Origin of the sequence: Hyphomicrobium sp. (assembly GCF_041674905.1) — a bacterium.
Lineage (GTDB): Bacteria > Pseudomonadota > Alphaproteobacteria > Rhizobiales > Hyphomicrobiaceae > Hyphomicrobium_B.
Genome location: NZ_JBAYUV010000028.1, coordinates 1 through 47,706, shown reverse-complemented (window position 1 = coordinate 47,706; position 47,706 = coordinate 1). Strand labels below are relative to the sequence as shown.

The 47,706-nt window shown below is 60.9% G+C and carries 43 protein-coding genes and 1 pseudogene; 26 read left to right on the top strand and 18 right to left on the bottom strand.

The window, feature by feature from the left end; genetic code table 11:
- The 3 genes and pseudogenes from WC026_RS11960 to WC026_RS11950 all read right to left on the bottom strand — a co-directional run.
- Positions 1–427: pseudogene (locus tag WC026_RS11960) on the bottom strand (BREX system P-loop protein BrxC); the annotation flags it as partial.
- Positions 424–987, bottom strand: a complete 564-nt coding sequence (locus WC026_RS11955) for a BREX protein BrxB domain-containing protein (RefSeq protein WP_372711203.1) — start codon at positions 985–987, stop codon at positions 424–426. The gene WC026_RS11955 and the pseudogene WC026_RS11960, both read right to left, overlap by 4 nt.
- 2 nt (positions 988–989) lie before the next feature.
- Positions 990–1,763, bottom strand: a complete 774-nt coding sequence (locus WC026_RS11950; RefSeq protein ID WP_372711202.1) for a hypothetical protein — start codon at positions 1,761–1,763, stop codon at positions 990–992.
- A gap of 337 nt (positions 1,764–2,100) precedes the next feature.
- On the opposite strand from WC026_RS11950, the gene WC026_RS11945 reads away from it, so the two are divergent.
- The 8 genes from WC026_RS11945 to WC026_RS11910 all read left to right on the top strand — a co-directional run bounded on the left by WC026_RS11945 (position 2,101) and on the right by WC026_RS11910 (position 13,656).
- Complete coding sequence (locus WC026_RS11945) at positions 2,101–3,408, top strand: SIR2 family protein (protein ID WP_372711201.1); 1,308 nt, start codon at positions 2,101–2,103, stop codon at positions 3,406–3,408.
- 7 nt (positions 3,409–3,415) lie between these two features.
- On the top strand, positions 3,416–5,545 hold the full coding sequence (locus WC026_RS11940) for an ATP-binding protein (protein ID WP_372711200.1): 2,130 nt from the start codon (positions 3,416–3,418) through the stop codon (positions 5,543–5,545).
- Positions 5,542–6,774, top strand: a complete 1,233-nt coding sequence (locus tag WC026_RS11935; protein ID WP_372711199.1) for an exonuclease SbcCD subunit D — start codon at positions 5,542–5,544, stop codon at positions 6,772–6,774. The genes WC026_RS11940 and WC026_RS11935 overlap by 4 nt, the downstream gene beginning before the upstream one ends.
- A 2-nt stretch (positions 6,775–6,776) precedes the next feature.
- Positions 6,777–10,562, top strand: coding sequence for an AAA family ATPase (locus WC026_RS11930; RefSeq protein ID WP_372711198.1), 3,786 nt, complete (start codon positions 6,777–6,779; stop codon positions 10,560–10,562).
- A gap of 58 nt (positions 10,563–10,620) precedes the next feature.
- Entirely contained in the window at positions 10,621–11,079 is a 459-nt protein-coding gene (locus WC026_RS11925; protein ID WP_372711197.1) for a hypothetical protein, read from the top strand.
- A 49-nt stretch (positions 11,080–11,128) separates the two neighbouring features.
- Positions 11,129–11,470, top strand: a complete 342-nt coding sequence (locus tag WC026_RS11920; protein ID WP_372711196.1) for a hypothetical protein — start codon at positions 11,129–11,131, stop codon at positions 11,468–11,470.
- 187 nt (positions 11,471–11,657) lie between these two features.
- Positions 11,658–12,713 carry a YeiH family protein gene (locus WC026_RS11915; protein WP_372711195.1) on the top strand — a complete coding sequence of 352 codons (1,056 nt, stop codon included), beginning with the start codon at positions 11,658–11,660 and terminating at the stop codon, positions 12,711–12,713.
- A gap of 19 nt (positions 12,714–12,732) precedes the next feature.
- Positions 12,733–13,656, top strand: coding sequence for a LysR family transcriptional regulator (locus WC026_RS11910; protein ID WP_372711194.1), 924 nt, complete (start codon positions 12,733–12,735; stop codon positions 13,654–13,656).
- On the opposite strand, the gene aat is transcribed toward WC026_RS11910, so the two are convergent.
- The 7 genes from aat to WC026_RS11875 all read right to left on the bottom strand — a co-directional run bounded on the left by aat (position 13,653) and on the right by WC026_RS11875 (position 22,555).
- Positions 13,653–14,324 (bottom strand): leucyl/phenylalanyl-tRNA--protein transferase, encoded by a 672-nt coding sequence (gene aat, locus WC026_RS11905; RefSeq protein WP_372711193.1) that lies wholly within the window; start codon positions 14,322–14,324, stop codon positions 13,653–13,655. The two genes, WC026_RS11910 and aat, sit on opposite strands and share 4 nt — an antisense overlap.
- A gap of 60 nt (positions 14,325–14,384) precedes the next feature.
- Complete coding sequence (accC, locus tag WC026_RS11900) at positions 14,385–15,725, bottom strand: acetyl-CoA carboxylase biotin carboxylase subunit (protein WP_372711192.1); 1,341 nt, start codon at positions 15,723–15,725, stop codon at positions 14,385–14,387.
- 43 nt (positions 15,726–15,768) lie between these two features.
- Positions 15,769–16,257, bottom strand: coding sequence for an acetyl-CoA carboxylase biotin carboxyl carrier protein (accB, locus tag WC026_RS11895; RefSeq protein ID WP_372711191.1), 489 nt, complete (start codon positions 16,255–16,257; stop codon positions 15,769–15,771).
- A 64-nt stretch (positions 16,258–16,321) separates the two neighbouring features.
- The gene (aroQ, locus tag WC026_RS11890; protein WP_372711189.1) at positions 16,322–16,771 is read right to left on the bottom strand and encodes a type II 3-dehydroquinate dehydratase; all 450 of its coding nucleotides are present in this window, start codon (positions 16,769–16,771) and stop codon (positions 16,322–16,324) included.
- A gap of 169 nt (positions 16,772–16,940) precedes the next feature.
- Entirely contained in the window at positions 16,941–17,807 is an 867-nt protein-coding gene (locus WC026_RS11885; RefSeq protein ID WP_372711188.1) for a DsbA family protein, read from the bottom strand.
- Between the two features lie 32 nt (positions 17,808–17,839).
- A complete protein-coding gene (locus WC026_RS11880; RefSeq protein ID WP_372711187.1) occupies positions 17,840–19,246 on the bottom strand; it encodes a M48 family metalloprotease in 1,407 nt (468 codons plus the stop codon).
- 225 nt (positions 19,247–19,471) lie between these two features.
- Positions 19,472–22,555 (bottom strand): Rne/Rng family ribonuclease, encoded by a 3,084-nt coding sequence (locus WC026_RS11875; protein WP_372711185.1) that lies wholly within the window; start codon positions 22,553–22,555, stop codon positions 19,472–19,474.
- Positions 22,556–23,318: 763 nt separating this feature from the next.
- On the opposite strand from WC026_RS11875, the gene WC026_RS11870 reads away from it, so the two are divergent.
- The 3 genes from WC026_RS11870 to prfB all read left to right on the top strand — a co-directional run bounded on the left by WC026_RS11870 (position 23,319) and on the right by prfB (position 28,568).
- On the top strand, positions 23,319–24,581 hold the full coding sequence (locus WC026_RS11870; protein WP_372711184.1) for an N-acetylmuramoyl-L-alanine amidase: 1,263 nt from the start codon (positions 23,319–23,321) through the stop codon (positions 24,579–24,581).
- 147 nt (positions 24,582–24,728) lie between these two features.
- Positions 24,729–27,314 (top strand): penicillin-binding protein 1A, encoded by a 2,586-nt coding sequence (locus WC026_RS11865; RefSeq protein WP_372711183.1) that lies wholly within the window; start codon positions 24,729–24,731, stop codon positions 27,312–27,314.
- 119 nt (positions 27,315–27,433) lie between these two features.
- A protein-coding gene (gene prfB, locus WC026_RS11860) for a peptide chain release factor 2 (protein ID WP_372711182.1) occupies positions 27,434–28,568 on the top strand; the annotation gives its coding sequence in 2 pieces (ribosomal slippage) (positions 27,434–27,502 and positions 27,504–28,568; 1,134 coding nt in all).
- A 33-nt stretch (positions 28,569–28,601) separates the two neighbouring features.
- Here prfB and WC026_RS11855 read toward each other — a convergent pair.
- Positions 28,602–28,991, bottom strand: a complete 390-nt coding sequence (locus tag WC026_RS11855; RefSeq protein WP_372711181.1) for a tautomerase family protein — start codon at positions 28,989–28,991, stop codon at positions 28,602–28,604.
- A 133-nt stretch (positions 28,992–29,124) separates the two neighbouring features.
- Positions 29,125–29,430 (bottom strand): hypothetical protein, encoded by a 306-nt coding sequence (locus WC026_RS11850; RefSeq protein ID WP_372711180.1) that lies wholly within the window; start codon positions 29,428–29,430, stop codon positions 29,125–29,127.
- Between the two features lie 209 nt (positions 29,431–29,639).
- Between WC026_RS11850 and WC026_RS11845 the strand changes: the two genes are divergently transcribed.
- The 4 genes from WC026_RS11845 (at position 29,640) to WC026_RS11830 (ending at position 33,036) form a co-directional block, all read left to right on the top strand.
- The gene (locus WC026_RS11845) at positions 29,640–30,623 is read left to right on the top strand and encodes a class I SAM-dependent methyltransferase (protein WP_372711204.1); all 984 of its coding nucleotides are present in this window, start codon (positions 29,640–29,642) and stop codon (positions 30,621–30,623) included.
- Entirely contained in the window at positions 30,620–31,432 is an 813-nt protein-coding gene (locus tag WC026_RS11840) for a TrmH family RNA methyltransferase (protein ID WP_372711179.1), read from the top strand. Before WC026_RS11845 ends, WC026_RS11840 begins: the two co-directional genes overlap by 4 nt.
- 4 nt (positions 31,433–31,436) lie before the next feature.
- Positions 31,437–32,375: a 50S ribosomal protein L11 methyltransferase gene (locus WC026_RS11835; RefSeq protein ID WP_372711178.1), complete on the top strand. Its 939-nt coding sequence runs from the start codon at positions 31,437–31,439 to the stop codon at positions 32,373–32,375.
- Positions 32,376–32,442: 67 nt separating this feature from the next.
- The gene (locus tag WC026_RS11830; protein ID WP_372711177.1) at positions 32,443–33,036 is read left to right on the top strand and encodes an NnrU family protein; all 594 of its coding nucleotides are present in this window, start codon (positions 32,443–32,445) and stop codon (positions 33,034–33,036) included.
- A gap of 9 nt (positions 33,037–33,045) precedes the next feature.
- Here the strand turns inward: WC026_RS11830 and WC026_RS11825 are convergent, their stop codons facing one another.
- From WC026_RS11825 to WC026_RS11815, 3 genes are all read right to left on the bottom strand, one after another.
- Positions 33,046–33,672, bottom strand: coding sequence for a hypothetical protein (locus WC026_RS11825; protein ID WP_372711176.1), 627 nt, complete (start codon positions 33,670–33,672; stop codon positions 33,046–33,048).
- The gene (locus WC026_RS11820; protein ID WP_372711175.1) at positions 33,669–34,862 is read right to left on the bottom strand and encodes an exo-alpha-sialidase; all 1,194 of its coding nucleotides are present in this window, start codon (positions 34,860–34,862) and stop codon (positions 33,669–33,671) included. Before WC026_RS11820 ends, WC026_RS11825 begins: the two co-directional genes overlap by 4 nt.
- Before the next feature lie 112 nt (positions 34,863–34,974).
- The gene (locus WC026_RS11815) at positions 34,975–36,660 is read right to left on the bottom strand and encodes a L,D-transpeptidase family protein (protein ID WP_372711174.1); all 1,686 of its coding nucleotides are present in this window, start codon (positions 36,658–36,660) and stop codon (positions 34,975–34,977) included.
- 347 nt (positions 36,661–37,007) lie between these two features.
- On the opposite strand from WC026_RS11815, the gene panB reads away from it, so the two are divergent.
- The 9 genes from panB (at position 37,008) to WC026_RS11770 (ending at position 44,752) form a co-directional block, all read left to right on the top strand.
- The gene (gene panB, locus WC026_RS11810; RefSeq protein WP_372711173.1) at positions 37,008–37,886 is read left to right on the top strand and encodes a 3-methyl-2-oxobutanoate hydroxymethyltransferase; all 879 of its coding nucleotides are present in this window, start codon (positions 37,008–37,010) and stop codon (positions 37,884–37,886) included.
- Positions 37,887–38,046: 160 nt separating this feature from the next.
- A complete protein-coding gene (locus tag WC026_RS11805; protein ID WP_372711172.1) occupies positions 38,047–38,868 on the top strand; it encodes a tetratricopeptide repeat protein in 822 nt (273 codons plus the stop codon).
- 141 nt (positions 38,869–39,009) lie between these two features.
- Positions 39,010–40,248, top strand: coding sequence for a PQQ-binding-like beta-propeller repeat protein (locus WC026_RS11800; RefSeq protein WP_372711171.1), 1,239 nt, complete (start codon positions 39,010–39,012; stop codon positions 40,246–40,248).
- A gap of 86 nt (positions 40,249–40,334) precedes the next feature.
- Positions 40,335–41,744, top strand: coding sequence for a ribosome biogenesis GTPase Der (gene der, locus WC026_RS11795; RefSeq protein ID WP_372711170.1), 1,410 nt, complete (start codon positions 40,335–40,337; stop codon positions 41,742–41,744).
- A gap of 128 nt (positions 41,745–41,872) precedes the next feature.
- On the top strand, positions 41,873–42,133 hold the full coding sequence (locus WC026_RS11790; RefSeq protein ID WP_372711169.1) for a hypothetical protein: 261 nt from the start codon (positions 41,873–41,875) through the stop codon (positions 42,131–42,133).
- 173 nt (positions 42,134–42,306) lie between these two features.
- Positions 42,307–42,753, top strand: coding sequence for a DNA polymerase III subunit chi (locus WC026_RS11785; protein WP_372711168.1), 447 nt, complete (start codon positions 42,307–42,309; stop codon positions 42,751–42,753).
- 64 nt (positions 42,754–42,817) lie between these two features.
- Complete coding sequence (locus tag WC026_RS11780; RefSeq protein WP_372711167.1) at positions 42,818–43,663, top strand: 23S rRNA (adenine(2030)-N(6))-methyltransferase RlmJ; 846 nt, start codon at positions 42,818–42,820, stop codon at positions 43,661–43,663.
- 247 nt (positions 43,664–43,910) lie between these two features.
- Positions 43,911–44,126: a cold-shock protein gene (locus WC026_RS11775; RefSeq protein ID WP_372711166.1), complete on the top strand. Its 216-nt coding sequence runs from the start codon at positions 43,911–43,913 to the stop codon at positions 44,124–44,126.
- 365 nt (positions 44,127–44,491) lie between these two features.
- Positions 44,492–44,752, top strand: a complete 261-nt coding sequence (locus WC026_RS11770) for a hypothetical protein (RefSeq protein WP_372711165.1) — start codon at positions 44,492–44,494, stop codon at positions 44,750–44,752.
- 97 nt (positions 44,753–44,849) lie between these two features.
- Here WC026_RS11770 and WC026_RS11765 read toward each other — a convergent pair whose 3' ends face one another.
- Complete coding sequence (locus WC026_RS11765; RefSeq protein WP_372711164.1) at positions 44,850–45,137, bottom strand: hypothetical protein; 288 nt, start codon at positions 45,135–45,137, stop codon at positions 44,850–44,852.
- Between the two features lie 283 nt (positions 45,138–45,420).
- Here WC026_RS11765 and WC026_RS11760 point away from each other — a divergent pair, with 283 nt between their 5' ends.
- Both WC026_RS11760 and WC026_RS11755 read left to right on the top strand, forming a co-directional pair.
- On the top strand, positions 45,421–45,735 hold the full coding sequence (locus WC026_RS11760) for a hypothetical protein (RefSeq protein ID WP_372711163.1): 315 nt from the start codon (positions 45,421–45,423) through the stop codon (positions 45,733–45,735).
- A gap of 180 nt (positions 45,736–45,915) precedes the next feature.
- Positions 45,916–46,707 carry a hypothetical protein gene (locus tag WC026_RS11755; protein ID WP_372711162.1) on the top strand — a complete coding sequence of 264 codons (792 nt, stop codon included), beginning with the start codon at positions 45,916–45,918 and terminating at the stop codon, positions 46,705–46,707.
- A gap of 132 nt (positions 46,708–46,839) precedes the next feature.
- On the opposite strand, the gene WC026_RS11750 is transcribed toward WC026_RS11755, so the two are convergent.
- A complete protein-coding gene (locus tag WC026_RS11750) occupies positions 46,840–47,214 on the bottom strand; it encodes a response regulator (RefSeq protein ID WP_372711161.1) in 375 nt (124 codons plus the stop codon).
- Positions 47,215–47,322: 108 nt separating this feature from the next.
- A partial coding sequence (locus WC026_RS11745) for a histidine phosphotransferase family protein (RefSeq protein ID WP_372711160.1) occupies positions 47,323–47,706 on the bottom strand: 384 nt, incomplete at its 5' end.

Here is a 47,706-nt window from a genome sequence, read left to right as displayed (position 1 = left end):
TGCCACTGGGCAGTGCGCCGGCAGCGGCGATCAGTCCACCCGCTCGTCTTCCTGCGGTGTCCAGCTCGCGGAGCAGGGCTCGAAGGTCTTCTGGAATCGACGGCACAAGACTTCTAGCGGTTGCGCCATCCGGAAAGGTCGTGTCTTGCCAAAGGTGGCAGAGCATCTTCAGCAGATGTGATTTGCCGCTCCCGAAGAACCCGCTGACCCATGCACCGCGTTGGCTGGTCTTTCCGATATTGTCGAGGAAGGAGCGGATTATCTTTTGTACGCCCTCCGCGTATTGCCCTTCGCAGACGAATGTCTCGAGTTCACCCCGTAGCTCGGATTGGGTGCGTTCGTTTCGGCTGTCCGAAATCCGTGCCTGACCCTGGTTTACCAGCGGGTGAGAGGCCGGATCGCGTTGTAAGGTGTCTCTGATTTTCATGTCGTTCCTCCTTCGCCGTGCAACGTGATCGGCACGGCGAGGTAATTCCAACCGTCGCGCGCATCGAGTAGCCGGTAGTTGCTACGTTCGAACTGACCTGGGAAAAATACGACGAGGCGTCCCCGAATATCGGCCTCTACGATCTTCAGTACTTGAGAAATTCGAGCGAATCCGAACAGGGAGCCGACGCCCAGAACGGCGACAACCGTATTGGAGGTGACATCGGAACTCTGGAGTTCAGCCTGGAGGCGTTCCGCCACGAACTCGGGAAACTCTGCGTCGAGTTTTAGCTGAAGATCCTCCGGCGATCGGAAGTATTCGTCGCGATAGTCGTCGGCAGCCATCCACTCTGCGAAGGCGCCGGAAAGGTCGATTTGACGCCAATCGTGCCCCGTCTCGTGGGTGGCCATTTCAAATGCGGGGAGGCGTGCGCGCAGGGTGCGTTCAAGCTCTTTGTCGTACACCACCATCACCACGCGCTGGGCGCCGGCGACTGTGCGCTGCCACGGGGTTGCAATATGACGTCCATAGCGCTCGGCGAGATCTTCGATGCGGGCCATGATCAAGCCCTCACTGCGTAAGGATCGAGGCGCGACAAATTGAGCTCGACAACATCACCGGCCATTCGCAAGTCGAGCAAACCAGACCGCTTCGCATCGAGTGCGAGCTCGCGTGCCTGAGACGGGTCGCAGTCGAGCACACTTAACCACCCGCACGAGAAGATTTCGGCGCCGCGGAAGCCGGCGGCCTGGGCGAGATAGATGGCGAAAGTCACTGCGGTCGGTGATGGCGTCACCATCCGCCGCTTCTTGAATGTTCGACCTTCCAGGTGGCCCGATTGCGCCCAAGTGCTCGCCGCGTTGCGGCACACCTTTTCTAGCGTGCTGTCGTTCAGTCGGTCTCCGACGGCGGTTTGAAGGGCGCCCTTCAGTGCGTCACGCTGAAGCTCGGAATTGACGGGCATAGCGACGATGGCTGGGCAAGTCGCTGCCAGTAGCGGGTCCCTGGCGATTGCCGCCAGAAGGGCGAGAAGCGGTCGGCCGTCAGGGCCTATGTCCCAAAGCCTGCGGAGGACCCGGAACAAGGGGATCATAGGATCCAGGCCATAGAGTTCGCCGAGCCTTTGGTTGCTGAGTCTGCGCGTAGCTGCGGTTGGCTTTGACAGGCAGTTGCCATCGACGATCGCAGCCGCGTAGTCGGCTCGCCGAGCGTCCTGATTTGTCGCTTCCAGCACGCGGCTGAGTTCCTGCATCATCATTGTCCGGCTGGTGTGCGTTCCCTTCGCTCCGAACCGAAAGCCGAGCGTCTCTGCTTCCCGGGTGGGTCCTGAAAACAAAGAAAAACCTCCAGTCCATTCCATCCAACACCTGTTCGCCGGCAAACTTGCCGGCGTAAACTGAACGATATTGACTCACTCGTCAACTCGTATTAGTGATTGTTGTGCCGGCAAGTTTGCCGGCGACGCGTGGAGCTAGCGCGTACGTGCCGAACGAAGGGACCTCTGGTTATGACGAAAGCCGGAACGATCCTTCAGCTCTCTGTCAACCTGCTGACCACGATGTGGGACCTTCGGGTTGATACCTGTCGATGACCTGTAGCGGGACGATAAAATTACTCCGTTCCGTATGGAACGACTGGCCAAGAAAAGGGCCGTGACCGAGGTTGGGGGGAGCATGGATAAGAAGCACTTTTATCGCGTGGGCAACCATTCAGGCGCCTGGGACGATCTGCCGACAGATCCCGACGAACTGGACTCGCTGACTAGCAGTGCCCGAAAGCACATCGAGCCATGGCTTTCCGCTGTTTTCCAGGCAGAGCACCTCAATCTGCTGCTCGGCAGCGGCTTCACCACGGCGGTCGGTTACCTTGCGGGTGTAGGGGCGACCGGAATGGCCAAAGTTACATTTGGCACGACGTATGACGCCGCCATCGATGCGCACGCCCAGGCCGGAGCGACGGCCATGAAAAGAGGCGCGGCAAACATTGAAGATCAGTTTCGAAGTGCGCTTGCTCTGCTTGAGGGCCTTGGTGTCATCGATAAGGCAGCAGAGAAAACCCTCAAGGACGGCATAGACACTCAGATGTCCGGCTTCCTCACCTCGTTGTTGAAGACGGAAAGCGGGATTGTTGCCGGAAAGGATCCGTCATCGAAAGATGCTGCCCAAGGCGCTTTGCAATCATTCCTGCTGAGTTTTGCGAGCCGCGCTGCATCCCGCGAACGTTTGCACGTCTTCACAACCAACTACGACCGCCTGATCGAACATGGTTGCGATTTTGCGGGTCTTCGGATCATCGACAGATTCGTCGGGGCGCTGAATCCGGTCTTCCGTGCGTCGCGCGTTGAAGTTGATGTCCACTACAATCCGCCCGGCATTCGGGGAGAGCCGCGGTTCATGGAGGGCGTCATTCGCCTGACTAAGCTCCACGGCTCACTGGATTGGTTTTTTGATAAGGACGAGCGGCGAATCTATCGCAAGGGAATCCCATTCGGAGCGCCTGCGGATCATACCGACATTCCCAAAAAACCCGTCGATACGGTCATGATCTATCCCAATCCCGCGAAGGATGTCGAAACAACGCAATATCCTTATGCCGAGCTCTTTCGCGATTTTGCGGCCGCAGCTTGCCGACCTAACGCCGTTGTCGTGACCTACGGTTATGGCTTCGGCGACGATCACGTGAATCGAGTGCTGCTCGATATGCTCACGATCCCGTCTACCCATTTGGTGATCATGGCCTACTCGGCTGACGATCGCCTCAAAGCATTTGTTGAAAAGACGCGCGATGCGCAGGTCTCGTTGCTAATTGGGCCGCATTTCTCGGATCTTGCAACGTTGGTTGGAAACTACCTGCCTAAACCGGCGCTCGACTACATATCGGGCCGAATGACAGAATTGTTGAAGCATCGTCCAGGCGATCCGAAAGCCAGCGATCCGCCTGCGGCACCGCCTCCTGCACCACCTACAGCTGGCGCGGTGTGAGGCGATTATGACAACTCCAGTCGAACGATTGTCAGGTCTCGTTGTCGGTGTCGTCGAGTCGGTTGCGCCCGACGACGTGCGGGTGCTCCTCGAGCTGGATGCGCCGCACTCCACCGCGTTGAATACCGGCGTGCCAGCCGGGTTTCCACGTCTGAACGGATACGTGCTTATCCCTAACGAAGCTGGTGCGACGGTTGCCTATATCACTTGGATTGGCATCGAGCGCTCTCCCTATCCGAAGCGTGCCGGTCTTAAAGACTTCGGGCTGATCGATCTGCCATTTCCGCTGCGAAAAATGTCGCTATCCCCAGTCGGAACGCTCACGTTCCGGCGCGACCGCAACTCGGGAACGACCAAATACGAACTCGCCCGCGGCGTCGTGGCATTTCCGTCGGTCGGGGACCAGGTCTTAATACCGACGTCGGCACAGGTCGAAGCCATTGTCGGAGCGCGAGCCGACGACAAGAGAGTTAGGATTGGCTCGTCGCCAATGGCAGCAAATGCGGCGATCATGGTGGACCCAGATAAGTTGTTTGGGCGCCACCTCGCCGTCTTGGGCAACACCGGCAGTGGAAAATCCTGCACGGTTGCTGGACTCATCCGATGGTCGATGGAAGCGGCCACCAAGGCAATTGGTGACTCGACCAAAGTGCCGAATATGCGTTTCATCGTACTAGATCCCAATGGTGAATACGCTCGGGCGTTTGCCGATGTGCCGGACCGAGTGCGTGTCTTCAAGCCTGGAGACGAGCACAACCCACTAACGCTGCCGGCGTGGATGTGGAACAGCCATGAATGGGGTGCGGTCACTCAAGCCCAGCCAGGAGCGCAACGACCTCTGCTTATGCAAGCTCTGCGAAATTTGCGTGCAGGCCGAGCACTCCGGGAGCCCATCCATGTTGGTATAGTCCGGCAAGTCCGTCTCTATAGATCTCGGGTTTTGGCATATATCGCCGATGGGACGGGCGCGTCTTACACGGATTATGTTGGGTTGCTCGGCTGCTGCCAAGCGTACAAGAACCTGTCGGAGGTGATGCGGGACTTTCACGGGCGCGTCCCGGCCGCAGATTTGGTAAGCGCGCATCTTGATACTCTGGCGATCGCCGCAAAGGCTTTCTTCGACGCACACGCGGTTTGGAATAATCAAAACCAACGCTTCTATTACAACGCTCCAAACGCTGCGGAATTCGGCGCCTTTCTTCCGTTATTTGATCTTATCGAGCAAGCTCTGCCGCCGGTAGCCGCTGAAGAAGAAATCAGCGAAGATGCCCCCTCGCCATTTGATGTTCGGCAAATTGCCGACCATGTCGATGCCCTTTCGGCGGACACGTCTGCAAACCCAAACGTGGCGAACTTTATCGCTACGCTAACATTGCGAATTCGCTCGATGCTTGCCGATCGACAGCTCGCGCAAGTGATAGCGCCCGAGAACCCGCCGACTCTGGAGAGTTGGCTCTCGGGAATGCTCGGAAATGCTAACGCTGAAAGCGGTCAAGTCGCGATTGTGGATCTGTCGCTGGTGCCCTCGGAAACCACTCACATCGTAATTGCTGTCCTCGCGAGACTGGTTTTTGAGGCATCTCAGAGATATCGAAAGCAACATGCTCAGGGTAAAGCACTACCGACAGTTTTAGTTCTCGAAGAGGCGCACACGTTCGTGCGCGGCGGAGGCGGTGGGGAGGACGCAAATATCGTTTCAGCGTCCCGGCTCTGCCGCGAAGCGTTCGAGCGGGTCGCTCGCGAAGGTCGAAAATTTGGACTGGGCTTAGTCCTGTCGTCGCAGCGACCGTCGGAACTTTCTCCAACGGTTCTCGCGCAGTGCAACACGTTTCTGTTGCATCGAATCGTCAATGACTCCGACCAGAACCTCGTAGCCCGTCTCGTCCCAGACAGCGTCGGGGGACTGCTACGCGAACTGCCCAGTCTTCCGTCCCGCCAAGCAGTTCTTTTGGGCTGGGCAGCGCCGATCCCGGTGCTGGTCGAAGTCGATGAATTGCCCGACGCGCAGCGACCGCAGTCGGCGGATCCGGATTTCTGGAAGGTGTGGACGCTGGCCGAAGAGCGTGGCGTCGATTGGGGGGCAATCTCGAAAGAATGGTCGGGCGCTCCTCCGGTGCGAGAGCCGGAGGAAGAATGATCCGTATTCTGCACACGGCTGATTGGCATATCGGTCAAACTTTGCGGGGGTTCTCTCGGGAGCACGAGCACCGCAAGGTGTTTGAGCGGCTCGAAGAGATCGTTGTGGAGCGGGATGTCGATGCCCTCGTTATTGCCGGCGACGTGTTTGATAGCCAAAATCCCTCCGGGGAAGCACAACAGCTCTTCTACAATACGCTCGTGCGGCTGAGCCGCGCGCATCCGCGCATGGCTATGGTGATCGCTGCCGGCAACCACGATACCGCTGGTCGGTTGGAAGCGCCGCGGCCTCTCTTGGAAGCATTCAACATCCGCGTCGTAGGCAATGTTCGGCGGCGTGAAGGGCGGGTCGAGGCTGCACGCCATCTCGTTCCTATCGCTGACGCTAGCGGTGCGGTAGCTGCTCATATGGTTGCGGTCTCCTACCCAACCGCAGCGTGCCTTCCGAATTTGACGAGGCTAGACGGTGAAGCCGGCTCGCCCGTCATCGCCGGCGTGCGAAGCCTCTATGCCGAATTGGTCGATACATTACGGGGACCGATGGATGGTCTACCGTTCGTCCTAACGGGACATCTTCATGTCGCAGGCGGAATCGAATCGGAAGGCGCAGAACGCCGAATACTGGTCGGTGGCCAGCATGCCGTGCCACATGACGTGTTCCCGGCTGAAGCGAGTTACGTGGCACTTGGCCACTTGCATAAGGCTCAGGCTATCGGTCGTGATACCGTCCGTTATTCTGGTTCACTGATCCCTTTGTCGGCGACGGAGATGCCTTATGCGCATGGGGTCACTCTTGTGAGCCTCGACGGTGCAAGGGTTGTATCCGAACATATCTCGATCGACCGACCAGTTCCCTTCGTCCGCCTTCCTGAGGCGGGTGATATGCGCTTGAGCGAATTTGGCGATCATCTCACAGCAATGGATCTCTCATCGGACCTACCATTTCATGAGCGGCCATTCGTCCAGGTGAGGCTTGCGCGCGAAGGATTGTCGCCTGGGTTCAGAGAGGAAATCGACCGCATCGCAGAGAGCTTTCCGGTGCGCATCGTCGATACCCGTGTCGCGGCAATAGCCGGGGTGTTAAATGACGCAGCCCTTGCCGATTCTATGATCAGGCTGGCGGAAAGAGATCCGGAGGATTTGTTCAAGCTCGCATTTGAACGCACCTTCGGCGTGGCTCCGGACGCCACGCATTTGGATGTCTTCCACCGGGCACGGGCGGAGGCATAGCCATGCGGATCTTGGCTATCCGCGGCGAGAATCTCGCAAGTCTTGGCGCTCCCTTCGAGATCGATCTTGCCGCAGAACCTCTTGCTAGTTCCGGCCTCTTTGCCATCACTGGCGAGACCGGCGCCGGGAAGTCGACCATCCTCGACGCGCTCTGCCTCGCACTCTATGGCGAATATCCGCGCGTCTCCGTCGGTCGGCGGGAGAATGCGCCAGATCCCGGCGGGGAAGCAATTTCAATTCATGATGGCCGGGCGATCCTCCGTCGCGGCGCCGGCGGCGGATATGCCGAGGTAGATTTCGTCGGGCAGGATGGCGAACGCTACCGCGTCCGCTGGGAGGCCAACCGGGCGCGGGGGCGAGCAAATGGGCGGCTGCAGAATGAGCAGCGCTCACTGTATCGACTTGACGACGGCAGCGCGGTGGCAACTGGCAAGACTCAGGTCCGTGAGGCGGTGGAGACGAGAACAGACCTTACATTCGATCAGTTCCGACGAACGGTGCTCCTCGCGCAGGGCGAGTTCGACGCCTTCCTGCTCGCCGCCGAGAGCGAGCGTGCGGAATTGCTTGAGAAGATTACAGGTACCGAAATCTACGCAGCGATTTCAATCCGCGTTCATGATGGCACGGAGGCACGGCGAAGAATTGTCGAGCAATTGGAGCAGCGCCGAAGCGACATCGGGCTTCTTGATGATGAAGCCAGGCAGGCGCTGCTGGATGAGCAAAGTCAGCTTGCTTCAACCGTCGCTCAAAAAGGCGCAGAGCGCGATCAACACAGCGAACGGCTGGATCATTTCAAGCGGGTCGCCGCCGCTCGCGGCGATCTCGCACGGGCTGAAGCTCAGGCGGTCACAGCGCGCACCACACGCGAGGCAGCCGCCGATGAGTATCGGACGCTTGCCGAATTCGATCTCGTCGAGCCGCTTCGTCCGCTGGCGGTTGATTTGCAAAATGCACGGCGGACGGCAGCGGAGGCCAAATCCCATCTCGACGGTTTGCTTGTATCACGCGAGGAGGCACGGACGCTAGACGCGGCGTCTGCAACACAACTGGCGGACGCGACAGCCGCCAATGTGGCGGCAGAAGACGTCCTCAAGAATTTCGGTCCTCTTTGGAGCGAAGCCGAAAGGCTCGATACGGAGCTGGCCGCAGCTCGGACCGAGTTTAATGATGCGATGGGAAAATCGCAGCAAGCGGAAGCGTCACTGCGCGATAAAGCCGATGTGCTGGCCACGATTGATCAAACTTTCGGTCAGACATCAGAGTTGCATCGTACGACTGCCGCGGAATTAAAGAGTCAATCGAATCGCATTCTTCTTGCCGATCGTCTCAGCGATGCGATGGATTTGTTGGCAAAGCGGGGTGCGCTCAAACAAGACCACGCTGCAGCCACGTCAGAGGTCGTTGAAGCGGAAGAAACAGCTACGCGGTTGCAAGGTGAAATAGCCGGGCTGTCAGAAAAGCTCACTGAGGATCGTGGACGAAGAGATGGCCTCAGTCGCGATATCGGTGATCATCGAGGCGGTCTCGCCGGCATCGACGAGGCGGCGCTCCACGAACGGGATATCAATCTGCAACGCGCGGTTGAGACTCTGCGTGAGGCAGGCACCGTCTGTGAACAGCACGTTCGGGCGTCGCAAGATCTAACACGCCGGGAATCGGAACATACGCTAGCGACGCAGGAGGTAAGCACGGCGAAAAGCCGGATCGTTGAAGCCGAAGCCGACCAACTCCGCGAGCGGACTGCGCGTGCGGAAATTGTTCCAATCGCAGAACTTGCCGATAAGGCGATCTCATCTGAGGCCATCCATCTGCGGAGCCTGCTGGCTCCAGATTTAGCCTGTCCAGTGTGCGGCAGCACTGACCATCCCCATCTTGCACACCCGAGCGCGCTGAACGAAATAGCGACTAGGCTTCGCCGCCGGCGCGAAGAACTTGACACGTTGCTGACTGCGACGGGACAGCGTTTGGATGCTGCCACACGCGCGCTCTCCGCCGGAGAGGCGCGCCAGGCTGAGACCATTCGCGGAATCGATGTGGCGCGGGGACAAGTTTTGGCCGCCAAGAGCGCTTATGGCGAACAGTGGCCGTTGTTGAACGATCTCTGCACGAAGGCTCAGATTACGGGGAGCGTACCTCCCATTCTCGACGACCAGACTGCGTCAAAACTGGCGGCCCTCATCTCAGTCGCGATCGCGGAGCGGCTAGCCATTGCGTCTCCGCTCGCAGACGCCCGGCGTCTTCGGACAGAGATCGACAGTTTGCAGCGGGAGCATGACGCGCTCGGTGCGGCGATCGAGACGATTACGCGGTCTATTGACCAAAGGCGTCCTGATTTCCACGCTGCGCAATTGAAGGCAGCTGAGTACACGATCCAGGTGGCAGGCCTTGCTGAGCGCCTCATTTCCATTTGCCGTGAAATCACGCCGTTTCTTGCTGCTGCTGGTCTGGCCGTCGATGACCTCGATGTCGATCCCACCGGTGTTTGCGTTACGCTGTCGACAGTCGCGACGGAGTATGCCGGCCTCCGCGAGCAGGTTGGCGAACTTGAAATGACGCTCCAGCGTCTGGCGCCCGAGCGTGCGGCGGCGGGCGCCTCGCTGGAGCACGCGCAGGCGCAGGTGACGGCGACGGCACTTCTTCTCGATCAACGTCGCATGGCCGAGGGAGAGAAGGCGCGCGCCAGAGCTGAACTTCTCGATGGCGAGGCGACAGCGAGCCACCGGACACGGATCAATGAGGCTTGCCGGACCACCCGTGAGGTGCTCGCTCGTGGGCGCGAGACGAAATCAGCCAGCGATGCAGCGTTCCAGGCGGCCGGCGCTCGTTGCGACGAGGCCGGCGCTGGATTGGAGGCCGCCAACGGCCGTAACGCGTTAGCCGAAGAGGCATTCAACGCGGCTTGCCTGGATATTGCTCGCTCGTCGGTTCAGGTTGCCGACCTGATCGCAACCGACCCAGCATTGAGCAGAGCGTTACGGGACCGAATTCAGGAGATCGACCGATGCGTGAACGATGCCGGCACCGCAGTGCTAACGCGCCAGAATGACTTACACCGGGCGTTGGAAGGGTTCGATGAGACCACTGATGCCGAGGCGTTGGCCGCAGTCATCGCGGCGTTGGCAACTGAAATTGGGGACTTGCAACAACGGACAGGTGTACTTACCGCTGCGCTCTCGCGAGACGACGAGGCCCGCCGCGCCGCCGCAAACCTATCTGCGGAAATCGACACTACGAAAGCAGAACTCGTAATTTGGCAGGCAGTCGACGATGCCGTCGGCTCGGGCAGCGGTGATCGTTTCCGTCGCTTTGTGCAGGGCATCACGCTCGACCACATGGTGCAATTGGCGAATGATCACCTCCATGCATTGACCCCCCGCTACAGGCTCGCGCGGGGGGCCGCGTCCGATCTCACGCTGCACATCATTGATCGCGACATGGGCGACGAGGTCCGCGGGACCCGAAGCCTGTCAGGCGGTGAGCGTTTCCTGGTCTCCCTTGCGCTGGCGTTGGCTCTGTCGGGTCTCGAAGGCCGATCGTCCTTTGTCGACACGCTGTTTATCGATGAAGGCTTTGGATCGCTTGATGCGGAGACGCTAGACTTGGCAGTAGACGCGCTGGAGACCTTGCAGGGCAGAGGTCAGAAGGTTGGCGTCATCACGCACGTCGCTGCCATGATCGAGCGGATCGCCGTGCAGGTTCGCGTAGAAAAGCGTGGCGCTGGGCGATCGGAGATTAGAGTTTCTGATGGCATGGGAGCGGCACGGCCTGTCACGAGTAGCGCGCAATAGCATCAGGAGAGGCGATCTCGGAGTGTTCAGATCGGAAGAGGGGATAGATGGAGAACGGGTGGCTCCTCTGAGCGCTGAAGTGGCATGTGACAGTAGACCGTGCTATGGGGTTGACGGTCTTTTTCCTCATGCCCTCAGCGGCGCTCGGCGAAGCAAGCCGGAAGAAATCGACCGATCGATAGCGATAGTTGTCGAAGCCGCGCAAAATTTGAATCGCGCGATTTTCTCTTTGAAATCAAAAGCGAAGAAATTTGACGGACTGGCGGTCGGCTTTAGACCGTCAGAAGAAATATTTTGCGCTTATAAAACAGCGCGTTACGATGCATTGAGAGGATCGAGTGGGAATAACACGGCGGCTGCCCGGGCCTTCGGCTCAATCCTGAGCGATGTTTTGGCTGGTGAGTGCAATGTGACGCGGAAACTCCCGCGACGCGTTGCAAGCGTCAGCCACGCGCCAGAATTACGTCGCATGAAAGTGCGCGTGCTGTCGGGGAGAAGCGATTTCGATGAAAGTTGACTTAGCAGGAACTAACAGCTTGTACGCTAGCCAGCGCCTCCAGGATCGGATGGGCGATCGCTTGGCGGTGCCGTTCTCAGCCGCAATGGCCTCGGCCCAGGCGGATGGCGGCAAGCAAACGGACTTTTCCAGCATGACCCGCCAAGAGATGCGCGATTGGGTCAATGATCAAATCCGTAGCGGGAATATGACGCTCGATGACAGCACCCCGTTCGTGACGATGACAATGAAAATGCCGGTGGGTGGGTTCGCCGAGGTGGACGCCGCGACCGATGGCGAGAGGATCGATTTCACGCAAAGAGCGCGGTCCGGTATCGAAGACGCACGATCGCGCAATGATGACGTGACGGCGAAGTTGCTGGAGTCGGTTTTGCAGATCATGCAGCGGTAATCAGGCTGGACCATCAGAGTCGATGTTCGCGCCGAGAAGCGCAAGGGTCGGTTTCCCGGCCGTGCAGCTTAATTTCGCAATATGTCATATCGTTCTGTTTCATCGAATGATACGACATATATTATGAATTGGATCGATTGATCTGATTTCCGTTATTTTAGAGGCGCTTCATAGGAAGGGCCTCAGCATGACGGATACCGACACGCGGATCGCCGCGCAGACCAAGACTATTCCGGCGGTGGCCGGCGGTTGGGATCTGGTTGAGATCTGGCCCGGGCTTCTGCTGACGGCGGTGATCGCGGCGCTGTCTTTCGGCCTCCGCGACCTGCCGGGCGTGGCGATCCTCAGTCCGATGATCCTCTCCATCCTCATCGGGATCGTTCTTCACAATTCCATCGGTACACCGAGGCTCGCCAAGCCCGGCGTTACCTTTTGCGTGCGCCGAGTGCTGCGCTTTGCGATCATTCTTCTCGGGTTGCAACTGACGGCCGCGCAGATCGCCGAGGTCGGGGCGGGCGGCATTGTGATCATCGCGGCGACGCTGGTCGCGACGTTTTTATTCACGATTTGGTTCGGGCGGATGATCGGCGTCGATCGCAAGCTTTCGCAGCTGATCGCCGCCGGGACGTCGATCTGTGGCGCCTCGGCGGTGATCGCCACCAACACCGTCACCGATGCGCATGACGAGGACGTCGCTTATGCGGTGGCGTGCGTCACGGTGTTCGGTTCGATCGCGATGTTCGTTTATCCGCTGTTTCCGGGTCTGCTGCATCTCGATGCTCACGCCTACGGACTGTGGGCGGGCGCGTCGATCCACGAGATCGCACAGGTGATGGCGGCGGCCTATCAGGACGGCCAGCAGGCAGGCGATGCAGGGGCGATTGCAAAGCTCTCGCGGGTCGCGATGCTGGCGCCTGTCGTCATCGTGCTCGGCGTTCTTGCTACGCGGCGCACGGAGGCCGGGGATCGCACGCGTCCGGCCGCCAAGCCGCCGATGCCTTGGTTCGTGCTTGGCTTCATCGCGCTCGTCGGCGTCAATAGCGTCATTACGGTTCCGCCGGATGCGAAGGCGGCGATTATCCTGGTAACGACGTTTCTGATGTCGATGGCGCTTGCGGCAATGGGGCTGGAAACCGATGTGGCCAAGCTCAGGGCAAAAGGCATTCGCCCCTTGATTTTAGGGTTTGTTGCCTTTCTTTTTGTGGCGATATTCAGCTTGAGCCTTATCGAGACGATGGGCTGAGCCGCCCGAGAGACAAAGCATGACGCTGGAGCAGCTTCGCATCTTCGTTGCCGTTGCCGAGCGTGAGCACGTGACCCAGGCCGCCAAGCAGCTGAACCTGACCCAATCGGCAACGAGCGCTGCCGTGTCGGCGCTCGAAGCGCGCTACGCGACCAGGCTTTTCGACCGCGTCGGCCGCCGCATCGCGCTGACCCAGGCCGGGAAGCTTTTTCTCGTCGAGGCCAAGGCGGTGCTCGCGCGTGTCGCGGCGGCGGAAAAAGTTCTCGCCGATCTCGCGGGGCTGGAGCGCGGCTCGCTGTCGATCGGCGCAAGCCAGACGGCTGGAAACTACTGGCTGCCGGAAATCATCCATCGATACCAATCGCGCTTTCCCGGTATTTCTGTTGCGCTCAAGATTGGTAACACGGAAACGGTTGCGGCCGACGTCGAGGATGGCAGCGCCGATCTCGGATTTATCGAAGGCGGGATCGATAATCCGGTTTTGTCCGTCACGCCGGTTGCCGACGACGAAATGGTTCTTGTCGTTGCGCCGGGCCACCCGTTGGCAAAACGGCCGGCGCACCCGCTGGCGCAGATAGCGCAGGCGCGCTGGATCGTGCGCGAAGCGGGCTCGGGAACGCGCGCCATCCTGGAATCGGCCGTGGCAAAACTCGGCATTGATCCCAAATCTCTCGACATCGCGATCGAGCTTCCGTCGAATGAAGCCGTTCGAGGCGCGGTTGTCGCCGGTAGCGGCATCACAATTCTTTCGCGGCTCGTGGTTGCCGCGCCGCTCAAGGCGAAAACGCTCGTCGCCCTCGATCTCCAGCTTCCCGAGCGCAAGTTCTTCGCGCTTCGCCACAAGGAGCGGTATTTCACGCGCGCCGAGCGAGAGTTCATCAACGTCGCGATGGATATGCCTTCCGAAGGCGCGGCTAGAAATTCATCCAAGAGGCGCAGTTAGCGCTCTTGCGTTATGACCGCGGCCACTTCCGCGCCGCTCGCGTCGCGGGGCAATGCAAAGAAGTCGGCATCTTTTTCAAGCGCGCGCTCGAGCTGCGCCTGGAACAGACCGCGGTCCAGCTCGACGGTTCCGAACTGGCGCAGATGCTCGGTCACGAACTGCGTGTCGAGAAGGGTGAAGCCGCCCTTGATCAGCCGCGCGGTCAGGTGAACCAGTGCGATCTTCGATGCGTCGCGCTCGGTCGAGAACATGCTTTCGCCGAAGAACGCGCTTTTGAGCGCTACGCCGTAAAGTCCGCCGACGATCTGGTCGCCGTGCCAAACCTCGACCGTATGACAGGCTCCGAGATCGAAAAGCTCGCGATATAAAGCGCGAATGCGGGTGTTGATCCAGGTCGACATGCGTCCGGCGCGCGGAGCGGCACATCCGTCGATGACGCGTTCGTAATCGTTATCGACCTTCACCTGGAATTCAGTCGTGCGGACCGTGCGCAGAAGCCGGCGGGGGACGTGAAAGTTATCGAGCGGCAGCACGCCGCGATGCTGCGGCTCGATCCAATAGAGTGCGGGGTCATCCGCGCTCTCGGCCATCGGGAAAATGCCACAGCTGTAGGCCTTCAGGAGAACCTGCGGAGTAATCTCGAACATTGGATCGTCACGCGACGCCATGCCGGTACTTGCCAAGCGAACTCTTAAGCGCGTGCGGAACAAGTCGCGCAGAGGCAAAGTCTACTTCATCCCCAAGTGTTTTTCGAGCCAATGAATATCGTAGACGCCATCGGCGATATCGGGGTCTTTCACGAGATCCTGGAACAGCGGGATCGTCGTTTCAATGCCATCGATCACGAATTCCGACAAGGCGCGCCGCAGCCGCATCAGGCAATCGTTACGCGACTTGCCGTAGATGATGAGCTTGCCGATCAAGCTGTCGTAATAGGGCGGAATCCGGTAGCCCTGATAAACGCCGCTGTCGACCCTGACGCCGAGGCCGCCGGGCGGATGCCAATAGGTGATCTGACCGGGTGAAGGTCGAAAATCGCGAGGATTTTCGGCGCAGATCCGGCATTCGATCGCGTGACCTTTGATCTGGATGTCGTCCTGCGTGAAGCTTAACGGCAATCCTGCCGCCACGCGGATCTGCTCGAGCACGAGATCGATGCCGGTGACCATTTCCGTGACGGGATGCTCAACCTGCAAGCGCGTATTCATTTCGATGAAGTAGAATTCGCCGTCCTCGAACAGGAACTCAACCGTTCCGGCGCCACGATACTTGAGCTTGCGCATCGCGTCGGCGACGGTCTTGCCGATCTTCTGGCGCTGCGCCGCGTTGAGCGCGGGCGAGGGGCTTTCTTCCAGAACCTTCTGGTGGCGCCGCTGCAACGAGCAATCGCGCTCGCCGAGGTGCACGGCGTTGCCCTTGCCGTCGCCGAAGACCTGAATTTCGATATGGCGCGGCTTTTGAAGATACTTCTCGATGTAGACGGCGTCGTCGTTGAAGGCGGCCTTGGCTTCGGAGCGTGCGGTCGAGAGTGCGGTTCCGAGGTCGGCGGCCGATGTCGCGACCTTCATGCCGCGTCCGCCGCCGCCGGCTGCCGCCTTGATCAGGACAGGAAATCCCATCTCCTTGGCGACCTTCATCGCCTCGGTTTCGCTGGTCACGGCGCCGCTCGAACCCGGAACCACGGGAATGCCGAGCCGTTTCGCGGTTTCCTTGGCTTCGATCTTGTCGCCCATGATCCGGATGTGCTCGGACGTCGGGCCGATGAATGTGATCTTGTGCTCTTCGAGGATTTCCGCGAACCGCGCATTTTCCGACAAGAAGCCGTAGCCCGGATGCACGGCGTCGGCGCCGGTGATTTCGCAGGCCGTCACGAGCGCGGGAATGTTCAGATAGCTTTCGCGAGCCGCTGGCGGGCCGATGCAGACGCTTTCATCGGCAAGGCGCACGTGCATCGCATCGGCGTCGGCGGTCGAATGAACCGCGACCGTCGCTATGCCGAGTTCCCGGCACGCGCGCTGAATGCGTAAGGCGATTTCCCCTCGATTGGCGATCAAGATCTTATCGAACATTTGTTCTCCAGCGTCCTTGCCCGTGCGATGCACGCGCAGCGCTTCATTCAATGATGATCAGGGGTTCGCCATATTCGACGGGCTGCGCGTTTTCGAAAAGGATCGCCTTGACGGTTCCAGAGCGCGGCGCGGGGATCTGGTTCATCGTCTTCATGGCTTCGATGATGAGAAGCGTGTCGCCCTGTTTCACCTTGCTGCCGACTTCGCAGAACATCGGCGCACCAGGTTCGGGCGAACGATAGGCGGTGCCGACCATCGGCGATTTGACGGCGCCGGGATGCTTCGAAAGATCGCCGGGTCCCGTCGCCTGCTTCGGCGCGTCCGCCGCCGCGGGTGCCGCAGGAGCAGCGGGCGCGGCGAAAGCCTGCAGCGGTGCCGCATTGATCGAAATTTTCTTCGCGACCCGGATTTTGAGCCCGCTCTTCTCGATCTCGATCTCGGTGAGGCCGGTATCGTTCAAGAGCTCGGCAAGCTCACGGATCATCTGACTTTCGGCGCTCCCACTTTTGGGGCCCTGGTCTTTTGCGGTCATCAGTCCTCTGTCCTCGAGGTTATCCGTTTGCGTCCGACTTATAGACTACGTGTCTACGTGCCCGTCACGCCTTGCGGGTCGCCAGAATGTTCGCCATAGCGTCGATGGCCAGTTCGTAACCCTTGCCGCCGAGGCCGCAGATGACGCCCGTTGCCGCAAGGGAAACGTAAGAGTGCTGACGAAACTGGTCTCGACGAAAGATATTCGACAGGTGAACCTCGATCACCGGCAGCTCGGCGGCCTGTAGTGCGTCAAGGATCGCGACCGACGTGTGGGTATAGGCGCCGGCATTGATGATAATGCCCTTGGCCTTGCCGCGCGCCTCCTGCACCCAGTTCACCAGCTCGCCCTCGACGTTCGACTGGCGGAAGTCGATCGCCAGCCCGTGCGCGGCGGCGGTTTTCTCGGTGCGTGCGCGGAGATCGTCGAGCGTTTCGCTGCCGTAGATCGCCGGCTCGCGGACGCCGAGCAAATTGAGATTGGGGCCGTTCAGGACGTAGATACGATTGGTCATGATTTAGGGGTTGCTCAAGCGCCGGGCGGTGCCCAAGCCAATTGCGGAGCCCAGGGTCTACCAGTTTTCCCGGCGAGCGCAAAGTATGGCTCAGGCCCCGTAAATCCGGGGCCTGAAAGATTAACAATTTTTGCGGCCCAACGGGCGTCTGCCTCCGGCAACTGCCGGGTCAGCAGATCGGGCAGCCTTCCTTGCGGAACCCGGTGACAAGCGCTTCAAGCTGGTCATGCAAGTCGTCCGGAGCGCCGGGAATCGATTTGTCGCCGACCAGGAAGTGCGGGGTGCCGTTGATGCCCATTTTCTTGGCGAGAAGCACATCGTCGCGAAGCTCGTTTTTCACGTCGTCGCTCGCCATGTCGGCTTTGACCTTGGCGATGTCGACGCCGAGCGACGCGGCGATCTTGAGGGCAGAAGCTTCATCAGCATGGCCCTTCGCGGCGAGCATCGCCTGATGGAATTCCCAGTATTTGCCCTGCCGCTTCACCGCGAGCGCGATGCGCGCTGCTTCCTCCGAGCCTTTCGACAGGATCGGCAGTTCCTTGAAGACGAAGCGGACCTTCTTGTCGTCCTGAAGCAGCTTCTGAACTTCGGGGAGACCGCGTTTGCAGTAGCCGCAGTTGTAATCGAAGAATTCGACGACGGTGATGTCGCCGTTGGCGTCGCCAGCGACGGAGCTGCCGGGGCTACGGAAGATCGATTTGGCATTCTCCGCCATGAAGGACTTGAGCTTGGAGTCCTGGTCCTTCTGCATTTTTTCGTCGAGCGCGGTTTGCACGTCGACCATGATCTCGGGGTTCTTGATGAGATAATCCTTGATAATCTCACCGAGCGCTTTCTTTTGTTCGTCGGAGAACGTCGCGCCACCTGCGGTTGGGGCGATGGTTTCAGCGTGTGCGCGAGGGCTGACCAGTCTGTCGATGGTGCCAGCCGCGAAGGGCAGGGCCAGCGCCGCAGCAATCGCGGTCATCGCGACGGCCGCCTTGCGACCGGCCGATCCGGAACCGGCGATGTTTCGGACGATGTTCTTTACGATCATGGATATTGTCTCGCTCATTGGGCTGGGACGGCTCATGTCTCAGGCTTGTAGTTGATGATGTCGTCGTTCTTTAACCATTCAGGCGATCCGGCGCGCAGGCGGGGCTGGGCGCGTTTCGCGAAGATTTGCGCCTGCTTGACGTCGCCCTCGTAAAAGTAGGCCTGCGCCGTCATCGCGTCGGCTTCAGGCCCCTTGCCGAGTTTATAGTAAGCGTTCGCAAGCAGGCGGTAGGCCCTTCCGTTCTGGTCTGTAATCAGGGATCGGCGCAGGAGATCGATGGATTCCTTGGAGCTGTTGCCGTCGTTGCCGCCTTGCAGAGCGTTGGCGAGTTCGACCTCTATCAATGGGCTTGCAGGCGCCAGTTTCAAGGCCTGTTGCAGTTGCGAAACGGCGTTACTCTTTTTTCCCGCCCGCATGAAGACGTCGGCCTTCAGCTCATAGAAATACGGATAGTCGGGGTTTTCCGCGATCAGTCCATCGATCTGCTTGACCGAGTTTTCGAGCGCGCCGGGGCCGCCACGGAAGAATGTTGCGATGGCGCGCGCATAGCGCGCCGGTAACGATTTGTCGCTCTCGGGATAGCGGCTGAACACGGCGACCGGCGTTTCGAGATAACCAGAAAGCTTGGCGCGCATCAGGTCGTGACGCAGCTGCAAGGACGGCGGATCTTTCTGCTGCGCGTAAGGACTGGCGCCGACGAGCTGGCTCAGTCGCGCTAAACGGTCGACGGAAAGCGGATGGGAGCGGATGAACGGGTCCTGCATATCCGCCGAGAGATACTCCTGCTGCTTGAACCGCTCGAAGGTATCGAGCATGCCACGCCCGGATTGCTTCGTCGCGGTAAGGTATTTCAATCCGGCCTGATCGGCCGCCGATTCCTGCGAGCGGCGCTCGGCGAGAAGGCCCTTCATGATGATATTGTTGCCGCCCTGCAGGATCGCCTGTCCGCCCTGCATGGTCTCGCGTCCACCGCTGCCGCCGGAGACGCCGCCCGCCACCATTGCGCCGAGGCCGAGAACCTGCGTCAGCAGCATGCGCGTCTGGTCTTTGGCTATGCGTGCGCGAAGGGCCGCCATGTGCCCGCCGGCGATATGGCCGCTTTCATGCGCGATCACGCCGATGACTTCGTTCGGCGTTTTGGCCTGCATCAGCGTGCCGGTATGGACGAAGACGTTGGCGCCATCGAGAACGAAGGCATTGAACGCGTCGTTGTTCACAATGCGAACGGTGACGCGGCCGCTGCCGAAACCCGCCGCCTGAAAAATCGGCTTGGCATAGTCTTGCAGCAGGGCCTCGATCTCGGCGTCGCGGATCAATGGCAGACCTTGTGCACGGGCGCGCGTGGCACCGGTCACGATGCCAGACGCGAACAGGCAAAGCGCAGCCATCATGTGGCGCGCGAATACGGCTTTGGAAAATGTGTCGCTCGTCGCGCGCATATCGCTGTGCCTCAACCTCGATGCGTGTCTCGAGACACCGTGACGCTACAGTTATTCAGCAAGCCCCGCCTGGTCAAATACGCGGCAACCTCGGTGCGTTATGATCAGTCATCATAATAGGGCACCAGAATGGCGGTTGCCCGCGTTGTGCCAAGCCTGCGATCGAGCGCAGAAAAAGGCCGCACTTTGAGGGCGGCCTTTTCTTATTTCGTTGCACGGTCAGCGTTATTCGCTGCTGAATTTCCGCTGCCACCAGCCTTTGCGCTGCGGGATCGCTGCTGCGGCCTCCGCCTCGCCGGATTGTTCGCCGGGGCCGACGACGACGCGTTCGATGCGCGGCTCACTGGATCCGGTTTCGTGACGCCGGCGCGCCGGGGCAGCTGGCGCGACGGGCGCTGCTTCTGGCACTGCCACGGCCGCAGCTACGGGCTTCGGAGTTTCTTCCGCTGCCACTACTTCCACGTCCGCAGCTATTGACTGCGGGGCGGGCTTCGCCGGCGATTGGGCAACCTGCTTTTTTGCCTCGGGTGCGGCGTCATCGGCGCCGTTGGCGGCTGACGGAACATCCCAGACGCGACGCGGACGGCGTCCGGAAGACGGTGCCTTGGCGCGCTCCGGTGTGCCGGTATCTTCGGGCTCGTTCTGCTCCGCTGGCTCGGCGGATTCGTCGGCCGCTTCGTCGTCAACATCCGTCTGTTCCGTGTCGGAAGCCGCTGCCGAGTCGGCATCGCGTCCGCGCTCGCGTCCGCGGCGTCCGCCACGGCGTCCGCGCCGGCGGCGCTTGTTGGGCTTGTCATCAGAACCGTTGGCACCCGCGGCGTCGGCGTGCGAGTCGTCATCGATGGAAGGCTGTTCGCCGAGCCCATCGATATCGAGGCCTGGCTCGTCGGAATCGGGGTGTCCTTCGTCCGGCGCGGGCTGATCGCGTTCGGAGTCGTCGTCACGCTGCTCGAGCGAATAGCTTTCGCCACGATCGTCGCCACGCTCGCGTCCGCCTCTGCCCCGGCGTCTGCGGCGACGGCTGCGGCGCTGGCCGTTTTCATCACCGTCACGGCTGCCGTTGCGCGGCTCGCGATCGATGATGTCCTCTTCGGTGTCTTCGGCTTCGCTCGATACCTCGATGTCGGACGGTGCATAGGAGGGCGCGTCGCCTTCGGCGTCGAAGCCCCAATCCATGTTGACGGCGGCGCGCTCCGTCCGGCGCACCGGAAGTGCCGAAGCTGCGCTCCGCTCGACGGTGAAGTTCGCGCCCTGAACGCGGTCGCTGCCGAGCACGGTGACCGAATATCCGTGCCGCACTTCCATATCCGCGATGTAGGCGCGCTTACTGTTCAGAATATAGAGCGCAACCGCTGGCGTTGTGGTCGCGATCAGCGGACCGTTGGCGCCGGCCGTGATCGTGTCCTCGATGCCGCGCAGGACAGCGAGCGCGACGCTCTCGGTCGAGCGGATGATACCGGTGCCCTGGCAATGAGCGCATTGCGACGTCGAGCCTTCGAGCACGCCGGTCCTGAGACGCTGGCGCGACATTTCCATCAAGCCGAAATGCGAGATGCGGCCGAGCTGGATGCGTGCCCGATCGAAGCGAAGCGCGTCCTTCAGGCGGCGTTCCACCGCGCGATTATTGCGCTTTTCCTCCATGTCGATGAAGTCGATGACGATGAGGCCTGCGAGGTCGCGAAGCTTCAACTGCCGTGCGATTTCATCGGCGGCTTCGAGGTTCGTCGCGAGCGCGGTTTCCTCGATCGAGAATTCGCGCGTCGATTTTCCGGAGTTGACGTCGATTGCGACGAGGGCTTCCGTCTGGTTGATGACGATGTAGCCGCCGGAACGCAACGTCACCTGCGGCTGGAACATCGCGTTCAGCTGACGTTCGACGCCATAGCGCGTGAACAGCGGCGTCGGCTCGCGGTAAGCCACGACGTTCTTCGTGTGGCTCGGCATCAGCATCTTCATGAAGTCGGCGGCTTCTTGATGCCCGGCGTCGCCCGCGACGACGATTTCCTCGACGTCCTTGTTATAAAGATCGCGGATCGAACGCTTGATCAGGTCGCCTTCCTCATAGACGAGGCTCGGCGCGGTCGACTGCAGCGTCAGATCGCGGACGCTTTCCCAGAGGCGCAGAAGATATTCGAAATCGCGTTTGATTTCCTGCTTCGTGCGCGCGGCGCCCGCCGTGCGGATGATGAGGCCCATGCCCTCCGGAACCTCGAGTTCCTGGGCGATGGACTTCAGACGGCGGCGATCCTGCGGATTGGTGATCTTGCGGGAAATTCCGCCGCCGCGCGCCGTGTTCGGCATCAGGACGGTGTAGCGGCCGGCGAGCGACAGATACGTGGTGAGCGCTGCGCCCTTGTTGCCGCGTTCTTCCTTCACGACCTGAACGAGGATGATCTGGCGGCGCTTGATGACTTCCTGGATCTTGTAGCTGCGCGGACGGCGGCGCTGACGCGAGCGCTGGCTGTCGCGGAATTCCGGCTGCGAACCTTCGTCGTGATGCTCAGCCGAACCGTTGTCGTTCAGGGCATCCTGGTGGCCGACGAAATCGTCGTGGCTCGACCGATGCTCGGCGAACGCGTGGTCTGGCTGTTCCTCATCGCCTTCCGTGTCCGAAGGGCCGGACTCGTCGTCCGAAGCGTCGTCATCATCGTCATCGGCGGAGATCGCGGGCTCGTCGCCGGAGTCCGTTGCGGCCGCTTCCGTCTCTTGCGGCGCGCTGGGTTCGGCGGCCTCTTCGGCAGGAAGTTCGGTGCGCACGTCCTCAACCGAGCGGCGAACCGCTGAAGCGACGACCTTGACGGTCGGCTCGCCTTCTTCCTCGCCGCCGATCTCCTCGATGTGCTCGTCTTCCTCGACGTCGACGATATGGGATGCCCCGAGCGAGGCGTCGGCGGGGGACAGGTCGCCAAAATCGTCGTCGGGAGCCACGCGGCCCGTTTCCGGATCGGAGTGACCCCGCACATTGCGACGCGCCATCGCTTCGGCGCGGCGGTCGGCGGCGGCTTCCAGTTCAGCTTCGGCGGCGGCTTCTTCGTCAAGCAGAGCCTGACGGTCGGCGACCGGGATCTGGTAATAGTCGGGATGGACTTCGTTGAAGGCGAGAAAGCCGTGGCGGTTGCCGCCGTAATCGACGAACGCCGCCTGCAGGGACGGCTCAACGCGCGTCACTTTCGCCAGATAAATGTTGCCCCGGAGCAGCTTGCGGGCAGCGCTCTCGAAATCGAACTCCTCTACCCGGCCGTTGCGTTGGACCACGACCCGAGTCTCCTCGGGGTGCGTGGCATCGATAAGCATTTTTGTATTTGACATCGATTGAATTCCTTGGCGCGCCTGGGCGGCTCGCATGCTGGACCGTCAATAACGGCGACCAATGCGAGGTTCGTGCGGCGGCGCATTTTGTTGGGAAAATGTGGGGAAGTGAGAAAAGACCAGGGCGATTGGCGCAGCATTCCACGTCCGGCGGCGCGCGTGCGGCTCACCGTGTCAGTCGCGCGGACGGTGCGGACGATTGTCCGGCCGTCGCCGTTGTGAATGCTACAAGTTGTCGTCATGGCCCGTCGCGTAGTGCCCAGCTCCGCGCCAAGAAAACGGAACGTCAGCCGGGGAATAAGTTTTGCAACGCTTATGGCGTCACGTTGATCAAATGGCCGCCCGGTTACAGTTGATATACATAACTAACCGGCAGGGGCGACCGGCTCCAAGTCATTGATCCTTGACGTTGCCATAAGGGCTTGACGCCAAAGCGCATTTTTCTGAGCGACACCGATACCCGTGCAGTCGCTCAAAGCCTGCGATCCGTGCGCGGTTGGTTACCTGTGAACGCAGAAATTTCGTTCTGCAGCAGGCCGACCAAATCACGCGGGCGCTTACCGATCTATCCCGCAGACGGGGAGTCTGCAGCGCCATCGAATATCGTGAAAGTTTACGAGGTCGCTCCCGGGCTGGCAAGTGATATAAAGCCCAAACCAAGACGCGCCCTCATTTCCGGGCTAAGTTCTATATTGTCTCTGAAAACAAAGCCTTAATGCGCCGGGGGGCGAAGGCGGGTTTGTGGCATCGGGGTAATGAGGGCATGACAGGGGTCTTAGAACATCTCTGGAACGCTCGGTTTGTAGCGGCGGCCGCGCTGGTTCTGATGCTCGTTTTGGGTGTTGGCCGGGCGCACGCCCTGCAGGATCGGGCGGTCGAGGCGACGGCGGTACGGCTGCTCGACGACGGCAAGTCGACCACGTTCGAGTTGACGATCAGCAAGGGCCTGACGGCGCAAGTCTATACGCTTGCGAACCCGTACCGGGTGGTCCTGGATCTGCCTCAGATGGACTTTCGCCTCGATGCGGCGGCAGGCAAGACGGGGCGGGGCGTCGTTTCGGCGTTTCGCTACGGGCTTTTCGCGCAGAACAAGGCGCGGGTCGTGCTCGATACCACCGGTCCCGTCGGGATCGTGTCGGCTGGCATGACGCGCGTTCCCGGAAGCAAAGCGATGAGGCTCGCCGTCGTCCTGGTTCCGATGGATGCCGCCGCCTTTGGCGCCGGAACGGGCGCGCTGCTTGCCGCAGCCGAACCCGCCGATCTCGGCTCCGACCTTGCTCCGCCGGAAAGCGCGGATCGCAAGCACAAGGATCATGCCAAGCCGGTCATCGTCATTGATCCCGGCCACGGCGGCATCGATCCGGGTGCGCTTGGGGCTAACAACGTGGCGGAAAAATCGGTCGTGCTCGCGGTCGCGCTGCAACTCAAGGCAGCGTTGCTCAAGACCCGCCGCTACGACGTCAAGATGACGCGAACCGACGATGTGTTCGTTTCGCTTGAGCGCAGGCTCAAGTTTTCCGGTGAAAACGACGCGGACCTTTTTATTTCGCTGCACGCCGATTCTATCGAGGAAAAAAGCATCGCGGATTCGATCCGGGGCGCGACTGTTTATACCCTGTCGGATAGGGCGTCCGACGAGCAGGCCCGGATCATGGCCGACAAGGAAAACGCGTCCGACCTGATCGCCGGCGTCGGGTCGGCGAAAAACGACGGCGGGGAAGAAGTCAAAAACATCCTGATCGACCTTCTGAAGCGCGAAACCTCGAATTTTTCGGCTGATTTTTCCCATGTCCTGGCCAAAAGGCTGGGGCAGGCGATCACAATGTCACGCATCCCGAGAAAATCGGCGGCTTTCAAGGTCCTGAAACAGCCCCACGCGCCATCCGTTCTTGTCGAACTCGGATACATGAGCAACAGTACGCAAGAGCAGGAAATGATGACCAGCGACTGGCAGTCGAAGGTGGCTGAGGCGATTGCTTCGGCTGTTCAGAGCTACTTCAGCAAGCGCACGGCGGCACAGCCTTAACGAATGGAAGCGCTCGACGACGTGCTGCCACATTCCCCGCTAATGTGCGATTGCGACGGGTTGTTTTTGCTGCGCCGCAGAAATAAACCAGCGCTGACACTCACCAGAAACGTAAGCCAGCGATAGACTGACGGAATCTGCGATTTGATGCGCGCGCCAACGCTGCCGCCCCCGGCGGCCAATCGAAGAAGGAAGAAGCGGCGCAAAAGCCTGCTGCTGAGTTTTCTCGGCTTCAGCTTCGCAACGTTCGTCCTGCTGTTTCTCGCGGCATCGGCGGGCGCCGGCTTCCTGGTGTGGCAGGCGTCGCGCGATTTGCCCGACTACGAGAGCCTGTCGAAATACGAACCGCCGGTCATGACGCGCATTCATGCCCATGACGGATCGCTCATCGCCGAGTTCGCGCGCGAGCGGCGCATCTTCGTCCCGATCAATACTATTCCGAAGCGCATCATCGGCGCATTCCTGTCGGCGGAAGACCGCCGCTTCTACGATCACGGAGGCATCGATTTTCAGGGTGTCATGCGCGCCGTCTTCGCCGCCGTCGAATCGAAGGTTCACGGCTCGAACAAGCGCGCCCAGGGCGCGTCCACGATCACGCAGCAGGTCGCCAAGAACTTCCTGCTGACGAACGAGCGCTCGATCGAACGCAAGATCAAGGAAGCGATTCTGGCAGTTCGTATCGAGAGCGCCTATTCGAAGGACAAGATCCTCGAACTCTACCTCAACGAGATCTATCTCGGGATGAACTCCTATGGCGTTGGCGCGGCGGCGCTGACGTACTTCAACAAGGAGCTGAAAGATCTGACGATCGAGGAAGCCGCCTACCTCGCGGCGCTTCCCAAGGGCCCGAACAATTATCATCCCTTCCGGCAGAAAGCCCGAGCGACGGAACGGCGAAACTGGATCATCGGGGAGATGGCCGAGAACGGCTACATCACCGCCGAGGAGGGCGTGGCTGCAAAGCAGAAGCCGCTCGCCGTCAATCTCAGGCCCAGCGGCGCGCATATTTCGACGGCGGAGTTCTTCGCCGAGGAAGTGCGCCGGACGCTGCTTGCGCGCTATGGCGAAGACAAACTCTATGGCGGCGGGTTATCGGTCCGCACGACGCTCGATCCGCATCTGCAGCAGCTTGCGAAAAGCGCGCTGATCGATGGTCTCGTCAAATTCGACCGCAAGCGTGGCTGGCGCGGGCCGGTTTCGAAGATCGATATTTCCGGCGACTGGGGCGAGGCGCTCGGCGCGATCCGCAGTCCCGGCGACATTCAACCGTGGCGACTCGGCGTCGTTCTGGAAACCCAGAAGACGAAAGCCGTCATAGGCTTCAAGCCGGCCCGGCAGCAGGACGCCACCCTCGTCAAGGATCGCGAGGCGGTCGAAGTCTCGCTCGATGAGATGAAGTGGGCCGCCTATCAGAAGGGTGGAAAAAAGATCGATGCGAAGACGACGGGCGACATTCTGAAGCTCGGCGATGTCGTCTACGTCGCGCCGAAAGATCCGGCCAACATTCAAGGCGCGTGGTCGCTGATGCAAATTCCTGAAGTCGGCGGCGGGCTTGTCGCGATGGACCCCTATACGGGCCGCGTGCTCGCGGTCGCCGGCGGCTTCTCGTATGATCTCAGCCAGTTCGACCGCGTCATCCAGGCGAAACGGCAGCCGGGCTCGTCATTCAAACCGTTCGTTTATGCCGCTGCGATGGACAACGGCTATAAGCCGACGTCCATTATTCTCGATGCGCCGATCGAAATCGATCAGGGGCCGGGGCAGGACATCTGGAAACCCGAGAACTACGACGAAAAAGACGTTACGGGTCCGGAGACGCTGAGGTTCGGTGTTGAGCACTCGCGCAACCAGATGACGGTGCGGCTGGCGCAAGATCTCGGCATGCCTCTCATCATCGATTATGCCAAGCGCTTTGGCATCTACGACGACATGCTGCCGGTTCTGTCGATGTCGCTCGGCGCGGGCGAGACGACGCTTCTCAGAATGGCGACCGGCTATTGCAGGCTGGCAAACGGCGGTAAGGACGTGAAGTCGACGCTCATCGACCGCATTCAGGATCGCTACGGCCGCACCATCTGGCGGCACGACGAGCGCCAGTGCATGGGATGCACGGCCGATCGCTGGGCGAACCAGGCGGAGCCGGAATTGATCGACGACCGGCCGCAGGTCATCGATCCGCACACCGCCTATCAGGTGACATCGATTCTCGAAGGCGTCGTGCAGCGCGGCACAGGCAAGGTTCTGAAATCTCTCGACCGGCCGATCGCAGGCAAGACGGGCACGACGAACGAAGAAAAAGATGCGTGGTTCATCGGCTATACGCCGACGCTCGTGGTCGGCGTCTACGTCGGCTATGATACGCCGAAGCCGATGGGTAAGGGCAACACCGGCGGCCTGATCGCGGCGCCGATCTTCGGCGAATTTCTCAAGAACGCGATGGTCGATACGCCTCCGGCGCCATTCCGCGTGCCGCCTGGGATCAAATTCGTCCGCGTCGATTTGAAAACGGGCCTCAGAGCATCGGCCGACGACACCAATACAATCCTCGAAGCCTTCAAGCCGGACGAAGAGCCCGATGACGGCTATTCGATGATAGGTTTTGCGAATGCAACCGCCGATGCGTCGGCTTCCGCCGGGGCGAGCCCGTATCAGGCACCTCCACCTCCACCGGCCCCTCCGCCACAGCCGAGTGCACGCCAGGACGGTGGCCTCGCGCCGAACGGTTTCTGGTAACGACGCATTGCCGCGTGCCGGGCCTGCGCGTTTACAGCGGCTCGCGATCTCCCTATTACCTTCCGCCCACGCTCGTTATCATTCATGCCGGCCACTCGCCGGTTTCCGGAGGCTGCCCAATGCGCGCAGAAGCGCAAAAATTGTCCGACGACATCGAGGAGGCGATTGCCCTCCTGAGGAGGTCTCTTTGACTGGGAGACAGCCGAAGATCGTCTAGCTTCGCTCAACGCGAAGGCCGAAGACCCGAACCTTTGGTCGGATGCGAAAAACGCTCAGAAAGTCATGCGCCAGCGCCAGATGCTGGAGCGCGCGGTGGACGATTTCAAGCGTTTGCAGCGCGACTACGAGGATGCGTTGACGCTGATCGAGCTTGGCGAAGCCGAGAGCGACGAAGCGAGCATCAGTGAGGGCGAAGCGGCGTTGAAGCGCGTCGACCTCGAAGCGCATCGCCGTTCCGTCGAGGCCATGCTGTCGGGCGAAGCGGATGCGATGAGCACTTACGTCGAGGTGCACGCCGGCGCGGGCGGCACCGAGAGCCAGGACTGGGCGTCGATGCTGGCGCGCATGTACGCGCGCTGGGGCGAACGTCGCGGCTACAAGGTGAAGCTGATCGACGAAAGCCCGGGCGAAGAAGCGGGCATCAAATCGGCGACGTTCGAGATCGACGGCGATAACGCTTACGGCTGGCTGAAGACGGAAGCGGGCGTGCACCGGCTCGTTCGTATCTCGCCGTTCGATTCCAACGCGCGCCGCCACACGAGCTTTGCCTCGGTCACCGTCTATCCGGTGATCGACGACACGATCGAGGTCGATATCAATATGTCCGACGTCGACATTTCGTTCGCGCGATCGTCGGGCGCTGGCGGCCAGCACGTCAATCGTACGGAATCCGCCGTTCGGCTGGTTCATAGGCCTTCGGGCATTGTGATTTTCGCGCAGGAGCAGCGCTCGCAGCATCAGAACAAGGACATCGCGTTCAGACGCCTGAAGGCGCGGCTTTACGAGATGGAATTGAAGAAGCGCGAGGCCAAGGCTAATGCCGAGCAGGCGGCCAAGACGGACATCGGCTGGGGTCACCAGATCCGGTCCTACGTGTTGCAGCCGTATCAGCTTGTGAAAGATCTGAGGACGGGTGCGCAATCGACCAACCCGTCCGAGGTGCTGGATGGTGATATCGATCCGTTCATCGAATCGGCGCTGTCGCAGCGGCTCAAGGGCGGCGGCGAGGCGATCATCGTCGACGATCTCGATTAGGATCGTGCGCGAGGTGCGAGCTTTGGGCCGAACCTAAAGCTCGCCCGTCAGGAATTGCGCGCGTCCCAACCCGAACGACCAATCCTCGTCGGTGCACGTCACCATGTTGATCATGACGTCGGACGGCGCGATGCCGCAGCTCTTTTGCAATTCTTCGACGGTCAGCCGATAGAACTGTTCTTTCTGCTCGCGCGTGCGCGGGCGTGTCGTCACCTGGATCATGACGAACTTTTTGGTTCGCGGAATGTCGAGCCCGGTGTCTTCCATGATCATGGTCGCCGGATCGTGCTCGTGGACGATCTGATAGCGGTCGCGCTCCGGCACCTTTAAGGCCGCCAGCATCGCGCGATGGATAGCATCGAGAAGCGCCTTCTTCTCGTCCACGGTGCGGCCTTCGTAGAGATCGATGCGGAGCAGGGGCATGGGCAAAACCTTATGATGTGCCGGGGCGTTCTAGCACACCAGCGAACCCTGTTCGAGTGCGCCGCTTGCCGTGCCATGACAAGCCGGGCCTTCGCCGCAGGGCGGTTTAAAATTAAGGGTTCTCGCGCGGCGTTTATCGAAACGCCGAACCGCTAGGTGAAGAATAGAAGCTGCGCATCGGAGGCGTGGGTTTCAATTCCCACGGCGGGCGGCCTTCGTCGGAGGTATCGGTTGTGGTCGAGCTGCCGCCGTTCGCCGAAACGCCGAACTGGAAACCGCCAACGGCCTTATCGATATCTTGTTCGTCGGGAGCCTTGAAATTCGCCGAGCCGTCGGGATTGGTGCCACCAATCGACGTGGTCTCGAACGCGTAGGACGCGCCTGCAAGCGTCATCGCGGCTGCGAAGGCCGCGCTCGCGATGAGACGATGAATGCGCATGGATTTCTCCCCGCCTGCGTTGACGTGCACTTTAGCCAGGACTTATTCGGCGTTTGGGGACGTATGTTGGCGCAATCTCTCTTTTTTTCAAGGTGTTGCGCATTGGCTACGTTGACGGGCGTCCGCGAGCGCGGCGTTCGGCCTGTCAATCGGCGGCAATCGTGCTAAAGCCGCGAGGACTCGAACGTTTTCTGGACCTCCCGCCACCGATGCCTCCGCCCGACCGTCTGCAACTCATTTCATCCGACGGGTTTCGCGATTATGCGCTTCTCGATTGCGGCGCGGGCCGAAAGCTCGAGCGCTTCGGCGCGATTGTCGTTGACCGGCCGGAGCCGCAGGCGCTCTGGCGCGCCAAGCTTGCGAAATCGGAATGGTCGAAAGCGCATGCGGTTTTTTCAGCCTCGGGCGAGGATGACGAAAAGGGAAAGTGGCGCGTCGACAAGCCGGTTCCCGACGCTTGGCCGGTGCGAATATCGCTTTCTTCCGGCGTGCCGGAGTCTGGCGGATCACCCCGCCCCCAACCCCTCCCCGTTAGCGGGAGGGGGAGTGACGCGACAGCCGGCGGCGTTACGATGCTCTGCAAACTCGCGGGGCTTTGGCATCTCGGACTGTTTCCGGAGCAATATCCGCACTGGCAGTGGATGATCGACCGGATCGCGGCCGTAAAAGGCGAGACGCCGCGCGTGCTCAATCTTTTCGGATATACGGGCGCTGCGTCGTTGATCGCCGCGAAGGCCGGAGCCGAGGTGACGCACGTCGATGCGTCGAAGAAAGCCATCCAGTGGGGCAAGGAAAACCAGTCCGCATCCAAGCTCGATGCAGCCAAGGTCCGCTGGCTCATTGACGACGCCGCGAAGTTCGTCGCGCGCGAGGTTCGCCGGGGTAAGACCTATCATGTCATTCTTGTCGATCCGCCGAAGTTCGGACGCGGGCCGGAGGGCGAAGTGTGGGATCTGTTCAAGAACCTGCCCGACCTGCTTGGCGATGTTGCGAAGCTTTTGGCGCCGAAGGACGCAGCGATGGTGCTGACGGTTTACGCGATCCGCGCGTCGGCGCTGGCGTTCGATCAGTTGCTGCGCGACGCGCTGAATGGCAAAGGCGGAAGCTTCGAAAGCGGTGAACTCGCGATCCGGTCGCAAAGCGGATCGCTTGTTCCGACGTCGCTGTTCGTGCGCTGGAACGGTCAACCATGAACGCGCCGAAGACGATCACCAGCCTGACGAATGATCGCGTGAAAGCGATCCGTGCGCTCGAAATGCGCAAGGTGCGTAAAGAGACCGGGCTGTTCGTTGCCGAAGGCGTTTCGCTTCTCATCACCGCGCGCGATAATGGCTACGTGCCTGAAACACTTGTCTATCAGGCGGGTACGGCGGAGAGCGGCATTGCGCGCGGGCTCGTGACACATGCCCTCAACGCGGGCGCGGAGGTTCTCGAGGTTTCCGAAGCCGTTCTCGGCAAGCTCGCGTCGAAGGACAATCCGCAAACTGTGCTCGGCGTTTTCCGGCAGCGTTTCGCAGACTTTCCCGATGTCGCGAAGATCGGCACCGGCGAAACGTGGCTCGCGCTTGAGGAAATTCGCGATCCGGGCAATCTCGGTACGATCATCCGGACGGCGGATGCCGTCGGATGTGCGGGTGTCATTCTCGTCGGGACGACGTGTGACCCGTATTCGCTCGAAGCCATCCGCGCGACGATGGGTTCGATATTCGCCGTGCCGATCGCGAAGACGGATCGCGCCGCGTTTCTGGACCTTCAGAAGGCATGGCATGGCGACGTGATCGGCACGCATCTCGATGCGCGCGAGGATTTCCGCGCCTCGGATTACAAAGGTCCTCAGCTGATCGTCATGGGCGGGGAAGGGCCGGGCCTGTCCAGCAGCGCCGCAGCCTTATGCACGAAGCTTGTCAAGATTCCGATGGCTGGAAATCTCGATTCCCTCAATCTCGCGATCGCGACGGCGCTGACGCTCTATCAGGTCCGCGGACCGCAGCTGAAGCTTTGATCCCATGCGCATCGAATACCATCGGACCCTGATCGCCGACACGGTCCGGAACGAGGCATTTTTCCGCGCGCTCAAGTCGGTCATCGAGCCCGGCAAAACGATCGTCGCCGACATCGGCGCGGGGACCGGACTTCTTGGGCTGATGGCGACGAAGCTCGGAGCGAAAGAGGTCTTCCTGTTCGAGACGGCCGAGGTTGCGGGCGTTGCGGCGCAGGTTCTCAAGGCGAACAAAGCCAAGCGCTGCCATGTCATTCCGTGCCACTCGACGGAATTCGACGACAAGCTTGCGGTCGATGTCATCGTTTCGGAAACGCTCGGCAACTACGCGCTCGAAGAAAACATCATCGCGACGCTCGCCGACGCACGGCAGCGATTTCTGAAGCCCGGCGGCGTGATCATTCCGTCGCGCATCGCGCAGTTCATCGCACCGGTCATCGCACCACGCATCGATCAGGAACTCCGTGCGTGGGAGCGCGTCGGTCACGGGCTCGATCTGTCGCCTGCACAGACGATGACGCTGAACAATGTCTACGTGCGGCTTCTGAAACCGGCCGAGCTTCTCGATAACGGATCGAGCGCTGTTCAATGGGACATGGTCGATCTCACGCGCGAAACGCGCGCCAAGCGCAAGGGGCAAGCCGAGTGGCGCGTTGCGGCACCGGCGACGATCTATGGCTTCGCGGTCTGGTGGACCGCTGAGCTTCGTTCCGGGATCTCGCTTTCGACGGCACCCTCGGCGCCGCGCACGCACTGGGAGCAGCTTTATTTTCCGCTAGCCGCGCCGATTGAGGCCAAGGCACGCGAGCAGCTTGTCGTCGAGCTTCGCTCCAACTCATCAGAAGAAGGCGGGACCCATCTCGCCTGGACGGCGATCCACAGAAATGCGCAAGGCACTGTGGTCAATCGGCACGCGCACGATCTCAATAAGGGCTATCTGCCTTGAGAAGCGCACCTGACGCCCCCAATTATCCGTGGCTCGCCGCCTGGCCAATCGAAAGGATACGCCTGTCATGATGGTTCTCGTCGTCGGTCTGATTCTGTTTTTGGGTGTTCATCTGGTGCCGACGTCGCCGGAGCTTCGCGATGGCCTCAAGGAGCGAATCGGCGAGGTGCCGTACAAGGTCATCTTTTCGCTGCTCTCGCTGATCGGGTTCGTCGTCATCGTGCTCGGCTTCCACAAGCTGCAGCTTCATCCCGGCAAGAATCCCATTCTGTGGGACCCGCCGACTTGGACGCGCCACATTGCAGTCGCGTTGATGCTGCCGGCGATGATCCTGCTCGTTGCGTCGGTCATCCCGTCGCGCATCCGGACGGCGGTCAGGCATCCGATGCTCATTGCCATCAAGACGTGGGCATTCGCGCATCTGATCGCGAACGGCGATCTCGGCGCGCTGCTGCTGTTCGGGTCATTCCTCGCCTTCGCAGTCTATGACCGCATCTCGGTGAAGAAGCGCGGCGCGCAGGGACCGCTCGGCAACGCGACGCCCTCAAGCCCGATCAACGATGTGATCGTCGTCGTTGTCGGCGTCGCGCTTTATGCGGCACTGCTCTATGGCGGCCATCAGTGGCTGATCGGCGTGTCGCCAATTCCGGCGCTCGGCTGACGTCCATGCTCACGCGGCGACGGAAGCGGATGGCTTCCTCTTCCGGACCACGGCCGTTATGGCGATCGTGATCCAGGCGCCGATCGCGAGCAACCACGCCAGCGGATCGATGACGTAGTCCCAGAGGTTGAGGCTGCGGCCGGCGCCGAGCAAAAATCCGAGAATGGCGACGTTCAGCGTGGCGACAACGAAAAAGCAACGTCGGTAGAGAGCGTAGGCGAGAAGAAGAGCGAGCAGCAGCGGCAGCACACAGCCGCTATAGCCGAGTATGTATGTATCGTAGTTCAGGAAGCCGATCGCGCCGGGATAGAGCAGCGCGCCGGTGAGAACGAGCATCGCGGTGCCGAAGCGGAACTCGCGGCGATCGTCGAACCGGCGCCCGGTCGTGGCGCAGATCGCGAAGAGCACGAGCAGCAAAAGACCCGGCGCCGAAGGCCGCTCGATGGCCGAAACGATCCAGTCAAAAGCGGAGCGCGTCGAAATCGAGATCAACAGGGCGGCCACGATTGCCAGAAGACCGATTGCGATGCGCTTGCCCGGACTGAGGCGCACGATATGGCTTAATGCTGCCGCGGCTATGAAAACCAGCAAGCCTGCACTCGATCGATCGAGAAGGTAGTCGACAGTGGAGATCATTTCTGTTCGGCCGATCGTTCGAGGTTATGTTCTATCCAGGCGCTGGAAACGCGCACGTGATCGATGATGTGCTGCGGCGGAGGACGCGAAAAAACAACGTCAAACTGACCTGGCTCGGACTCGAGAAGGAATGGGTAAGCGGTGGCGTCGCCTTTGAGCTGAGCGTTCTTTTCCACGAGCGTACCAATCCTGCGAAAGCTCGTTCCGTCGAGGTTCGAGAACGCGAGCTTGACGTTGGATTCGTCTTCCGGATCGTCGTTGAACGCGAGGAGAATGCGGGTGTCGTCATAGCGTATCGCGGCGATGGGGCCGCCGGGGTTCGGAAGATCGATCGGGGTCGGCGGCGTCCAGGTGCGTCCGGCATCCGTGGTGCGCGTGATGAGGATACTCTGCGGACGGAAGCTGTTCAGACGGCGCACGAAGGCGATCGCCGTCGTCGGTCCCGTCGGAACGATCGCGGGCTGGTAGCCGACGGTTCCACCGTTCCCCATGCGCAGCTTGTCGATGACGCGACCGTTGCTATCGAGAACGAGCATGATCGGATATTTGCGGTTCATCTCGTGATAGGCGGGCAGCGCGACGCGATCGCCGGAGAGCCGGAGCGGCAATGACTTCGTCAGATGCGACATGTTCAGGAATGGCGCCGCGTAGAGCCGTTGCGCCGGTCCCCATGTCTGGCCATTGTCGGTACTGCGGACCAGTATGATCTCGCACGTCGCCCAGCCGCTCAGGCGCGAGGCGGCGAAGAACAGCCAGATCTCGTTCTCAGAGCGCCGGAACGCGACGGGATTGGCGAGCGACTTGACCGTCAAGCCGATGTCGCGCGTGACCGTGTTGCTGTTCTTGACGACGGCAGTCGGCGACCAGCGATTGCCGTCGAAGCGTGCGGAGACGATTTCCGCGTTGGCGGCGCCTTCGTAGACGGCGCGATACCAGAATGCGAGCAGGCCGGTCGGCGTTTGGATCAGCGATGGACCGTGAACGAAATCTTTTTCATCAGGCGGGGTGATGGTCTCGGCCCGGATTTCGAGATCGCCACGCACCGGCGCTTGCGGCACATCGACGATGAACGTCCATGGCTCAACGCGATTTGCCATTTTGTAGATAAGAAGCGCCGACAGCACGACCGAACAGCCAACAGCCGCCCACGTTGCCCATGTTGTGGTTGTGTGCTGATCCACCAATCCCATCCACGTTCGAGTGTCGCGGGCGGGTATATGCCGGCGCGGTCCGCTGTCAACGAAGGGACGCGACGCGCCCGTCTGTTCAGCAAGGAAATCATGGGCCGATGAGGCCGTTTTGTCACTTCGTCAGAACGACGAACTCCGTGCCGCTGCCGTTTTCATGGTCCGGCAGTTCGCGGTCTGAAACAATGAGAGAGGCGCCGGGGCGCGCACGCTCGGAAATCAACGACAAGATGTCGTCCGGTATCGTGAATGCGGACAGCGCGGCCGACGCCATTCTGACGCTCAGATTGCCGGTCGGAGCTGCTTCCTCACCACGGCGGTTGCGAGCATCGTCGAGGAACGTTTTTCCGCCGGCCGGAAGCTGAGCGCTGACCAATCGCCAGTCGAAGGTGTTGGGGTCCTCGCCGTAGCGCATTGCGGTGAAGACGTGCGTGCCGACGGGACCGGGAAGCGGCGCGATCGCGATCGGCGCTTCGAGAACGGGTTCGGTCCCTTGCCGGACGTAGATCCGTTGTGCGCGCAGGCTGACGAGCACCGAAATCGATTTAGAAAGGAGACGGACATCATTGTTCGCATCCGCCAGCTCGCGTTTTGCGGACATGAGATCGGTTTGCGTGTCGCGCAGCGCAGCCGACGCGTTGTCGCGTCCGGCCTTCGCCGCCGAAAAGCGGGCCTGAACTTCCGCGAAGCTCCATTCGGTTTTAGCAGCATTGGTGCGCGCGTCGTCGGCATTTCGCGTCGCCTGAAGCACGGCATTCTCGAGGTCGGCTTCGCGATTGACCGCATCGTTCGAGCTGAGAGCCGATCCCGCAGCGGAGTCCGACATGAACGTCGCGAATGCGCGGATGGCATCCTGCTGCTTCAATTCCGCAGTTCTGACAGCGGCTCTTAGAGGCTCGCCGTCGCGTTGGGCATCCTGAAGCTGCCGTTCGGCTTGTGCGAATTCCTTCGCGGTTTCGTCGGCCTTGGCGAGCGCCGCCGTCTGTGCCGCCTCGGCCGATTTCAGTGAGGCTTGCAGGCGCGTCACACGTTCTTGCGTCAACTGATCGGCTTCGACGCGCGTCGTCGGCCGGCGCTGCGGATCACGCGGCATGTCGGCGACGGCGCGTGCAAGCGCCGGTGAAATTCCGATCAGCAGCGGAAGGTCGGGTAGCGCATCGGTCGTCGTGTCGTCGGGCTTATCGTTGACGGCGACGCGCGGATGCCCGGACGATCCGAGCTTCATCGCGGTCTTGTCGTCGAGCGGCAGCGGCTTGAAGAGTTTCGGGCTGCTGAAAGCAACCGGCTCGGCATCCGTCGCGGTGACGACGACGCGACCGCCGAGTTTGGTCATTCCGTAAAGCGTTCGGGCGAAGCTGTGCGGCAAGCGAATGCAGCCGTGCGATGCGCGGTAGCCCGGAACGACGCCGGCGTGCAACGCGATACCGGACCACGTCAGCCGCTCCATGTACGGCATTTCGGCGCCGGAATAGATGTTGCTGTGATGCTGAACCTTTTTTTCGAGAATAGAGAAGACGCCGGTCGGCGTTGCGAAGCCCGGGCGGCCGCTCGATATGCGCGATGACGTGATCTCGCCGTCAATATCGTACACGCGCAGGCGTTGATTTCTGATCGATGCGACGATGATCAGCGGGGAATTCGATCGCGGCGCGGCGACCGTCTCCTGGGCTTTCGGCGATTTCGGCTTGGCGATTGCAGCGGGGGCGATCACAACGGGAGCGGCAAGGACGGCCAGAGCGACGCCAATAGCCGTAACGGCGTGGCACTTTCCCTGACACAACTGTTTGCCCAAGCGACGCACGCAACCTCACCTGACGCCGAACCGAACCCGTCACTGACGCGAGACTGAAGAAACGTCTATCGTCAGCACCCATAAGCTCGTTATCAGACCGCGATCGGGAGCGGCAACGAATGTCGCAGCAACGTGTGCACGTAAGCTCTAATCTGTTGCATGAACTCCACGTTTTGCCGTGTGAACGGCGCTTGCTGTGCATAGCCTGTGGTTAATTCGCGATTTTGCTAGACTTTGCGATATGCGTGCACCGACCACCCGGTTCCGGGTTCAGAAACTTCATTCAGCAAACCGTTTCGGGTAATATGCACCGCTCGCTCGGCGGTCCCAATGATTGCCGCGACGATCGGAGGCTAATGTCGATCCACTTCAAGCATCGCCGGATGATGGCGCCCGATATTGCCGCTCGCAAAGGCGGCGAGCCCATCGTGGCATTGACGTCCTATCACGCGCACACGGCCGCAATTGCCGACAATCACTGCGATTTCCTGCTGGTCGGCGATAGTCTCGGCATGGTCATGCACGGCTATGAATCGACCGTGCCAGTGCCGCTCGAGCTGATGGTCATGCATGGACGCGCCGTGGTCAGAGGATCGAAGAAGGCGCTTGTCGTGATCGACATGCCGTTCGGCACTTACGAGGAAAGCCCGGCCGTCGCATTCCGGAATGCGGCTCGGGTGATGAAGGAGACCGACTGCGGCGCGGTCAAGCTCGAAGGCGGGCGGCGCATGGCCGAGACCGTGCGCTATCTCGTGGACCGCGGCATCCCGGTGATGGCGCATATCGGATTGACGCCGCAATCGGTCAACGTGCTCGGCGGATTCAAAACGCAGGGGCGGACCGTCGATCAATGGGCCGCGATCGAGGAGGATGCCCGCCTCGTCGCCGAAGCCGGAGCCTTTGCGGTCGTGCTCGAAGCCATGGCGGCGCCTCTTGCTGAGCGCATCACGAAGTCCATTCCCATTCCAACGATCGGGATCGGTGCGTCGCCCGGCTGCGACGGGCAGATCCTGGTTATGGAGGATATGCTCGGCCTGTCGCCGAACGTTCCGAAATTCGTGAAGAAATTCGGGGCGATAGGGGGCGCGATCGACCGCGCGATCGGCGCTTATGCCGCCGAAGTCCGGGCCAGAACATTTCCCGCACCCGAACACACTTATACAATCAAAGGCGAGAACGAGCCCGCCGCCGCCCCTCAACGGGCCACGAAAAAGCCGAAGACTCCGAGCACTTAGCTCCGAGGGACGTTCCGGAATTCACTGTCCAATGCCGCCGAATGCGGGGCGGGGCTTGCTCCGGGCGGCTGCTTCGCTATCTATGCCCCCGACGTGGGATCGGCCTTGAGGCCTCTCCCGCACGTGACGATTGGGAATTGCCGGAGCTTAGGGACATACGATGGCCGATCAACAGGACAGTCTGCTGCGCGAAGTCGAGGAGGAAATCCGCCGCGAGCAGATGGCGAAGCTTTGGCAACGCTATAGCGGGTTGGTCATCGCCGTAGTGGTGCTCATCCCGGTGGCGGTTATGGGCTATAAATTTTTAGAGAACCGGCGCATCGCCGCCGAGCAGACCGCCGGAGCGGACTACACGGCCGCAGAAACGCTCAGCGATAACAAAAAGAAGGACGAAGCCGAGGCGGCTTATAAGAAGCTCGCCGACCAGGGACCGTCTGGATATGGCTCGCTGGCGAAGATGCAACTGGCCGCCGCCCAGGCCAAAGATGGCAAGACCGCCGATGCGATCGCGACCTATGACGCCCTCGGGAAGGACTCGGGTGCGGATAATCTGTTGAAAAGCTTTGCACAACTCCAGGCGGCATCGCTTCGGATGCCGGATGCCGACTATGCAGAGATCCAGAATCGTTTGACACCACTTGCTGGCGACGATGCGCCGTTCGGCAAAAGCGCGCGCGAACTGCTGGGCGTCGCCGCCTATAAGGCCGGGAAATATGACGAGGCACGAAAGTATCTGGAACCGCTGCTGATTGATCCCAATGTTTCCGAGGCGCTGCAAGAGCGTGTGAAGGTGTTGATGTCGGGCATTGCGGCGGCCGAGGTTGGAAGCAGCACGAAGGCGTCCGATGCGGGTGCGCCAAAGGCGTCTGAGGCCGACGCGCCGAAGGCAGCCGCAAGCGGCACAGCGGACGAGGGAAAGCCGGCCGAAGCGGCTGCAAGTCCGAAAGCCGATGCGGCGACGGGAACTGAAACGAAGAAGTAACGGCGACGTGGCGGGAGAGGAGAGCAGGGCTTGAGCAGGGGGGGAAACGACAAGCGCCATTGCGTGTTGCCGCTTCTTGCGGCAGTCGTCGCAGGGACCTTGCTCGCTGGATGCGCGGGCGGTGGCCCGAGCTTGCCAAAAATGTCCGAGCTCAATCCCTTCAAAACCAAGCAGCAGCCTCTTCCAGGACGACGCGTCCCCGTCATCGAGACGACGGAAAGCCTTTCCGACAATCTCGCTGACGCCGATAAACCGATCGTGATGCCGCCCATGCGCTCCAACGATGCGTGGTCTCAGCCCGGCGGAGAACCAAACAACGTTCCCGGCAACCTCGCGCTCGCGGGCGCGGTGCATCAGGCTTGGAGTGCCAATGTCGGTGAGGGGTCGTCCAAGACCGGGCGCGTGTCGGTCAGCCCCATCGTCTATGACGGCCGAGTCTATGCGCTCGACGCCGCAGCCAATCTTTCGGCGTTCTCGCTAACGGGAAGCAAGGTCTTTTCAATCTCGACAAAGCCCGAAGGAACCGTCGGGCTCGGCGGATATGGCGGCGGACTTGCCGCCGAAAACGGCCGGCTCTATGTCGCCAACGGCTACGGCATGGTCGCCGCCGTCGATCCGCAGTCTGGAAAAACGATCTGGACCAAGAACCTCGACGTGCCGGTTCGTGCCGCGCCGACCGCCGTCGGCGATCGTCTCTATGTCATCACGATCGATGGACGCTTCTATTGCCTGAGCGGCATCGACGGCGCTGAAGTCTGGACCGCGCGCGGCTTGCCGCAAACGGCCAGTCTCATGACCTCGACCAGTCCAGCGGTCGAGGGGGACATTGTCGTCGTGCCGTATCCATCGGGCGACATCATTGCCTACAAGACTTCGGACGGCTCGGCGGTGTGGACCGAAAATCTTTCGCGCACCCGCCAGACGTCGCAGATCGCCTCGATGAGCGACGCGGCACGCCCAGCGATCGACAAAGGCGTTGTTTTCGCGGTCGGTCATGCCGGGCGCATGATCGCGGCCCAGGCCAAGAACGGCGACCGCCTGTGGTCGGCAACAATCCCGAGTTCGCAACCGCCCTGCGTCGCCGGAGATACGGTCTTCGTCGTCGATACGGCCGGACGGCTGCTGGCGCTGGCGCGCTCGACCGGCAAGACGAAGTGGACGGTGAAGCTGCCGGACGCCAAGTCCTGGGCGGGGCCGGTGCTCGCCGGGGACAAGCTGTGGCTCGTCTCGAGTGCGGGCCAGGTGGTGGGTGTCGACGGGACGACCGGCAAGCTCGACAGCCAGATCAGCATCGGGGAAGCGTCCTATATCCCGCCGATCGTGGCCCAGAGCCGCATGTTCGTGCTTACCGACGCGGCGAAACTGATCGCCCTGAACTAGGAATTGGGCTAGAGACCGTCCGGACGGTCGCCGCCGAATGCGCGCGAACGCATTCGCATCTCTGTTAATCATATGACGGCCAATCCTTGAAGCTTGAAACTCAACCTCCCGTGGTCGCCATTGTCGGGCGCCCCAATGTCGGCAAGTCGACGCTGTTCAACCGCTTGACCGGAACGCGGGCGGCGCTCGTTTCCGACCTGCCCGGGCTCACGCGTGACCGGCGCGATGGCATTACCGAAATTTTTGACGTTAAGCTTCGTCTTATCGATACCGCTGGTCTTGAGGACGCGCGCCAGGGCACGATCGCCGATCGCATGCGCAAGCAGACCGAACAGGCGATCGAGGCAGCGGACCTCGTGCTTTTCGTGGTCGACGCGCGCGTCGGCATCACGGCGGCCGACAGCTCCTTCGCGCGGATCGCCCGCCAGTCGGGGAAGCCTGTCGTTCTTGTCGCGAACAAAGCCGAGGGCCACAAGGGCACCGATGGCGTTCTCGACGCCTTTTCGCTTGGCCTCGGCGCTCCGATTGCGATTTCGGCAGAGCACGGCGAGGGCATCGGCGACCTTGCGAACGACATCTTCGCGGCGCTGGGTCTGAAAATTCCGAAAACGGGCAAGAAGGGTCGCGAAGACGACGACGATCACGACGAACCAGTCGACGCCAAGATGATTCCAGTGGCGCCGCCGCGCCCGATCCGGGTCGCCATCGTCGGCCGTCCGAATGCAGGAAAATCGACGCTCGTCAACGCGCTGCTCGGCGAGGACCGGATGATCACCGGGCCTGAACCGGGCCTGACGCGCGACAGTGTCGCGAGCGAACTCACCTACAAGGGGCAATCGATCCTGCTGTTCGATACGGCGGGCCTCAGACGCAAGGCGAAGATCAGCGAGACGGCGGAGAAGCTCGCGGCCAGCGATGCCGTTCGCGCCATCCGATTTGCCGAAGTCGTCGTGCTGCTGATCGATGCGGAGCGTCCGTTCGAGCATCAGGATCTGACGATTGGCCATCGTGTCACGGAAGAGGGACGCGCGCTCGTCGTCGCGATCAACAAGTGGGATCTCATTCCTGAGAAGCAGAAGATGCTTCGCGAACTGAAGAAAACGGTCGCCGAGAGCCTGGCGCAGGTTCCGAACGTATCCGTCGTCGCCATCTCGGCGCGTTCGGAAAGCGGACTCGATCAATTGATGTCGGCGATCATGAAGACGCACGCGACATGGAACCGTCGCGTCTCAACACCTCGGCTCAATCGCTGGCTCGAAGAGGCGCTGAGCCGGCACGCGCCGCCAGCCGCATCCGGCAGGCGCATCAAAATCCGTTACATAACGCAACCGTCAACGCGACCACCGACGTTCGTGGCATTCTGCCAGCGTGCCGACGCGTTGCCAAAGTCCTACCTGAAGTATCTCATGAACTCGTTGCGCGAAGCCTTTGATCTGCCCGGCGTGCCAATTCGCTTAAGCCTGAGGAAAGGCGAAAATCCTTACGCCAAAAAATAACTCAAATCCGGATCATGCGTTGCGATAGTGCGCACTCAGGCTACCGAAGGTCAGACATCTGGTGTCGGCCGCCCGGGCGGGGTAAATTTACGATTCAGATCAAAGATAGGAAGTGACAGGGACCATTGATGACAAAGTTTGAAACGGTGTTGGCGGCTGCCACAGTGGTGGTCGGCGCATTCATTCTGACGGCGCCGGCAATGGCATACTCGGCCAAGGTTCGGAACGCGTGCGCGGGCGATTATCAGAACTTCTGCGCCCAGTATGCGCCGAACAGCACGGAACTGCGCCGCTGCTTCGAGAGCAACAGAAAGGGCCTCACGCGCACATGCGTGACCGCACTCGTCGATGCCGGTGAAGTGCCGGCCCGATATCGGAAGAAGAAATAGGCGGGATGACATCGCAGCGGGCGGGAGCACAGTGGCGAACCGTAAGAAGGCCACCGCACTCACCGCCCACACGGGCGTCAGCTCCAAGAACCAAGCGCCGCTCCGGATAGAGCTAGATGGGTGATGCGGGATAGACTTCAAGAGCTGGACTTGTCGAGGTCGAGCATTCGCTGATGGACGTCTATTTTTATCACCTCGAACATCAGACGCTTGAACGCGTGCTGCCAAGTCTTCTCGAAAAGACTCTGGCGCGCGGTTGGCGTGCGGTTGTGCAGGCGGGAAGCGAAGATCGTCTCGAGGCGCTCGATCTCGCGCTCTGGACGTATGACGACGAGAGCTTCCTGGCGCATGGCACGGCGCGCATCGGACACGCGAATTTGCAGCCCGTCTACTTGACGCTCGGTCATGAAAATCCCAACGGCGCTGGCGTGCGCTTTTTCGTCGATGGCGCGGAGGCCGACACCTTCGCGGGTGCCGAGCGCTTCGTCTATGTCTTCGACGGACACGATGCTGAGGCGCTGGCGTCGGCGCGCGGACAATGGACTGCGGCGAAAGCTGCGGGTTGCACCGTCGCCTATTGGCAGCAATCGGCAAGCGGACGTTGGGAGCAGAAAGCCTAACCCAATCGCATCGCCTCATCGCATTGAACGTGATGCATTTCCATCAGCCTTCCGGTCGCCGACAATGAACTATCGCCACGGCTATCATGCTGGGAATTTCGCCGATGTGGTGAAGCACGTCGTGCTGGCGCGCGTGCTGACGTACATGAGGCAGAAGCCGCGCCCGTTTCGTGTCATCGATACGCATGCGGGCGCGGGCCGTTACGATCTCGCGGGACAGGAAGCGGGCAAGACAGGCGAATGGCAGGACGGGATTGGCCGCGTCTTCGATGCCGAGTTCGCGACAGATGTCGCTGAACTCCTCGCGCCCTATCTCGATGCGGTGCGCGCCGACAACGAGAGCGGCAAGCTTGAGGTTTATCCGGGGAGTTCGTTGATTGCGCGCCGGATCATGCGGGCGGACGATGTGCTGGTCGCCAACGAACTCAATGCGTCGGAATTCGAGCGTCTCAAACGCGAACTCGGGCGTGCAAAGACTACGACCGTTCTCAACATCGATGCATGGCACGCGGTCAAATCGCTGCTGCCTCCGAAAGAGCGGCGCGCGGTCATTCTGATCGATCCGCCCTTCGAAGCAAAAACCGAGTTCGCCGACCTTATCGCGGGCGTGCGAGACGCGATGGTGCGATTTCAGGACGGCGTGTACCTGATCTGGTATCCGTTGAAGGATGCGGAGGCCGCAGACAGCTTCGTGGCGACCGCGACGGCGCGGCCGGGTCTCGAATTCCTCGACGTCCGGCTTGCGGTTTGCCACGCATTTCCGGGGCTTGGCCTGACGGCGACGGGGCTACTGGTTCTCAATCCGCCTTATCTGCTGCGCGGCGAGCTCGAGACCGTACTGCCGGCTCTGCGCGATTGCATGGCGGAAGGGGAAGGCAGCTCCTTCCATCTCAGAGACGTCGTTCAATAGTCGTAATCTGCATTGCTCCGCAGCATTTTGCCTTGCACAAAAGAACCAATTACGAGATAAATTGCCGCACGCTAAGGCGGGCATCGGCGTGCCGGCTCTCCGTCGCGTTCAGGAATCCGGTCGCGTTGATACGAGCCGGGGAACGTGATCGGGTTGTTGCGCTCCGGCGTCCGTCCCCGGCGATCGGTACAGGGCTCATGGGAAAAGAGCCCGAAGCCGAGCGCCGGATTGCGCCAGGAGACGACGCATGCGCCAAACAGGTACCGTTAAGTTCTACAATTCCCAAAAAGGTTATGGTTTCATCAAGCCCGACGCCGGGGGCAATGACGTGTTCGTTCATGTCACTGCTGTCGAGAGATCGGGCATCGGTGAGTTGAACGAGGGTATGCGGATCTCATTCGAGACCGAACCCGATAAGCGCGGTAAAGGCCCAAAGGCTGTCGACCTGCAAAAGTCTGGTTGACCTGCCTAGGCGTTGATCGCCCTGCGTCGCGTATCATGCTGCGGCGCGGGCCTGCACTGATCTCGCGCAAGTTTTGCGCGATGACGGCTTCGTGCGGCGGCGAACTTGCTGGCGCGAAACGCGCGCATCATCAGCGATCGGTTGTCTGACCGTGGCTCCATGGCCGCAGCCTATGGAAAGCTGTGCGTTCAGCCGGTCTCGCAACACCAGCAAACAATTTCAGCGCTAATGTCGTTTGAAGGCAAGCCTCAGGGCTTTGCTTGGTTTGGAGGAGCCAGTTCGAGACTGTCGCGAGGCTCGGTCGGCGCGTTCCATTGCGCGAACCGAGGGGGGCTTGGCTCGAATTGCGAAACAGGGAGAAAGCGATGAAGACACTCGTGCGTATGGGGATGATCGTTGCTGCCGGACTCGCGGTCGCTTCGACGGAGGCGTCGGCCAAGTGCGTGCTGGCGGGTGGTCAGGCGACAATGGTGACGCTCGATCTCGCCAAGTACATGTCGAATGCCGCCTTGAAAAATTCGATCAACGCGCATGGCTGGACCGCGCACGGCGCCGTCCGGACGCGATGCGATACGTCGTCGGTCGGCTTGCCGCATTGCGTGTCGCGCCAGAAAGCTTGCGGTTGACGCAGCCGGTCTGCCGGCGTCGAACGAAAAAGAAAAAGCCCGCTGGAGATCATCCAGCGGGCTTCACATTTATCTGACTTTATCTGGCGAGTTTCGCTCAGGTTTTTGCCATGGCGTTGCGGATCGCGCCAACGATGGCCATCAGGACACCGCCGCCGACACCGCCGCCAAGAACCTGCGTGATGATGCTCATCGGATCCAATGACCCGCCCGCGACCGCCGTGTGGAATACCTGTTCGAGAATCTGGCCGCCGATGCCGCCGCCGACGATGCCTGCGATCGAGTTTCCGAGTGTGCCAAGGCTCAAATTCTTAAGCAGTCCGCCGGCAACGTTGCCGCCAACCGCTCCGCTGATCAATTGAATGAGTAGGGTCGCGATATCCATAATGACGTCTCCACGAGTGCGACAGCAACCCCGCGATATTTCGCATTTGAGCTGCCGCCATTTGAATAGTCCCCAACAGTGGGAATCGTATCACACGTCCTGTGACAATCCGTACAACTCGTCCTTGCGAGCGTCATGTTTCCGGCAGATGAGTGGTGGATAAGATACAGCCTTGCCGGAATTGGCGACCGCAACCATTTCTTGAGGGAGTTCAACGACAATTCCGGTATTCTGCGGCGTGTCGTGGGCGACGCAACCGCGGCGGCAGAGAGAGGTCTCTTCGATGACGTTCAAGTTCGTTTCAGCCGTGCTGTTCGGTGGGTTGCTGGTTTGCGTCGCGGCGCCCGTGAGTGCCCAGCAAAAGGGCTATCAGAACGCTGCCCAGGGAGACGGATATACAATTCGCCGTAAGCGTGGGGGTTATTCTTACGGCTACGGCGACTCCATCAATACCGACGCTCGCGGCAAGGCCGGCGGCTCGGGTTATCGCGATCCGCGCCTTTACCGGCAATCGCCGGGCGGTCCCTTCGATTCCGGATTCTTCTTCGATTCCGGCGTTGGAAGTCCTTATGGTGGCCAAGCTCCCTACATGCACTGATCTGCGGTAGCGGGTTTCCTCTCGCTGCTTCGGCTCGTTCAGAGCGCAGCGGAAAGCTGTGGGCGACGGGCAACAAAGTGTCGACAAGTCCATAGGTTGCTAAAGTCGCCCTCGTCCTGCCACTGTACCGTCAATATAACGATGGGCAGGATTGGGTGGGTATCACGGGGGTCTATCAGTATGCGCGCTATCTTCAACCTCGTTGCGGCCGGTGCAACGGCGGCCGCTTTCATCGCCGCGGTGTCGCTGCCGGCGACGGCTGCGTGTAAGCGGTACGGCTTCACCGTCAATGACTACGGCAAGGACGGCCCGACGAAAGACGCGAAATCGCTGCTCGACAAAATGATCGCGACGAAGATGTCGGAGCAGGGGATCAAGGACTTTCATACCGGCAAGAAAAGCGTCTCGTGTGATCTGTTTCTGAACTTCATCGTCTTCGACGAGCACACCTGCACGGCGCAGGCTACGGTGTGCTGGGGTGGATCGCAGCTGCCGAAATCCGAAGAAACGGCTGCTGCCGATGACGCCGCCGGTGCGGAGCCGCAGAAAGCCGCAGCGGACGCAAGCGAGCCCAACGCGTCGAAGAAAAAGGATGTCGCTAAGAAGCCGGAGTCTGCGGCGGAAAAGAAAAAGTCGGCGAACGTAAAGACGATCGCTGATCCGAAGAAGCCGGTGGAGCACGCTCAGCACACGAGCGCGCCGTCCGAGGCTTCGGCAAAGGCATCCGTTTCTCCGTCTGAGGCTGCGCCGTCGAACGAAGCGCCGACAGCCGACGCAGCGGCGAAGCCCGAGCATTCGACGCATTCCGCGAAGCCGGTTGAGACGGGTTCGCTGAATGACGAGGCGAAGAAGCCCGCGCATCACAATAAGGAAAAAGCCGCGCCGGAAAGCAACGACGGTCCGCCGGTGAAGCTCGATAATGCTGACGGTTATCCGACGCCGGAAGCGCCGCAGCAGGACGGCGCGCAGTAAGACGTCGTCAAATCGCGTAGGTTTTTCGAATGGTGCTTGAGGATGTCCTTGGGCGCCATTCGTGTTTTGGGGCTTGCTTTGGAGTTTGGCTGATGCGTCGGCTGAGCGAACGTTGCGGTGGTTGCCGTCGCGCTAAGCCGTGACGCGGATTTCGGCGAGTTTCATCTCGATGATCTCGCGGTTGAACGGCTTCAGCAGGAAGCTGTCGGCACCGGCGGCCATCGCACGCTTGATCTCGTGCGGCTCGTTTTCGGTCACGACGTAGATGATGTAGGGCCGCTGCGTCAGCGGCAGCGTACGCAGCTTGGCGATGAACTCGATGCTATTCGTATCGGGCAGGCGCCAGTCGACGAGAATATAATCAGGTGATTCCGTTCGCAGGCGTTCGAACGCGGCGACAGGGCCGTCAGCTTCGCTGACCCGGAAACCCAGGTTCTCGAAAATGAGCCTGGTGAACTTCCGAATGATATCGGAATCATCGACGATGAAGCAGTGCAGCATGGGCATGGTGTCTCGCACAATCTTACGTAGATTGCCCCGTAAACACTTAAGGTGCCGTTAAGCTCTGAGGCACGTTTTGGGCAGCCGCGCTTTTCCGCAATCTCCCGGGCATCGTCATTCGGGCTTTGCGACGAGAAGAATGTCGGCGCCGTCCTTCATGATCTCCAGCCGCATGCCGGCCGTCGGCGCGATGCGCCAAGTGTAATAGGCCTGTATCGACATGGCATCGAGCGCCAGCGGATTGCCGGCGACGAAATCGGTCAGATACTGCGGTGGCCGAGCGCTCGTGCCTTTGCATCGGATCAAAAAGCTCGGTTGCTCGAAGGAACCTGCGATCGCCACGTCGATGTCGCCGCCGCGCGGTAGCGCCGTGACGGCAGAGGCGATGAGATTGAGCAGCAGTTTGACCTTGTCCTTGGCGACAAAGCCCGGGGCGCCGCGCCAGATCAACTTGTGCTTTCCCTGCGTGATTTTCACGAAGCCGCGGGAAATCTTCTC

Bases quoted from the DNA above. Each gene is read 5' to 3' on its own strand.
- WC026_RS11955 (WP_372711203.1), bottom strand. From the start codon at position 987: ATGGCCCGCATCGAAGATCTCGCCGAGCGCTATGGACGTCATATTGCA.
- WC026_RS11945 (WP_372711201.1), top strand. From the start codon at position 2,101: ATGGATAAGAAGCACTTTTATCGCGTGGGCAACCATTCAGGCGCCTGG.
- WC026_RS11940 (WP_372711200.1), top strand. From the start codon at position 3,416: ATGACAACTCCAGTCGAACGATTGTCAGGTCTCGTTGTCGGTGTCGTC.
- WC026_RS11935 (WP_372711199.1), top strand. From the start codon at position 5,542: ATGATCCGTATTCTGCACACGGCTGATTGGCATATCGGTCAAACTTTG.
- WC026_RS11930 (WP_372711198.1), top strand. From the start codon at position 6,777: ATGCGGATCTTGGCTATCCGCGGCGAGAATCTCGCAAGTCTTGGCGCT.
- WC026_RS11920 (WP_372711196.1), top strand. From the start codon at position 11,129: ATGGGCGATCGCTTGGCGGTGCCGTTCTCAGCCGCAATGGCCTCGGCC.
- WC026_RS11915 (WP_372711195.1), top strand. From the start codon at position 11,658: ATGACGGATACCGACACGCGGATCGCCGCGCAGACCAAGACTATTCCG.
- WC026_RS11910 (WP_372711194.1), top strand. From the start codon at position 12,733: ATGACGCTGGAGCAGCTTCGCATCTTCGTTGCCGTTGCCGAGCGTGAG.
- aat (WP_372711193.1), bottom strand. From the start codon at position 14,324: ATGGCGTCGCGTGACGATCCAATGTTCGAGATTACTCCGCAGGTTCTC.
- accC (WP_372711192.1), bottom strand. From the start codon at position 15,725: ATGTTCGATAAGATCTTGATCGCCAATCGAGGGGAAATCGCCTTACGC.
- accB (WP_372711191.1), bottom strand. From the start codon at position 16,257: ATGACCGCAAAAGACCAGGGCCCCAAAAGTGGGAGCGCCGAAAGTCAG.
- aroQ (WP_372711189.1), bottom strand. From the start codon at position 16,771: ATGACCAATCGTATCTACGTCCTGAACGGCCCCAATCTCAATTTGCTC.
- WC026_RS11885 (WP_372711188.1), bottom strand. From the start codon at position 17,807: ATGATCGTAAAGAACATCGTCCGAAACATCGCCGGTTCCGGATCGGCC.
- WC026_RS11880 (WP_372711187.1), bottom strand. From the start codon at position 19,246: ATGCGCGCGACGAGCGACACATTTTCCAAAGCCGTATTCGCGCGCCAC.
- WC026_RS11875 (WP_372711185.1), bottom strand. From the start codon at position 22,555: ATGTCAAATACAAAAATGCTTATCGATGCCACGCACCCCGAGGAGACT.
- WC026_RS11870 (WP_372711184.1), top strand. From the start codon at position 23,319: ATGACAGGGGTCTTAGAACATCTCTGGAACGCTCGGTTTGTAGCGGCG.
- WC026_RS11865 (WP_372711183.1), top strand. From the start codon at position 24,729: ATGCGCGCGCCAACGCTGCCGCCCCCGGCGGCCAATCGAAGAAGGAAG.
- WC026_RS11855 (WP_372711181.1), bottom strand. From the start codon at position 28,991: ATGCCCCTGCTCCGCATCGATCTCTACGAAGGCCGCACCGTGGACGAG.
- WC026_RS11850 (WP_372711180.1), bottom strand. From the start codon at position 29,430: ATGCGCATTCATCGTCTCATCGCGAGCGCGGCCTTCGCAGCCGCGATG.
- WC026_RS11845 (WP_372711204.1), top strand. From the start codon at position 29,640: ATGCCTCCGCCCGACCGTCTGCAACTCATTTCATCCGACGGGTTTCGC.
- WC026_RS11840 (WP_372711179.1), top strand. From the start codon at position 30,620: ATGAACGCGCCGAAGACGATCACCAGCCTGACGAATGATCGCGTGAAA.
- WC026_RS11835 (WP_372711178.1), top strand. From the start codon at position 31,437: ATGCGCATCGAATACCATCGGACCCTGATCGCCGACACGGTCCGGAAC.
- WC026_RS11830 (WP_372711177.1), top strand. From the start codon at position 32,443: ATGATGGTTCTCGTCGTCGGTCTGATTCTGTTTTTGGGTGTTCATCTG.
- WC026_RS11825 (WP_372711176.1), bottom strand. From the start codon at position 33,672: ATGATCTCCACTGTCGACTACCTTCTCGATCGATCGAGTGCAGGCTTG.
- WC026_RS11820 (WP_372711175.1), bottom strand. From the start codon at position 34,862: ATGGGATTGGTGGATCAGCACACAACCACAACATGGGCAACGTGGGCG.
- panB (WP_372711173.1), top strand. From the start codon at position 37,008: ATGTCGATCCACTTCAAGCATCGCCGGATGATGGCGCCCGATATTGCC.
- WC026_RS11805 (WP_372711172.1), top strand. From the start codon at position 38,047: ATGGCCGATCAACAGGACAGTCTGCTGCGCGAAGTCGAGGAGGAAATC.
- WC026_RS11800 (WP_372711171.1), top strand. From the start codon at position 39,010: ATGTCCGAGCTCAATCCCTTCAAAACCAAGCAGCAGCCTCTTCCAGGA.
- WC026_RS11790 (WP_372711169.1), top strand. From the start codon at position 41,873: ATGACAAAGTTTGAAACGGTGTTGGCGGCTGCCACAGTGGTGGTCGGC.
- WC026_RS11785 (WP_372711168.1), top strand. From the start codon at position 42,307: ATGGACGTCTATTTTTATCACCTCGAACATCAGACGCTTGAACGCGTG.
- WC026_RS11780 (WP_372711167.1), top strand. From the start codon at position 42,818: ATGAACTATCGCCACGGCTATCATGCTGGGAATTTCGCCGATGTGGTG.
- WC026_RS11775 (WP_372711166.1), top strand. From the start codon at position 43,911: ATGCGCCAAACAGGTACCGTTAAGTTCTACAATTCCCAAAAAGGTTAT.
- WC026_RS11770 (WP_372711165.1), top strand. From the start codon at position 44,492: ATGAAGACACTCGTGCGTATGGGGATGATCGTTGCTGCCGGACTCGCG.
- WC026_RS11765 (WP_372711164.1), bottom strand. From the start codon at position 45,137: ATGGATATCGCGACCCTACTCATTCAATTGATCAGCGGAGCGGTTGGC.
- WC026_RS11760 (WP_372711163.1), top strand. From the start codon at position 45,421: ATGACGTTCAAGTTCGTTTCAGCCGTGCTGTTCGGTGGGTTGCTGGTT.
- WC026_RS11755 (WP_372711162.1), top strand. From the start codon at position 45,916: ATGCGCGCTATCTTCAACCTCGTTGCGGCCGGTGCAACGGCGGCCGCT.
- WC026_RS11750 (WP_372711161.1), bottom strand. From the start codon at position 47,214: ATGCCCATGCTGCACTGCTTCATCGTCGATGATTCCGATATCATTCGG.